Genomic DNA, 55,444 nt, shown 5'->3' on the forward strand with positions numbered 1-55,444 from the left:
ACGACGATGGCCTTCACGCGTTTCACCGAGGAGACCGCGCCGTTCCCCCGTGAGGCGGTTCCCCTCCTGCTGGACCTCCAGGACCGCATCCTGCTCGGCACCGACTTCCCCAACATCCCCTATCCGTACGGCGAGGCCCTCCAGGCGCTGGCCGACCTGGAACTCGGGGACGACTGGCTGCGCGACGTCTGCCACGACAACGCCGCCAGGCTTTTCACGATCGAACGACCCTGACCGAAGAGGTTTCGCCCTCGAGACTCCGTGCCGCCCCCCGAGATTCCTGGAGCCCAGCATGACGGTCACCGCCGACGACCTGGACACGGCGATCTCCCATGTAGTCGCCGCGCTCGGCCCGGCCACCGGCGACGACTGGTCCGTGCCCGCGGGCACGCTGGACTGGGACTGCCGGCGGACGGCCGAGCACATCGGCGACTGCCTGATGTCCTACGCCGGTCAGCTCGTGACGCGGCCGGCCGGCAGGTATGTGCGTTTCGAAGCCACCGCCGACGAGGACGCCTCCGCCGCCGAGGTGCTGGAGTTCGCCGAGACCGGGGCGCGCATCCTGATCGCCGCGGTGCTCACGGCCTCACCGGATGCGCGGGCGTACCACCCCACCGGGATGGCCGACCCCGAGGGATTCGCCGCCATGGGCTGCGTCGAGGCGCTGCTCCATGGCCAGGACATCGCACATGGTCTCGGCGTCACGTACGAACCGCCACTCGACGTGTGCGCACGCGTGCTCGCCCGGATGTTCCCGCAGGCGGCGGTCGATCTCGAGGGCGTCGACCCCTGGCGGGCGCTGCTGTTTTCTACGGGACGCATCGAGTTGCCGGGCCGTCCTCGTCTGGAGCAGTGGCGCTGGCGTGGCGCCCCATTGAGCGAGCAATGAACCGCTTCCGGCGATCTCTCCTCGCAGGCCGGTCCACGTGAGGCCGGCGAGATCGGATTCTCCGCGAGGCGTTCTCCGGTGCGAACAGGTCGAAGGACCTACAGCGATCTGCATGTGAAGATCAGGCGGCTGAAAGCACGCTGCAATCGGCCCGGCCTATCACTGGTGATGGAAGCCCCCTTCGACACGGCGCCCCAGCGGGCAGTGTCACCATCACATGGGAGATCTCGATGAACCGCACCGTCCGCCTGCTCGGAGTCGCCGCCACCGCCGGTGCCGTCGCCTTCGGCGTCCCGGCTCTGAGCACTCCTGCGAACGCGTCGACCCCGGCCCCGCCCCGGTGCGACATCGCGGCAGACTACTACGACAGGGCCCCCGCTCCCGGCACTGGTCCGTTGGCCGCGTTCTTCAACATGAGGATCGACGACGCGGTGCAGTGCCTCATCAACGAAGAGCGCGCCAAGGCCGGGTTACCCGCGCTCACGCGGAACCATGTTCTGTCCGGCGCGGCCCTTTCACACGCTCGCGCCGCCGTGAACCAGAAGTGGTGGGGGCCGGGCGCCGACTCGCACACCAACCCGCTTACCGGCTCAACGCCCGCCAGTCGCATCACGGACGCGAAATACTGCCCGAAGCCGATCTCGTGGGCTTGGGCCGAGACCACCTACACCGGCTGGGGCGGTCAGGGCACCCCGAGGGCCGCCGTCCACTGGTGGGTGTACGTCAGCACGGCCGGTCACCGCGAGATCATCCTCAGTCCGTCGCTGACCGAGATGGGCGTGCAGGGTGAAGCCGGGGCGGCGGACGCGGCCGGCAAGGGCGCGAGCGGCGGGGGAACCTACGTCGTGGACTTCGGGCGCTGTCAGCAATAGCACGGACGGCCGGCGGAGTCGAAGCCGCGGCCATCGCCGAACCACCGTCGCCAGGAGACCGGAAGGGCCGGCCCCGCTGAACGGGACCGGCCTCTGACGTGGAGTCGGACGCGAGTTGGCGACGTAGGCGAGGTCCCGAATCTCCACGCCGGCGTCGAAATGATCGACCCTGCTTACGGCCGCGGCACATCTGACCTGGGAAGTCGGCACGCCAGTTTGCGTTCTTGTGGCCGGCAGGTTGCCGGGTCTCCGCCGAGCGAAGGCGCGAAGCGCGTCCGCCCGAGGGAAACCCGATTCAGGATTCCGGGAACGGCTGGTTGGATGGGCGGATGGAATCCTCCCGGCTTCTGAGCTGCCTCAAGAACGACTTCGCCCTACTGCGCTCGGCCGTCGTCGGCGCCGATCCGTCGGCCCGCGTGCCCTCCTGCCCCGACTGGTCCGTGGGCGACCTCGCGGACCACGTGGCGAAGGTCTATCTGCACAAGGCCGAGTGCATCCGGCTCGGAGCGTTTCCCGACGAGTGGCCCCCCGGCGTGCTCGACGCCGATCCCGTCGTCTCCCTGGACAGAACCTACGAGGCCCTGATCGGGCAGTTCTCCGCGCACTCTCCCGCCGATCCCGCGGCCACCTGGCACGAGCCCGACCAGACCGTAGGCTTCTGGATCCGCCGCATGGCTCAGGAGACGGTGATCCATCGCGTCGACGCCGAGCTCGCGGCAGGGCTTCCGGTCTCCCCGATTCCCGACGATCTCGCCTTCGACGGGATCGACGAGGTGCTGAAGCTCTTCCTCGGCTACGGGAGCACCCGCTGGCTGGACGACTTCGGCACGCTGCTCGACGCGCCGGACGAGCGGCCGATCGCCGTGTCCATGAGTCACCACGCCTGGACGCTCACGGCTGTGGGGGGCCGCGGCGCGCAGCCCGGACACGTGGACGTGAAGGACTCGGCCACCGGCTTCGACGGAGAGGCCCTGGTGAGCGGTGACGCGGTCCCGCTCCTGCTGTGGCTCTGGAACCGGGGCGACGACGCGTCCGTGCGCGTATCCGGTGACCGCGACCTGCTGAAGCAGTTCGACGCCCTGCGGATCGCCGCGACGCAGTGAATCGCCAGGTCACATGAGCGGCGGGGCCGGACAGGCCCGCCGGTCTTCGTCGTCTGCCTATACCTGCTGGGCAACGGCGTCCTCTTCCTGATCTTCTCGGCCCTGCCGACGCGGGCATCACGCCTCCCGAATGCTGACGGCGGCGCGGCGGCTGCGAGGAGTCTCGATTTCGTCGACGAGCGCGATCGCGAAGTCCGCATAGGTGATCCGGCTGGCCGGGTCTCCGTGCTCAGCGATCCGGTATCGGCCGGTGCGCGCGCCGTCATGGTTGAAGTCGCCCGCCGGCGCGACATATGCCCAGTCAAGGTCGCAGGACCGAAGGGCGTCGAGTCCCGCCGCGTGACCGAGGTAGAAGGCGCGGTATTCGTTCGGATAGCCGGGCTCGTCCATCAGGGGAACGCCCGACGGCCCCGGCATGATGGACGCCAGGCCGGCCGCGACCAGGCGCCGCACACCCGCCTTCCCCAGACCGGTGGCCAGGGCACGCACCGACATGGTGAAGAAGTCGTGCGGCGGCACGGACAGGTCGACGGCAGCAGTGATGACGGCGTCATGCCCTGCGGCCGCGTGCTCGATGCTCACTTCGTCCGTGACGTCGCCCTGTACCACCCGGACGCCGGGCAGGTCGCTGTGGCCTGCGGGATCGCGCACCACAGAGGTGACCTGGTGGCCACGCCGGTGCGCCTCGGCGACGGCCTGCCGACCTGCGCGGCCACCCGCGCCGAAGACCACGATGTTCATGATTGGCCACCTTTCACCAGGGCCGGAGTCCGAATGCTCGGGCACTTCGCGGACGCTATCGGTGGCTGCGGTTACCACAGGGATACCGGCTATCGTGAGGCCATGAGGGAGCCCCTGTCCGCCGACATGTTCGACGAATTGTGTCCCTCCTCGCTCAATCCGATTCGATTCGGCGACAAATGGGCGGCGCTCATCATCCGCTGCCTCGAATACGGTCCGCGCCGATTCTCCGAGCTGCGTGTGCCGCTGAGCCGGGTCACTCCCAAGGTCCTCACCCAGTCGCTGCGGTCGCTCGAACGCGACGGCCTGGTCAGGCGCACCGTCTACGCGCAGGCCACCCCGCATGTCGAGTACGAGTTGACTTCACTCGGCCGCAGCATGCTCGAACCGATGGCGGTCGCCTGCGCTTGGGCAGAGGAACATTGGGACGAACTGCTCGAGGCACGTGAGTCGTACGGCAACGGCGCCCACCTCGACCGCACCGGCTGACGGGCAGCGCGGCTGCGTGATCACCTCACCTTCGCTTCGATGGCCAAGCCTTGGAGGCCGTCGCAGGCCCCGAGGAATCGTCGAACGTGGCCCTGCCGAGTTCGATGGAACCCTCGACAGCTGTAGCTGTTGAGATGGGCGACCAGCGACGTGAGTAGTAGTTTTAGACCTATCCATATCCGACATAGAGGCAGATATGGTGCACACATGGCCAGGCAAACGCTCCTCGGTGAGTTTCTTCGCGCCCGGCGGGCCGTCACCACTCCTGCCCAGGTCGGGCTGCTGGACGTCGGAGTACGCCGGACACCCGGGCTGCGGCGCGACGAGGTGGCGACGCTGGCCAGCGTCAGCACCGACTACTACACCCGCCTCGAGCAGGGGCGCGAACGCCGCCCGTCCGATCAGGTGCTCGGCGCCCTGGCGGGTGTGTTCGCCCTCGGTCCGGACGCCACGGCGCACCTTTACGCGTTGGCGCGCGCGGACGCGCGGACCGACACACAGGCCGGCACAGGGACCGGCACGGCCGATTCACAGGCCGACCAGTGGCCGCACATTCCGGCAGGCACCCTGACAGCCGACGCCATGACGCAGGTCAGCCTGCCCCTGCTCCGGCTGATGCGCGGCTGGTCCGACACGCCCGCCCTCGTGATCAACCGATGCCGGGACCTGCTGGCCATCAACCCGCGGGCCCAGGCCTTCTACCGGCAAGGACTGCACACCGACCTGAAGGTGGGCGACAACCTGCTGCGCGCGCTCTTCCTCAATCCCGCCGCGCGGGAGTTCTACTGCGACTGGGCGCCCACCGCACGCAAGAAGGTCGCGCACGTTCGAGCCGGCGTCGGCAGCGATCTCAACGACCCCCACGTGAGCGAACTGGTGGACGAACTGTGCGACCAGAGCGGCGAGTTCCGCCGTCTGTGGGCGCGGTACGACGTGGAGGCCGAAAGCAGCCCCCGCATCAGGAGCTTCCGCCACGACCTCGTCGGGGAACTCGCGCTCAACTGCGACATGTTCGCCGTCGTCGGCGCCCCCGGCCAGCAACTGATCACCTTCCAGGCCGCCCCAGGCAGCCCTTCCGCGGACGCGCTGGCCGAACTCTGCCGGGGATCCGGCGAACCCGATCCGGCCCTGCATTCGTGACAGGCCTTTTCGTTTGCCGTCGTGTTGCAGGGCCTCAATATCGGCCGATATCGCATTTCATTGCTCCACAAGGCCGCGTGGCGGTGTGACTTCACAACGCGCACCTTCCGATTTCTTCCGGTTCGGGCGTGCGCGGTGCTTACGTTATTGAGGGCAGGGCCGGACCACAGGGAGAAGCAATGCGCACAGCGGGAACACGGATGCTGGCCTGCGCGATGCTGATCGCGACCGCGCTGGCATGCGGCCAGGAACGACCGGTCCCGCAGGCGACCGTCACCGCGCCCGCGCAGGATCGCGCACCCACGCCGAACCCGTCACCACAGGGCGACGACGAACCGCGTAAGAGCAACATCGAGGGATCGGATCCCCGGTGGTTCGAGGGAGAAGTAAGCCTCGCGGACGGTCGCCGGGTGGCGATGCACTACCGGCTGGGTGAAGGGCTCTTCGAGCAGCACTACAACCCGAAATCCGGGAAATGGACGACGCCACGCCTGATCTACGGCACGAAGACCGACGCCTGTCAGAGCATCAAGCTCCAGGCCAGGGGTGACACGGTCACGGCGATCGCGAACTTCGGCCGCTACTGCGCGGACGGCGAGCCGCCGACGGAGTCCATCGCCGCGGTGGGCCTGGGGGGCCTACGCAAATGGGATCACCATCTCACCAGGAGCTTCGACGGCTGGGAGCACGCCGAAATAACCGATGACGGCAGGAAGGCCACCTTCGTCAGCAGGTCCACAGTGGTCGAGAGCACGCTCGTCTGGACCTCCACCGGCGGCTTCACCAACCCCGTGTTCAAGTATTCCGACTGAGCCCCGCCCTACCGGTCGAAGCTAGCCCGACCCCCGTTGCCGAGACAGCGCCTCAACGGTTCGCGGCCACCATTCGGGGTGATCTCGAATGAGACCGGCAAGGGCAGGGCTGTTCGCGACCATCTCGCAGCAGTAGGCGATCCAGTCGTCGTGGGATTCGCTCTTGGCGATGAGCCGGCTGGTGATGAGGTTGCCCTCCATGGCGTCGGCGAACATTTCAGCGACAGCCAGAACACGGGCTCGGCGAGATTCCCGTCCCGGGCAGGGCTTCCCGTCGTAGAAGTAGGGCCGAAGTTCGGGGTGGTCTATGAAGACGGCGTAGATCTCGCGCATGCTGCTTACCTGCTGGCTCGCCGTGGTACCCGCCAGGGCGTTACTGATCTTCGTCTGCCGGGCGACCGCCCTGGTCTGCCAGGCGAGCATGGCGAGGGAGATGACCAATCCGATCAGCCCGCCGATGGCGGCGACGTCGCTGATGCTGGGTCCCGAGATCACGGGTGTGGGGCCTGACGTGGGGATGATCACGGTGTGCGTCACCGTGACCGTAGGCAGCGGCGATGGACTCGGGGCCGATAACAGCATGTGCGGAACTTAGCGCCGAATGCCGACCGACTTGAGGCGTATATGACAACCTCGGACAGCTCGTCCAATCAGAAAGAACTGCGTCGCGACCATGCGGGGCGAGGCTCGGTCGTCGCGCCGGCCGGTCAGTGGTCGCCGTGCACGCCCAGGTGCGTGATGCCGAAGCTGTGGTCGTACTTCACGCCGTACTTCAAGAGGCGGTCGAGGCCGAGGTGGAACAGGCCGATGGCCCCGGCGACGGTGAGCGCGCCGATGTGCCATCCGGCTCCTGCGGCGAGCAGTGCCAGCGGCAGTGGCGCGGTGTGCGTGAGGTTGTAGGTCCAGGCACCCACCCGCGGGCCTGCGAGGTAGGCGAACCAGGACAGGTCGGGGACGAGGAACAGTGCCGGGATCAGCCACCAGGGCTGCCCGGCGGTGGCGAAGACGACGAGAGCGGCCCCGGCGACGGCAAGACCTTCGATCCGCAGCCAGGTCAGTGGTCGTCCCGTGACCACGCCTGGCGTACCGGCGGCGTCGGGCACCATCGGGGCCGGGCCCTCACCGTCAGCGGGTGGTTTCGGCGTGTCCATCAGTGGGTGAACGGTGGTCATGTCAGTCCTCCGGGGACGAGGAGTGGTCGGCCTGCAGACCCGTGATCAGGGACTCGACGAGAAAGCGGTAGCTGCGGGTGACCTCACGGGGCAGTCCGAACCCGCCGGCGGCTTCGAGGTCGGCGAAGCCGTGGAACGCCGATCGCAGTGTGCGGGCGGCGTCGATGGCGTGGGCGCCGTGTAGTCCGAAACCGGCGAGGGCGTCGAGGATGATCTGCAGGGCCTCGTCGCTGACACGGCGGTCCTCCTCGTCATCGGCCGCGGGTGCGCGGACGGTGGCGGCGTAGCGGCCGGGGTGGTCGAGGACCCATCGCCGGTAGGCGTCGGCGATCGCGCGGACCGCGTCCGGGCCGGACCGGCCGACGGCCGCCCGGGCCAGCGCATCCCCGAGTTCGCGTTTGGCCTGGAGGGAGATGCCACGTTGGAGGGCGTCCAGGGAGTCGATGTGTTTGTAGAGGGACGGCGTCCGCACGCCGACCCGCTCGGCCAGGCGGCCCATGGTCAACCCCGCGAGGCCGACCTCGTCGGCGAGCGCCGCGCCGGCCGCGACGACCGCGGCCGGGTCGAGACCGGCCCTAGGCATGTACGGATCCCAGGAACGACAACATCATGGTGACCACCTGCGAGGGGAACTGGACGTGCGGGTAGTGGCCCGCGCCGGGAATCATCTCAAGGCGTCCCAGCCCGGACGGTAGCGCGGCCACGATGGCCTCACCCTCGGCCTGCGGCGAAGCCCAGTCGGGGTCGAGCGTGCCCTGCACGACCAGCACGGGGCAGCGGACGTTGCCCAGTTGGGCGCCGGCGTCCACGGGAGCGGACCGGCCCATCAACTGCATGGCCTTCATCCGGCCCGGCTCGCGCAGCATCGCGTCGATCCGGTCGAGGCGCGCGTTCCAATCCACAGGCTTCGGCCCGGGGTACGCGATCTCCAGATACTGCTTCCAGAGCCGGACGCTGCCGAACAGACCGGTGCCGAGCAGTCGGAACATGCCGCGGCGGAAGCGGGCCACCCGCAGATCACCGAGCGCGATCTGCTGCTTGCGGGTGAACGGCGCCAACTCGACCACCGCGGTGATCAGCGACGGGGCCTTCGCCGCGGCGATCGTGGCGGCGCCGCCCGAGATGGAATGGCCGACCAGGACCGCGGGGCCACCCAGGTGGTTCACCAAGGCGATCAGGTCATCCGCGATATCCGAACGCGTGTAGGACGCCCACCCCACGCTGGACTCGCCGCAGCCGCGCAGGTCCACGGCGGCGACCCGGTATCCCTCCGCCACCAGGGCCGGCGTGACGAAGCGGTACGCCTCGCGGCTGTCACCCATGCCGTGGGCGAGCACGACGAGCGGCCCGGACGCGCCGGTCACCTCGTACGCGAGGGTGCCGCCGTCGACGGTCAGGTATTCGGTCACAGCGATCTCCAAAGCTTGGCTAATCAAGTTAGCTTTAAACTAATGTCATTAGCCAAGCCTTGTCAAGGCGGCTCCAGCCCTTACCCCTGCCCTGCGGCTCTGCGCTCGATGAACGCCGCCACGCCGTCCAGGAACAGGCCCAGCCCGAACTCCCCCTCGACCTCCTCGTCGTAAGGGACCTCGCCCTCGAAGACGCCGGCGGCGATCACCTTGCCGAGCGCGGGAAACCGCTGCGCGTCCACCACCCGCGCGAGCGCCTTGCCGTACTGGCGGCCGAAGGCCTCAGGGTTCTCCGCGTAGCCTTTGGACAGTTCGGTGCTCAGCCGTAGCTCGCCGTGCACGAAGGTCAGCAGGCCCATCACGACGCCGACCTTGTCCTCCTCATCGAGACCGGTGTCGCCCAACGCGCGAAGCGCACGGTCGAACCACCAGAGGTTGTTGGGTCCGACCGGCGGACCGCTGATCGGGATCTGCACAGTCCATGGATGCCGTTGCAGCACCTTCAGCAAGCTCCGTGCCCACAGCGTCAGCCCGGTCCGCCAGTCCAGGCCGTCCGGCAGGTCCGGTGGTCCGTCCAGGGCTGCGTCCGACATCAGCAGCAGCAACTCGTCCTTGCTCTTCACGTAGCGGTACAGCGCCATCGTGGAGTTGCCGAGTTGGGCCGCGACCCTGGCCATCGACACCGCGGCCAGTCCTTCGGCGTCCGCCACCTCGACCGCGGCCCGCGTGATGTCGGCGACCGTGAGGGACGGTTTGCGCCCCCGCCGCACGGTCTCCCGCAACCCCCAGAGCAGAGTCACCTCGCCGGGCAGTTCGATCTCGTCGGTCATCCGGCCTCTCTCGTCGCGAGTACGGACTCAGTCTAAAAACAACCCTCCCCGACGCCGATGCGTATGAGTTACGCTCTTAAGCGTATGTCATACGCAATTATCCTGCCGCAGCTGAGGAGCGAGGATGATCGTCGAGGCAACCGGCCTGCACAAGGCCTTCGGCTCCACCAAGGTCCTGGACGGAGTGGACCTGCACGTCGCGGAGGGCACGGTCTTCGCGCTGCTCGGCCCGAACGGCGCCGGCAAGACCACTGCCATCCGCATCCTCACCACGCTGTTGCGGCCCGACCTCGGCAGCGTGCGGATCGCCGGGTACGACGTCGTGCGCGAAGCGGCCAAGGTACGCAGCGTGATCAGCATGACCGGTCAGTTCGTCGCGCTGGACGACCAGCAGACCGGCCGCGAGAACCTGGTCATGATCGGCCGCCTGATGCATATGGGCAGACCCGCCGCCCGCCGGCGCGCGACGGACCTCCTCGAACGGTTCGACCTGGTGGACGCCATGAACAGACGGGTGAGGACCTACTCCGGCGGCATGCGCCGGCGGCTGGACCTGGCGATGAGCCTGGTCTCGCAGCCGAGAGTGATCTTCCTGGACGAGCCGACCACCGGCCTCGACCCGTCCAGCCGGACAACGATGTGGGACGCCATCAGGGACCTGGTCTCGTCGGGGACGACGATCGTCCTCACCACGCAGTACCTGGAGGAGGCGGACCGGCTGGCCGACCGGATCATGCTGATCAACGGTGGCCGGGTCGCCGCGTCCGGCACGACCGACGCGCTGAAGTCCCAAGTGGGCGGGGATCGACTCGACCTGCGATTCGCGGTGGTGGCCGACGTGGCCCGTGCCGCCGCGCTGCTCGACGCGCTACGCGGCACCGACCCCCTCGTGCTGGGCATCCCGTCCGACGGCAGCGCGGAACACCTGCACAAGGTGCTGGACGACCTGCGGCTCGCGGGCGTTCCGGTGGTCAAGGTGTCGTCGCACCAGCCGACGCTGGACGACGTGTTCCTGTCCCTGACCACCACCGACCGGACCTCGATCCAGGTCTGACCCGGCTCTCGAAGGGAGCACGACCATGACCACCACCGCTGTGCACGGCGGCGCCCGCAACGCCGTGGGCGACTCCCTCACCATGATCGGCCGCAGCATCCGGCTCAGCCGCCGCAACGTCGACACGCTGGTCATGTCGATCGTCCTGCCGCTGCTGATGATGTCGCTGTTCGTCTACGTCTTCGGCGGGGCCATCAACACCGGCACCCGATACATCAACTACGTGGTGCCCGGCATCATCCTGCTGTGCACCGGCTACGGCGCCGCGTCCACCGCGATGTCCGTCACGGACGACATGACCAGCGGCATGATCGACCGGCTGCGCTCGTTGCCGATCCGCAGCTCCGCCGTCCTCACCGGACACGTCGTCGCCAGCGTCACCCGGAACCTGCTGTCCACCACTCTCGTCATCGGCGCCGCCATCGCAATGGGCTTTCGCCCCGACGCGACGGTCACCGACTGGATGCAAGTGGCCGGCCTGCTCCTGCTCTACGTGCTCGCGCTGTCCTGGCTGGCTGCGGGGCTCGGCGTGATCGCGAAGTCCGTGGAGTCGGCCAGCACGTTGAGCTTCCTCATGCTGTTCCTGCCCTACCTCAGCAGCGCATTCGTGCCGACGAACACCATGCCGACGTTCCTGCACGCGGTGAGCGAGCACCAGCCGATCACCCCGGTGATCGAGACAGTCCGTGGCCTATTGACCGGAACCCCGATCGGCACCATCGGCTGGATCGCACTCGCCTGGTGCGTCGGCCTGCTGACGTGCTCGTTCACCTTCGCCACCTGGCTGTTCCGCCGCCGTACCCGCGGCTGAAAAGCGGTGCGCCCCAGACGATCTCTTCACGCCGCAGTCGCTCGGGAGATCGAAAGAGCCCGGTTCCGTGATCGGAACCGGGCTCTGACACGCGCAGATGCTTGAGGGGATCGCGTCGCGGCTACATCCCCGCTAGTCCCCGGGCATCACGGTGAACGTGAACCCGGCGCTCGTCTGACGGCGCAGCGAAATGTCACACTTGATCCGGCGCAGCACCTCGTTCCTGCTGAGGCCGAGCCCCTGCGCGATGAGCCGCTCCGGGCGCACCGGCACCGGATCCTCGAAGGCGACCTCCACCTGGACCGGCCACGCCTCGTCGAGCCATGCCGACGGGGTGTCCAGCCGCCAGGCCCCCTTCCAGTCCAGGGTGAAGCGGTTGCGGCAGGCGAGCAGCGGATCCAACAGCTTTGACGCCACCAGCGCCGGATCGTTGGCGTGGTAGCCGTCGAGCTCGGCCGGATCGAAGGATCTGACCTGCGCTCGCTCGTGCACGGTGAGCTTGCTCGTCCGATCGCAGGACACGCAGCCGACCAGCAGCCACACGTCCAGCAGCTTGCCGTTGGCGTTGACGCGGAACCTGCCCTCGCCGGTGGTGGCGGACTCCGACCGGCAGTCCACGCACCGCAACGACAGCAGAGGGAGCCTGGTCCGGCGAACGAACCAGGGCAGCACAGTATGAGGTTGTGAAGACATGATCTCTCTAGACCTGACACGGGGCCGATTGTGCGCGGCCTCGAACGCTGTAGGACCGGGCGCACACGGGCAGCCCGGCAGAGCCGACGAGAGGGTCGGCTTGAAGGTGAGCGGAAGAAGGTGTCAGGTCTAAAGAGCAGGCGGGGTCACGCGGTTTGTCCTCTGTCCTCACGGCGACGGGCCGCAGGCACCCTAAGGGAACGCGGACGGAAGACTCAAAGGGTTTTCCGGTGGCGGTGGTCCCCCGGCCTCACTGCCTGCTTGCAAACCAGCGCCGGTCACAAAGGCAGCACGCGGTCAGCCGCATCATGCCGATCATGATAGGTATGCGTGGTATCGACCCACTTTGCCGTGACATTCGGGAGAGGGCACGCTGTGTCGACATCTGCTTACCAGCGAGCGCTGCAGAAGGCTGAAGAGCAGGCACGGCGCCGTCAGGCCCGCAAACTGACCGGCGCCCATGTGGCCGCCATGGCCCTGGGCGTGTGTTTCGTATTGGTGGCCTTCGTCGTGCTGCTCAGCTCACTACCCGATGCTGTGTCCGCCGCGAAGGGAAACGGCAGGCCCGGCACTTTCGTCCTGCACAAGCTCCATTCGGGCAAGAGCGGCGGGTGGTTGGGGTCGTTCGCTTCGGACGATGGAAAGGTGATCCTGAAAGAGAGTTTCGTCTCTCATCACGACGTCCCCGGCGACGCGAAGCCGGGCGACCGCATCCGCCTCCTCGAGATCGACGGGGAACTCTGGAAGTCCGGGTCCAAGAGCTGGATCCTAATGTCGATCTTCCTGGTGGTCATCGCCGCAATCGTCGTCGTCCTGGTCTGGGTGTCGCTGTGGCAGTGAAGCGGTGGATGTTGACGGGTTCCGTTTCGGCTCCCTAGGGAGATGGGTTGCCGGGGCCCTGCTGATCGGTCTGCGCGTCCATCGCACCTCGCACGAAGTCGAGGATCGCCGCGCGTCCGACGAACGGGCCAAGGTCGACCGCACCGGCGATCGTGAACGTCCAGGTGGCGTCCTCGGTCAGGACGCCCTCCAACGCCACCAGATCTTGCTGATCCAAGGCGAAGGCGTAGCGCGCCAGCGTCTGCTGGACGGCGAACTGATCCACAGGGTGGAGATCCACGTCTCCCGCAGGCGTTGCGGTGAGGTAGGTGCTCCCCCAGCCGGGTGCCGCGGTCGTCTTCATATCGAAATCTCGCTTCGTTCGGTTGTCGAGCGAAAGGCCGGGGCGCGGTCGTCGGCGAAGCGGTCGCCCGGCGTCGTTGCGGGGGTGGCCCTTCCGTCGAGCCCGATTCTCGATCGGAGGCGTGAACGGCTCGTCCTCATGCGACCGTGAGCACGATCTTGCCTTGGATGTGGCCACGGGCGGCTCGTTCGTGCGCCCTTCGAGCGTCCGCAAGCGGAAACGTGCTGTCTATGGCGACGCGAAGCGTGCCCGCGCCGAGCAGGCGTCCGAGTTCTGCGAGTTGCGGGCCGTTCGAGCGCACTTGGGTGCCCGAGGTCGTGACGCCTAGCTTCGCAACCTCTTCGGGGTCGTATTCGGCGACGAACACCGGGTACAACGCGCCGCCGCGCTTGAGCGTGCGCAGGAAACGACTGCTGCCGAGACCGCCGACGGTGTCGAGAACGAGATCGACGCCGTGTGCGACTTCCTCGGGACGGCTCTTGGTGTAGTCGATGAACTGGTCGGCGCCGAGTTCGCGTAGGAACGACTCCTGCACGCCCGATGCCACCGCGATGACGCGTGCACCCTTCCATTTCGCCAGCTGTAGCGCGAAGTGCCCCACGCCGCCCGCGGCGCCGTTGACGAGCACCGTCGTCTCGGCGTTCAGTGCCATCGGGCGATGTTGTGCCGCTTGAAAGGGCGACGGATGATCGTGTCCGAGCTCGATCAGGAACTGCCACGCGGTGAGCCCCGCCATAGGCGCCCCCGCGGCGTGCACGTGATCGACGTGAGCCGGCTTGCGGGCGAGGTCTGACGCGGGCGCGGCGACGTACTCGGCATATGCGCTGCCCTCGAGGCCGGGAAAGCGGAGCAGACCGAAGACTTCGTCGCCGACGGAGAAGCCGTCCACGTCCGCGGGAACGGCCGCGACGACGCCCGACACGTCCGTCCCCGGAATGGCGGGCAAGCTCAAAGGCGGCCTCATCGCAGGAGGCACGTTGGGCATTCCCTCGCGCACGTACCAGTCGGGGGGATTGACGCCAACCGCGTGAACGCGAACGAGCACCTCACCCGGCTTCGGCTCGGGAATCGGCACATCGTCGTAACGCAGCACCTCAGGACCACCGAACTCGTGCAGCCGGATCGCCTTCATCGTATTCATCGGCATCGCTTCCTCTTGATCGGCGTAGATGGGTTATGCTTAAACGAAGCAGTGCTCCGATTATGTGGAGCACTGCTCCGATTGTCAAGGTGGGCATATGCGAGCTGACGCCAGGAAGAACTACGACCAGCTACTCGCGGTCGCGAGCGCCGTCGTGGCCGAGGAAGGCGCCGACGCATCGCTGCGCGACATCGCCCGCAAAGCCGGCGTCGGGCTCGCCACGCTGTACCGCCACTTCCCCACGCGAGAAGCTCTGCTTGAGGTCCTGCTCCGCACCGGCTTCGATGAACTCGCGACAAGGGCGGACGAACTCGAAACCTCAAGCTCGCCCGAGGATGCTCTCGCGTCGTGGCTGCGCGACTGCGTCGCGTACGCACATGAGTATCGGGGCGTCACGACGCTGATGATGGCCGCCATCGAAGACACCGAGTCCGCACTCCATGCTTCGTGCGTCACGATGCGCGCGGCAGGAACCCGGCTCCTCGCCCGCGCGCAGGCCGCGGGCACGGCACGGACCGACATCGATGGCACTGATCTGTTTGCGCTGGTCGGGGCACTGGCATGGCTCAGCGACCAACCGTCTCTCACACCACGCGCCGATCATCTCTTCGGTGTCATCGCCGGCGCGATCCTGACCGCTCGCTGATGTCCCCCAGCGGTCGTCGCTTAGTTGGTCACCCAGGTGAGCCGGGCTCTCACATGGTGAATCTCACGTCAGAGGCTTGACCCAACGAGACCACTGAGGCTGGGACACGTAGCCCGCGGCGCCCCAGACATGATGGGCCAGTTCGTTGTCCAGCAGGACCATTGCGTCGGCCCGGAACGCGCCGAAGGCCGCGAAGCGCTCCTCGGCCGCCCGGAGCAGGGCGGTTCCGATTCCCTGCCTCCGGCGGGCGGGGTCCACGGCCAGTCGGTAGAGGTGGGCCCGCCAGCCGTCCCAGCCGGCGATCAGCGTGCCGACCATCTCCCCGTCGACCTCGGCGATGAGGACGGCCTCGGGATCACGCTCGATGAGCGCGCCCAGCTTGGCGGAATCGTCCTGTCGATCGGTCCCTTCGGCGGCCACGCGCCAGAAGGCGAGGAGCGCCTCGATATCCTCGACCCGTCCGTGCCGGATGATCGTGTCCATGGCGAGAAATTATCAGCCTCGCCCTGGGCACCCCAGGTTCGTACCAAGTCATCAGGCGGGTGCCGGACCCCTGAGAGGCGCAGAAGATCTCAGCAGGAAAAGGTGCTCCTGAATCACGGCGGGTCCCCGGCGACGGTCTCCGTAGTCACTCAGAACATCAGAAAGGCCGGTTCCGATGATCGGAACCGGCCTCTGACATTGGTGGAGCTATGGGGATTTGAACCCCAGACCCCTTCGATGCGAAGCCAATTCGACGTGACCGTATGGTGCGCAGCTCTGCTGCTCAGCCCACGCCCACCGACCGTTGTGGTTCGCGGCCGCTCGCTGGCGATCGCAGTGGTTGTCACCCAGTTGGTCACTCATCGGACCCTGGCACCATGCACTTGCGCCGCGCTCCGCGATTCCGCTGCCCTAATCGCCTCTCCCAGCATCTGGTATGCGGCACGGAGCTTGATGAGTACCTTCCCCGGGCATTCGGTGCCCTGCTCGGTGCCAAGCGTCAGCCGATGTACGAGCCCGCGTGCCCGCTTCGTTTGGTCCAACCCGGCGGGCTTTACCCTCTCTGCATGACAATTCGGACATCCTCAACTCATGGTCATCTTGAAACAGAAAAGCGGCCATATATGGGCGAGTCGGAGTATTCGACAAAAACGGCTGGGTATCCCCTAATGAGTAACCAGCTACGTCAAGAAAGGTCAGCAATGCGAAACTTCACACGCATGGGCTTCATTGCCGTCTCGGCGGCGTTCGTATCGATTGCGGCGCAGCATGCTGCTTCTGCCCAGGTCAACCCTGTGGCGGAAGGGGCGCTGAAGAACGCCGCCCAGGGCAACCCCGTTGTGGAAAGGTACGTCCCACAGCTGCAAAAGAAGCCCACGAAGGCGGAAACAGCCGTAGGGAATGCGGAGTCGGCGGCATCAGCAGCGGCAGAGAACGCGGCGGCAGCGGGTTTCTAGACGACTAGCGCTAGCGCCGCCTCATCTTTTGGATTGCCCTGTTTTCGATCGATACGCCGAGCACGCGGGGATATCCTTTGCGGGATCATCCGACGCCCGCCCTCCTTCCTTCGGTCGGGAGGGCGGGCGTTTCATTGTTTTGTCAATTCCGCGAAGAACCCTGCACGCGGCATCAGCGGGCGCTTGAGTACAAGGTGAGACGCCACCTAAGCCGCCGTCTCATGCCCTTCGATGCGAACCCCGGGTCAGGGCGCCGGCGCAGATCAACGGGTCGGTGCTGACTGCGTCGAGCGTCCACCGTCTTCCGCCACTGTCCAGCGTCGTCCGTTGGCGTTGCCGCGCAGTTTGTCGCGCAAAGAGCGCGCTGGCTGGTCATTCCGTCTGCCGCGACCGCGCGCGGTGAAGGTACGACTGATCGTGGCCGAAGATGTCGTATAGCCAGTGATCGAAGTACCTGCCTACAGCATCGCTGTCGCGAGGGTTCAACGCCAGCCATTCGCGGGCGGCCCGAACCATCTCGGCTTTGGCAAGCTCTTCCTCCGCTGGCTTGAGCTCCACCCAGTCCGTGAGATCACCCACAGGGTATACATGCTGCCGCCCAGTCTCCAATGGTGAAGACCTCAATCGTCTCGCGCCTTCTAGCATGAAGAGTCGCATCTCTGGTCGACAACGTTGGCGACCCCGGGCATACCTCTCGCCGTCTCGATCACTGGACCCCAGTCCGCGCCGGGCTTCATGATGATCCGGAGCGATTCAGACATGTCGCCCATCTTGATCACTCCAAGCAATTCCGAGTGCTCGCCACTCTTCAGGACATTATTTCGAAATCTGTCATACAGGACAGCTTTGTCCTCAAAAGCGACATTCTCCACCCCTGGCATCGTGGTCAGCGCCTTCTCGACGTTCTCTTTCTCCTGATCGGTGATGGCCGTGCCGCCCCCAGTCGGATCCTCTGTTTTGCCTCCGCACGCGGGCCACGGGTCATCCTGCTTGCACAGGAAAACAGTGATCACTGGTTCTTCCGTGCCTACCAGAAGCATCTGTTGCAGGCTCGCCGCGCTAACGCTGTGATCGCCTGAAGGGGCGGGCGGCGCCAACACGACTGCAGCCACGACACTGGCGAGCACCACAGGGACGGCTACGGCCACAAACCGCAGCCGAAGGGAGAACGAACGCCGGCGAGGAGTGGCGAAGGCGCGGACGAGGTCGGACTCGAAGCGGCGCTGGTAGGCATCATCTGTGTCGGGGCGCAGGGACGTAACCAGGTCGTCGAGGTCGTTCATGACTGCTCCTGAAACGTGAGGCGGGTGAGGTCGAGCGCGTCGGCCAGGCGGCGACGGGCGCGGTACAGGCGGACGTTAAACGTGCGAGCCGAGCAGCCTGCGATCTTGGCGGCCTCGTCTGGCCCGAGGCCATACCAACTGGCCAAGAGGACGGCCTCGGCATCACGCTCGGACAGGTCCGCGAGTACGTTCAGCGCCGCCTGCCGTTCGGCAACCTGCTCGGCCACATCGGCGGCCGGGGCAATTTCGGCGAGCCGCTCAACCAGGGTCTGCCTGCGCGACAGGGATCGGCGTTGCGTCCGCACCAAGTTCCGGGCCACGCCGAGCAACCACGGCAACGGCGGCTCCGGCACGCGGTCGAGTTTCCGCCAAGCGATCAGGAAGGTCTCGCTGGCGATCTCCTCGGCCGTCTGTTGTTCAGCTCGCAGCAGCACGTAGCTGAGCACACTGCGGTAGTGCCCCTTGTACAGCGCGGTGAGTTGCGCTTCGGAATCGTCCACACCTGGTAATGACCTCTACAGCCCTCCGATTACCACCCGGGAAGAATCATCCCGTACGGGCTCCCGCAGTCTTCGCTGACCACAGAGGCCACAGGGCCGACGCAAGAGGCATCGGTTCACTGCGGAGGAAGATCGGCCCGAGACTTCCTGAACAGCCCCTGAGCAGCGAAAAGGCCCGCCAGGCGTTTCCCCTGGCGGGCCTTTCGTCATGGTGGAGCTATGGGGATTTGAACCCCAGACCCCTTCGATGCGAACGAAGTGCGCTACCGGACTGCGCTATAGCCCCAATGACTCGACTAGATTAGCAAACTCTTGGGGCTCTTCGCGCCACCCGGATCAGTCTCCGACCGCACGGCGGCCATCGGCGTACTGGTCGAAGACCGTGCTGCGCCTGCGGGCCTCGAGTTGGATGATCTCCGCCTCGCGGGCCATCTCCTCCATGGCCCGGCGGTGCTCCTCCACCCTGCGCAGATGCTCCGCCCGGGCCCGCGCGGCCCTTTCCTGCTGCTCGGCGTCGGCCTTGACGGCGACGCGGAGCACGGCGAGGTAGCCCAGGAGCAGCACGCCGGAGGGGGCGACCCCCCACCAGGGCATCACTCGGACGGCCGCCGTCACCACGGACGCGAGCACGAGCAGGATGCTCCACAGCAGGCGCCGACGCCGCCGGGCGACGATGCTCGCGCGCCGCTGCGTGTCCGTACGGCGCGGCCGTACCGGAGCGGGAGCCTCGGCCCCTGCGGTGTCGACCTCCGCCGCGGCGTCGGACGACCCGGAAACCACGGAAGGCCCGGAAACCACGGAAGGCCCGGAAACCGCGGAAGGCTCGGCAACCGGAGCCGGCTCGTCATTGGAGCGGTCCGGAATCGGGGCCTCGACGATCGTGTCGGCTTCGGCCTGCACGTCGTCGTAGATCTCGACGTGCCGGTCCCTGCGCAGCCACATCGGCAGCAGGACGCTGAGCCACATCACGACGATGGCGAGGTAGAGGAGGGCGCTACCCATCCGGCCACCTCCAGGCATGGCGAACACATCCGGGGACTCGAGTCGTCGGAGATGTGCTCACGTCACGCACCGTAAGACGGTGTGTCACTGATTGACGAGCATTCGGGTCGGTGTGTCGCGAGATCGTCAAAGCTGTTCATGTAATTCGATCCCGAGCGCACCTTCCCGGAGATCGTTTGAGCTAACCCGGGCTGGGCTCGCTCCGCCGTGCGTTGGATGCCTCCATCGTCCGGCGCCACTGGACCAGAAGGCCGCCCGGCGCGTCCTCCACCGTCAGCGCGTAGCAGATGTGATCACGCCACGCACCGTCGATGTGGAGCTGGCGCCTGCGAACCCCCTCCTCCCGGAAGCCCAGTTTCTCGACCACCCTGCGGCTGGCGTGGTTCTCTGGCCGAATGTTTGCCTCCAGGCGATGCAACCCGGTGGTGAAGAAGCAGTGGTCCACGGCCATGGCCAGAGCGGTGGGGATGATGCCCCGGCCGGCGAGGGCGCCGTCGATCCAGTACCCCACCTGGGCCGAGCGGGCTGAGCCCCAGACGACCGCGCCGACGGTGAGCTGTCCGGCGAACCTGCCCTCGTAGGTGACCACCCACGGCAGCGCGAGCCCCTGGCGGGCCTCACGGCGAAGGGTGCCGACCATCGAGACGTACGGCCCGAGGCCCGTCCTGAACAGGGGCGTCTCGGGGTTGCTCGGCTCCCACGGGCGCAGCCAGTCGGCGTTGCGCAGTCGCGTCTCCCGCCAGTCTCTGACGTCACGCATGCGCAGCGGCCGGAGCTCGATTGGCCCCTCCGCCAGGATGGCCGGCCAGCCGCGAAGTCGATCCATTAGTCAATCATCCACCTGAGGACGGTCAACGCGCCACGCGAGGCTCAGTCTCCCTCACGCCCCATGGTCACCGCCGTGAATCTGGTCGACGATGTGACCGAGAATCGGGCCGAGGACGGCCATTCCGTCCCGGACTCCGCCTGTCGAACCGGGCAGGTTGACGACCAACGTCGAGCCCGCCTGCCCGGCGAGCCCCCGGGAGAGGATCGAGGTCGGGACCCTCTCCCTGTTCACCTGCCGTACGGCCTCGGCGATCCCGGGGATCTCCCGGTCGAGGACGCGGCGGGTGAACTCGGGCGTGAGATCCTGCGGGGTCACGCCGGTTCCGCCCGTCGAGACGATGACGTCGTACCCCTCGGCGACGCCCGCCCGCAGCGCCGCTTCCACGGGTTCGCCGTCCGGGACGACGTGCGGCCCGTCGACGGGGTCGCATCCGGCCTCGGCGAGCAGGGCGGCCAGCAGGGCGCCCGACTTGTCCTGATAGACCCCAGCGGAGACCCTGTTGGAGACGGTGATCACCAAAGCGCGCAAAGCCGTGTCCCTCCCACGTTCGGTCAGTCCCGGGTCCAGACCCCGGTCTTGCCGCCGGTCTTCTCCTCGACCCGGACGTCGCCGATGACGGCGGCCGGATCGACTGCCTTGACCATGTCGATCAGCGCGAGCGCGGCGACGGTGACGGAGGTCAGCGCCTCCATCTCGACGCCGGTCCTGTCCGCCGTTCGGACCCGGGCGGTGATCTCGACGCCGGTGTCGACGACGGACAACTCCACCTCGACGCCGTGAAGAGCGATGGGGTGGCACAGTGGCACCAGGTCGGGCGTGCGCTTGGCACCCATGATCCCCGCGATCCTGGCCACGCCCAGCGCGTCGCCCTTCGGGACGTCGCCCACACGCAGCGCGGCCACCGCCTCGGGCGACAGCGTGACCCGCCCGGACGCGGTGGCCGTACGGACGCTGACGTCCTTGGCCGAGACGTCGACCATTCTGGCGGCGCCGGATTCGTCGATGTGCGTCAGACCGTTCACAGCGGGATCACCTCCACCTCGGCTCCCGCGGGGAGCTCCGTCACGTCTTCTGGCACGATGACGAGCGCGTTCGCGGAGGCCAGCGCCGCGAGCTGGTGCGACCCCTGGCCCCGGACGGTGTCCACCGTCGTGCCGGACAACACGCCCCTCAGATAGGACCGCCTGCCCGCCGGCGAGCGCAACGCGGCGGTGGTGGTCGCACGCACGGTCTCCGGCGCACCCGCCGGGAGCCCCTGCATCCTGCGCAGCGCGGGCCGTACGAACAGGACGAAGGACACGAACGACGAGACCGGGTTCCCGGGCAGGGCGAAGATCGGCACGGCGTCCGGCCCGATCACGCCGAAGCCCTGGGGCATGCCGGGCTGCATCGCCACCTTCTCGAAGGCGACCGTCCCCAGCGGCGACAGAGCCTCCTTGACGGGCTCGTAGGCGCCCATCGAGACGCCGCCGCTGGTGATCACCGCGTCGGCCCGCACGAGCTGGGCGTCGAGCCTGTCGAGGAAGACCTGCGGGTCGTCGGTCACCGCTCCTGCCCGGAAGCCCTCCGCCCCGGCCTCCCGTACGGCGGCCGACAACATGAAGCTGTTGGACTCCCAGATCTGCCCGTGCCCCAGCGGCGTGCCGGGCTCGGCCAGCTCGGTCCCGGTGGACAACACGACGACACGTGGCCGGGGCCGTACCAGCACGCGCCGCCGTCCGACGCCCGCCAGGATGCCCAGTTGGGCCGCGCCGATCCTGGCCCCCTCGCTGAGCACGACGACTCCGCCCTGCACGTCCTCGCCGGCCCGCCGGACCGCGTGGCCCGCGCTCGCCGGCTTGTGGATCGTGACCCGGGTGGTGCCTCCGTCGGTCCACTCCACCGGGACGACGGCGTCCGCGCCGGCCGGGAGCGGCGCGCCCGTCATGATCCTGGTGACCAGGCCCGGCCCGATGGCCCGCAACTCGGCGTCGCCCGCGGGGATGTCCTCGATCACCGGCAGCGACACCGGCGCGGCCGCGACGTCCTCGGCTCGTACGGCGTAGCCGTCCATGGCGGAGTTGTCGAACGGCGGCAGGGGCACCGGCGAGGAGACGTCCTCGGCCAGCACGCAGCCGAGCGCCCGCTCCAGTTCGACCTCCAACGGCGCGAGGGGCCGGACGGTGCTGAGGATGTCGGCGAGGTGACGGTCGACGGGCTTCATGACTCTAGGATCCGGCCTGGTCGAGGAACTCCCGCAGCCAGGGCAGGAACTCGGGCGCCAGGTCGTCGCGGTTCGCGGCGAACTGGACGACGGTGCGTAGATAGTCGAGCTTGTTGCCCGTGTCGTAGCGGCGGCCGCGGAACAGCACGCCGTGGACGGGGCCGCCCTCGTCGGAGGGCAGCGAGGCCAGTGTCCGCAGGGCGTCGGTCAGCTGGATCTCCCCGCCGCGCCCGGGCGGCGTGTTCTCCAGCACCTCGAACACCGCGGGGTCGATCACATACCGGCCGATGATCGCCCAGTTGGACGGGGCCTCGTCCGCGGGCGGCTTCTCCACGAGGTCGGTGACGCGCACGACGTCGTCCTCGCCCGTCGGCACGATCGCGGCCGCGCCGTACAGGGAGACCTGCTCCCTCGGGACCTCCATGAGGGCGATGACGCTGCCGCCGTAGGTGGCGCGCACCTCGATCATCCGCTTCAGCAGCGGGTCGCGCGGGTCGATGAGGTCGTCGCCGAGAAGACAGGCGAACGGCTCGTCGCCGACGTGCTGCTTGGCGCACAGGACGGCGTGGCCGAGCCCCTTCGGTTCGCCCTGCCGTACGTAGTGCATGGTCGCGAGATCGACGAGCTCCTGGACCTGGGACAGCCGCTCCTCGTCGCCCTTGGCGCGCAGGGCGTCCTCAAGCTCGTACGCTACGTCGAAATGATCCTCGATGGAGCGCTTGTTGCGGCCGGTCACCATCAGGACGTCGAGCAGTCCGGCGGAGACGGCCTCCTCAACGACATATTGGATTGCCGGCTTGTCGACAATCGGCAGCATTTCCTTGGGGGTCGCCTTGGTCGCGGGGAGGAACCGGGTTCCGAGACCCGCGGCCGGCACTACGGCTTTGGTCACAGGATCGAAGTCAGCCATGGGTGAACACTAACGGAGCAGGCTATGGACAAGGCGAACCTGCGTCAGCGGATCATGCGCAGCCGGGCCGAACTCAGCGAAGAGACCCTCAGGAAGTCCTCGGCCGCGGTGCGTGAGGCGCTCCTCGACCAGCCCTGGGTGCAGATGGCGGGCCTCGTCGCCTGCTACTGGTCGTTCGGCAGCGAACCGTCGACGCACGGATTGATCTTCGCTTTGTGGAAGCACGGCACGACCGTGATCCTTCCGGTGCAACGCCCGGACGGCGATCTCGACTGGGCGGTCTACGACGGGCCTGACTCCCTCGCGCCGGGACCGCTGGGGATCATGGAGCCGGTGGACACCCGCCGCGGGGTGGACACGATCCGTACGGCGGGTCTCGTCCTGGTGCCGGCGCTGGCGGTGGACAGGTCGACAGGAGTACGGCTCGGCAGGGGCCGGGGTTTCTACGATCGCGCGCTCGCCCGTGTGGGACCCAACGTGCCGACGGTCGCCCTGCTCCACGACGGCGAACTGGTCGACGGCGTCCCGGCCGAACCGCATGACCAGCGTGTACGGTTCTGCGCCCTCCCCGCTGGAATCATTGAGTTGGTGCAAATGTGAAAAGATCGGCCTGACGCGAGAAGGGGGGGCGGGTGGGACTGAACGTCTGGCTTCTCCTGTCCGCCGCCGTCGTCATCGCGGCAATCGCCTCCGTCAGAATCGCTCACCGCACCGGCCTGCCCAGCCTGCTGGTCTACCTCGGCATCGGCCTGCTTCTCGGGGAGTCCGGCCTGGTCGGCGTCCGTTTCGAGAACGCCGAACTGGCCCAGCAACTCGGTCTCATCGCCCTGGCCGTCATCCTCGCCGAGGGCGGCCTGACCACCAACTGGAACCACGTCCGCACCGCGGTACCCCTGGCGCTGGTCCTCGCGACGGTCGGCATCGCGGTCAGCATCGTCGCGCTGGCGGTGGCCGTCCACGCGCTGCTCGGCATGGACTGGCGGTTCGCGCTGCTGCTCGGCGCGGTCCTCGCCTCGACCGACGCGGCGGCGGTCTTCTCCGTCCTGCGCCGCCTGCCCCTGCCGCCTCGCCTGGCCGGCATCCTCGAGGCCGAGTCGGGCTTCAACGACGCGCCCACGGTCATCGTCGTCATGATGCTGAGCATCGCGACCGCGCCGATGCCGCACCTGTCGTCCGTACTGGTCGAGACCCTCTACGAGCTCGTGGTCGGAGCGGCGGTGGGACTCCTGGTCGGACCCGCAGGGGCCTACGCCCTGCGCCGGGTGGCGCTGCCCGCCTCGGGCCTCTATCCCATCGCGGTGCTCGCCCTGGCGTTCGTGGCGTACAGCGGCGCGGCGCTGCTGCACGCCAGCGGATTCCTCGCCGTGTACATCGCGACGCTGATCCTCGGCAACTCCCGGCTGCCGCACCGGGCGGCGACCAGAGGTTTCGCCGAGGGGGCTGCCTGGCTGGCGCAGATCGGGCTCTTCGTGATGCTGGGCATCCTCGTCAGCCCGACGGAACTTCCCGGCGCGGCCACCCCCGCGATCGTGTCCGGGCTGGTGCTCGTGCTGATCGCCCGGCCGGTGTCGGTCGTGGTGTGCGCCGCGCTCGCCCGGCTGGTGGGGATCGGCGGCGTCTCCTGGCGCGAGCAGGTGTTCCTGTCGTGGGCGGGACTGCGCGGCGCCGTGCCCATCGTGCTGGCCACGATCCCCTGGGCGGCCGGGATGCCCAACGCCAAGGGGCTGTTCAACGACGTCTTCATCATCGTCGTCGTCTTCACGGTGCTGCAGGGCCCGACGTTGCCCCATCTCGCGCGCATCCTCGACCTGTCCGCGGAGGGCGAGGCCCGCGATCTCGACGTCGAGGCCGCGCCCCTTGAGGAGCTCAACGCCGATCTGCTCCAGGTCCGCGTCCCGGCGGGGTCGAGGATGCACGGCGTGGAGATCTTCGAGCTCCGCCTGCCCGTGAACACGCTCGTGACCATGATCGTGCGGGGCGACCGGTCGTTCGTTCCGACGGACACCACCCGGTTGCGATCAGGAGACCAGCTCCTGGTGGTGACGACGGCCGTGCAGCGTGAGGCCGTCGAGCGCAGGCTGCGCGCGGTCAGCCGCCGCGGCAAGCTGGCCGGCTGGTACGGCGAACGCGGCTTCTAGCCCGATCTTGCCTGTGGGCCCGGTGGGCGGTGTGGTGTCGCGAGTTGGGGGGACCGACGCCGGGCGGTGGGGCTCGACCGGCCGAGGGGTCCGGGCCCGTGATGATCTCCTCGGAGGGGGCGCTGTGGGGCGCTGGAGTGCCATGTGACGGTACGGTGCGATGTGCGCGGCTTGATGCCCGCGCAATAAACAAGGCTTGAGTGGCGTTTCAGCTCGTTGACTGCTTACCATTAGCAGTCGAACGGGTCGAGTGCCAGTTTCAGGAGGAGCGCGTGCCCACCTACCAGTACGCCTGTACCGTCTGCGGGGAGCAGCTGGAGGCCGTCCAGAAGTTCACCGACGACCCGCTCACGGAGTGCCCGCAGTGTCAGGGCAAGCTGCGCAAGGTCTTCTCCCCGGTCGGCATCGTGTTCAAGGGGTCGGGCTTCTACCGCAACGACAGCCGGTCGTCGAGCTCGTCCACGTCGCCCGCGTCGACCTCCACGTCCTCCTCGAGCGACTCGAAGAAGACCGCCGACACGAGCTCCTCGTCGGGCGACTCGGCCAAGAAGGAGCCCGCGGCCGCCTCCGGCTCCGCGACTTCCTCCACGACCTCCACGTCCAGCTCCACCACCTCCGCCGCGTGACCCCGGGCCCGGCTGCGACCGGGCCCGCACGAGTTTTCCACAGGCAGTAAATCGCGGCCGATGCGAATTCGTTAAGGTCAGCCGCATGACGAATCGTGCGGAGATCGGGGTCATCGGCGGCTCGGGTTTCTACTCCCTGCTCGACGACGCCGAAGAGATCAGCGTGGCGACGCCGTACGGCCCGCCGAGTGACGCGATCACAGTGGGCCGGATCGGAGAGCGGTCCGTGGCCTTCATCCCTCGCCACGGACGAGGTCACGTCTTTCCCCCGCATCGCATCCCTTATCGGGCGAACCTGTGGGCCCTGCGCTCCCTCGGCGTCCGGCAGGTGATCGCCCCCAGCGCCGTCGGATCCCTGCGCCCAGAGATCGGCCCTGGCGCCCTGGTCGTCCCCGACCAACTGGTGGATCGCACGACCAGCCGCGTGCAGACCTATTACGACGCCGGCGGCGCCATTCACGTGTCGTTCGCCGACCCCTACTGCCCCTCCGGCCGGGCCGTTGCCGTGGCGAAGGCGCGGGAAACGGAGTGGGACACCGTCGACGGCGGCACGCTCGTCGTGGTCGAGGGTCCCCGGTTCTCCACCCGGGCGGAGTCGAGGTGGTTCTCCGGCGCCGGCTGGTCGATCATCGGCATGACCGCTCACCCCGAGGCGGTGCTGGCCCGCGAGCTGGCCCTCTGCTACACGTCCCTGAGCCTGGTGACCGACCACGACGCCGGCGTGGAAGCCGGTGAAGGGGTCACGCACGAGGAGGTGCTCGCCTTCTTCGCGGCCAACGTCGAGCGGATGCGCACACTGGTCGGCCAGGTCGTCGAAGACCTCCCCCTCGAGCGGTCCTGCCCGTGCGGGAACGCACTGGACGGCTTCAAGCTCCCCTTCGACCTCCCGTAGCCGGCCATGCCTGCGATCTTCGGGGGCGATCCCTCATGCGCGGGTTGAGACGCGTCCTCGCCCGGCGCCGTCGACTGATCGCCGCGCTGCTCGCGGGACTCGCGGTGGCGTGCGTGCTGATGGCCGTCCGGCAGCCCCAGGGTGTGGCGGTCCTCGCCGCCGCCCGCGATCTGAGCGGCGGCCGCCTCACCGCCGCCGACGTCATGTCCGTACGGCTCCCGCCGGACGCGGTGCCCGATGGCGCGTTTCCGGCCGGGTCGGCCGTGACGGGAAGGGTCGTGGCGGGGCCGGTGCGCAGGGGCGAGCCGCTCACGGACGCCCGGTTGCTCGGCCAGGGCCTGCTGGCGGCGCGTGAGCCGGGGATGGTGGCCGCTCCCGTGCGGATCGCCGACCCGGACGCGGCGCGACTGCTCTCCCCCGGTGACGTGATCGACGTGCTGGCCGCCTTCGAAGGCGACGCCCAGCAGGCCCTCGCCGTGGCGCACGCGGTGAAGGTGCTGGCCCGCCCGGTGGAGGCCGACGCGGAGGGATCGGAGGCGGGTGCCCTGCTCGTGCTGGCGACGAATCCCGCGGAGGCGGCGCAACTCGCCCAGGCGCAGGCTCAGGCCCGGCTGTCCGTCACCATCCATCCGCGATGATCCGCACCGTCGTCATGGTGCGGTGTTCATCGCGTCGTCGCGTCGTCGCGTCAGAGTCCGGCGCCGAGCTTGGGGTCGTATTCCCAGTGCCAGGGCTCGAAGGGATTGCTGTAGGCCCACGACGGATGGATGAAGCCGTAGCGCTTGCTGTTGGACTCCAGCCAGTTGAACGGGGCCGACCCGGAGTTCTGCACACCGCCGCAGAGGTCGACGGCCAGGCCGAGGCCGTGGTTGCTCCGGCCGGGCACGGCCGCGAAACCGGGGCGTGAATAGTAGACGGCCTGCTGCGAGGCGAGGCTGCGGTAGCTGTCGGTCACGCACATCTGCCTGCCGAACTGCTTCCGGTAGGCCAGGTTGAGATCGGCGAAGGCGATCGCCGCGTCGGCGCGCAGTTCCTTGCCTGCCTGGGGCAGGGGGCAGAGGCTGCTCTTGGGGAGCAGGCCGTTCGGGTACTGCGACGCGGTGGAGATCCGTGTGGGGTCGCAGGCGCCCGCCCCACGATGGCCCTGGTTCACGTTGACGCCCATCTTGCTCAGCGTCTGCGTCAGCGACTTGACCAGATCGGCGGACTTGGTCCGCAGACTGTCGACCTGGTGGTCGAGCTGGGCCTCTTCGAGGAGGTTGGCCGATCGCAGGTCCTGGGCCTCGTTGGCGAGCCTCTCCTTGTCCTTCAGCAGGCGTGCCGCGTCGTCAAGGATCTTGTTTCGGCCTACGGCCAGGTGGTCGACATCGCTCATCGCCCTGAGCGTCGACGTGCCGTCGCCCTGGGCGAAGAGCGGCCCGAGCCCACTGGCCGAGGGGTTCTGGTAGACCGACTCGACCAGGTCCGCGAGCGGCTTGCGCATCGCGGACAGCTCCTGGTTGGCCTTCGCGAGCTGCTTCAGCTTGGACGCCAGCTTCTTCTGCGAGGAGTCGAACTGCTTCTTCCTGGAGTCCAGTTGCTTGGAGGCGTCGCCGATCGCCTTGTACGCCTCCTGGGCCTGTTTGCGCAGCTGCGTCAGGCTGGGACCTGCGGCCGTCTCGGCCACGGTCTTCGGTGAGGACGCGCCGGTGATGGCCGTCTCAGCAGCCACGGTGACGAAGTCGGACGTGCCGGGCGAGACGCCTACGGGAGACTTGGCGGACGAGATCGCGGCGACAGAGCTCACCGCCATGACGGCCACGATCAGACCAGCCGACCGAGGAGACGGCACGATCAACTCCTCTTTACGAACTCGTGACTTCGGTCAGGCACGCACGTTACTACAGCCGCCTGTGTCCCCGAGGCTCGGTCGCCGAATGCGATAGGCGCCTATCACGGTCCAATTTGGGGACTTGTCTCGTCCGTCACTTGTGGGGCTTATGACTTCGTCGCTGCTGGGGCTTCAGGACTTACCGCCGCTTCTCGCTGATGGAGCTTCAGAACTTCACGCCACTCAGCCGCGGCCGTGGCCTCAGGACTTGCCGCCGCGCTCCTTGCACAGGTCCCACAGCCAGGTGTCCTGCCAGTCGAGGGCGCAGGTCAGCTCGTCCTGATCCTTCTTCTCGACCGGCGTCGCCTTGCCCGCCGTGGCCGGCTGCGCCTTGCCTGCGGCAGGCTGAGGGGCCGCCTCAGGCGTACGAAGGATGATCAGCTGGCCGTACACGCGGGAAGGTCCGGAAGGCGGCGGCACGGCCGTCGGCTCCATGACCTGCCGGCCCGGTGCCACACCCTTGGCGCCCGCTGTCGAGCCTTGTGCGGCGTCGGCTGGTGCGGCGTTATCTGGCACTGCCTTGGCATCTGGGAGCGCCGCATCTGGGGCCGCCGCTGTAACGGCGTCAGGCTGGGCATCCGGAAGCGTGGCGGCGTCCGACTGAGCGTCCGACTGGGCGTCTGGGGCTGTGGCGGCGCCCGGCCGTGCGGCGTGCCGGCCACCAGCCAGGACGCCTGCCTTCTCGTCGCCCGCGTCATGATTCGTCTTGGCGGCGCCGTCGGGGCCGACCGCCAGGCGGCTGTGCGGATGCCCGGTAGGCATGCCGGGCAGGACGACATTCTGGATCGACCCGCTCGTCATGCCGCTGGCGGACGAAGCGTTCTGAGGGTGCAGCGGAGATTGCACCTTGCCGGCCGCTTGGATCGGGCCGGTAGCTCCCCGAGCCGTCGCCTCGTAGCCGGTGATCTCGGCCATCAACATGCCCGAAGCGAGGACCGCTGGCGCGATCAACCCTACGACGAGCACCACGGGACGCAGCCCGCGCAAGTATTTGCGTCGCAATCCGGTCACGAACAGTGACGGTAGCCAGGTGTGGCGAAGAGGAACTCGCCCACTTGCCAGGGCTTTACCGCACTTCAGCCACGCGATGACCGATCAGGCCCTCGCCACGCCCCTTCCAAGGCGCGCGCTGTGCCAACTCTTCGCTAGGCTTACAGAGCTACACGCCTCCGTAGCTCAGGGGATAGAGCACCGCTCTCCTAAAGCGGGTGCCGCAGGTTCGAATCCTGCCGGGGGCACTCTTTTGACCTTGCGATTCACCCTCTGACCTGCGGCTACTGTGCCGCAGGTCTTTTGCTTGGTGAGCCACCGCGAGCAGCCGTATGCAGCCGTAAGACCATGATCAGGGGACATACAGGGGATGATCATGGCGACGTTTTCCCACATGAGCGCCGCCTCCTGGAGTCGCCGGTTACAACAGAGGCCACGTTCCCTGGGGTTTGCATCGTGCAGTGTCTAGCCCTCTTCGACCTTGCACTGAGCCCTTTTCATCCTGAGTAACGGTCCGCTTCTATGCGGTCGAGGACGAGGATGGCCTGCATGATTGCCGTCGCACGGCGGGCCAACAGCGCAGCTTCGCGAAGACTTTCCAGGCTTCGAAGATCACGACGGCGCGTTCACCGAGGGCTCGGATGCGGACGTGGGAGTGGTTGACCTCTTTCCGTGCGCGGGACACCGTGGCCTGTGCCGGTGGCGTTTGAACGGAGCCGATGCCGTCGCGTTGTACCTGTCGGACCCGGCTCGGACGGGCCGACTCTCGTCGACAGCATAGGAGCCAATGAAGGCGCCTCGGCGGTATCACGGACTATCGGTCTGTTAGGACTTCTTTGCCACACCTGACATGTGCGATCTTGGAAGCGCGCCCCGAATCGTTCGAGGCGTCTGATCTACCGGCATCGTTAGCCGCCTGAGTCTCGGAGGACTGCACGGTGACCCCCCAGCACAAGATCGGGTTTGTTTACGTACTGACCAATAAGGCCATGCCAGACATCGTCAAGGTTGGATTCTCCTCCTGGCTTCCTGAGGATCGAGCTCGGGATCTCTACACGTCGGGCGTGCCGGCCCCGTTTGAGGTTGCTTTCCGGACGGCCACGTCCTGGCCTGAGGCTGTAGAGCGACGAGCGCATGAACTCCTCTCGGTGGATCGACCAAATCCGAGACGGGAGTTCTTCACAGTCCCTGTGGATCAAGCAATCGATGCTGTCCGGATGGCTGCCGTCGATGTGGCAGGAATCGACAGTTGGCAGGAGTCGGATCGGTATCTCGTGGGGCCAACAGATCGATTGGCCATGACTCTGGAGGCGGGCCAGATCTTTGCGTTGATCTCCTGGACCTCGCTACAGAGCCTGGTATCCGGACACCCAGCCGAGATCATTGATCTCTGGCAGGCCCATTCGAACGGGGACCTCCTGGAGATCTTCGGGACAAGTTCGCCTGGCCACGTCGCTGGATTTAGCGATAACCACCCTGGAGGCGATGTCGATCCCGTCCCCTATCTTGATCGCTCTCAGAGCGCCGCCAACGGCATGCTCATCGGCCGTGAAACGCTCTTCCCCGGCGACAGATTGGTATGGGTCAGTGAACCGTTATCAGACCCGCATGTCAGTGTGATCTTCGAGGCCAGCAACTACTGCCAGGTCATCAACCGAACGTGGAGTCCCGTCATGACGGAGTACGGAATCCCGCGTTTGTTGAATGACTTCGGCTACGACAGCCCTGAGCCCGAAGTCGCTAATGCGATACGTACCGCGCTCGCATTGCCACCACCTCGCTCGTGGGCTCCCCGCGACGACAGGGATTCCGGCGAATGGGCGCCCATTGGGGATGAACCCCAACATCCCGACTACTGGTTGCCGCAACTGCAGCCACGGAAACGGCGTAAGGGGTCGAGTCCCTCATAGCTAAGGGGACCATCCCCTAGGGATTTCTTCCGCTTCCCGCGTCAAGGTGTAGCAGTTCAGGCCGGAAGCCGATGAAGTGGGCGGACGCGGCTCGGGCTCCAGCTCAGCGATACGGCATCGCGCCGCAAGCAATTTCAGTCTGATCCGATGACGACATGCCAGCATCCATCCCGGCATCGATGAGGTCCTGCTTGCGGCAGCTCTAGATCGTGTGATCGCTGCGCGGCGGATCCGCGGCCACGTGATGCACGGTGCGACGCACCTGAGGAACTAGGCATGCACGTCAGCCAAAGTATGGGGCCATGAAAGCCGGAGAACGTCGCAAACTCTAGCAAATTAGTACATTTCCACAATTCATCTTCGCAACCTCCCGATACTTGACTATTATGTCCAGGCTTGGCGGGTGCGCCCAGATGGGCACAGATCCCTGCTCGCCGTGGTCGCGACAAGGAGGTACAGCGGGTGCCGCTCTTCATGTGGCCCCTCCCCCACCAGCGGAGTAATTTCCGCGAGGCCTCTGCCTTGACGATGACAGCTCCTCGCATACGCAGATCTCCGCTGCCGGCCACCTTTACAGGACCGAATACTCCGTTCCGTAAGTGGCACTCGATATTCGCGCCAGCTATCGCCACATGCTGACTGTTGCTCTTGCCGCAGTCAGGGGCCAACGTTGATGCCGCCCTGGGCACCTGCCGGCGGGTGATCCCGCTGACCGCATCAGTCATCATCGGATTCCTCACCAGAGCCAGGTCATGAGACTTCCCACTCCCAAGGGCCGTCAGCCCTACGTGATCTTCCTGCCAGGTCAAGGCCACCAGGTGGTGCTCGGCACTGCCGGCACAGGCAAGACGACAATGGCCATGCTGCGAGCGGAGCATCTGGCCGCTCCAACCACCGCAAACAGCGGGCGAGTACTGCTGGTGACCTACAACAACGCCTTAGTTACCTATCTGCGGTACTTGCAGCCGGCTGCCGCCCAGAACATAACCATCGAGACCTACGGGCGGTTCGCCCGCGGCTATCTCAACAGCATTGGGCAGATGCCGTCATGGAATGGGATCGCGCAACCGGCTGATAGGCGAATGTGGGTAGAGCAGGCAGTAAAGGAGGTAGCGAAGACATATCAGCCGGGCTCGTTCTTTTCGCGCGATACCGGCTTCTTCCTCGACGAACTCGAGTGGATCTCCGGCATGGGTGTCGCCTCGCTAGATGAATACAAAGAGGTTCCTCGGGTTGGGCGGGAGCGGGGGCTTGCCAATGCGCAGAAAGAAGCTGTCTGGAAGATTCTGATGGTCTACCGGCGCCTGCGCACCGATGCAGGCCGACGTTACGACTGGTACGACCTGGCAAGCTCAGTACATGCCGCTTTTGCTCAAGATAAGAGACCGCGCCACTACCGGCACGTCGTTATAGATGAAGGGCAGGACCTCTCCCCTGAAGCGATCCGCTCACTCGTCGCGGCTGTCGATCCTCAGGGATCAGTCACTTTCTTTGGTGATTATCACCAAATGATTTACGGACAGGGCATGTCCTGGCGATCCTGCGGGCTAAAGATCCAACGGGTCGAGAGATTTGCAGACAACTATCGAAACACGGCCGAGATCGCCCGTCTTGCTATCGCAATGAGCCGCATGCCTCACATGGCTGGAGATCCGCAGGATCTCGTTGAGCCACGCGAGCCAGCAGCGGCCGGCACGCGGCCCACGCTAGTGGAGTGTCGAGACGAGGCACAGGAGATGGACATCATCCGCGCGCAGGCTACGGATTTCGCCCGCAACGGCACCGTTGCCGTACTTGCCCGCACCTGGGCTGACGCCCGACAAGTCTGCGAAGGACTCCGTGTGCGCAACCTGCAGCCGGACCTCAATCGCTGGGACGCAACGCCTGGAATCTACTGTGGCGCATATCATTCCGCTAAGGGACTGGAGTTCGACGCCGTCCTTATGCCCTTTTGTGGAGTGGCCCATATGCCCCACCCGGATACGGTCACCGCGTTCGGTGACGACGAGGCAGCCGCCAGGGAAGGCCGACTACTGTATGTCAGCACCACCCGGGCGCGAACGGATCTGCTGCTAACCTACAGCGGGACTGTGACACCGCTACTCCCCAGTGATGATGCGCTCTATGCCAAGGTGACCCCATGACCCCCGTCACGGTCGCAGAGGCACTAGCTCGCCTCAAGTTGACGAGGCTGGCGCACTTCACCCCAGCCCGGAACCTCTGGCACATCATGGCGTTGGGGGAGATTCGTAGCAGCAAAGATCTTGCCGACAACGCTCCTGAGTGCTTCGGACCGACTGATCGTGAACGGTTCGATCGTCAGCCCGACAAGGTCTGTTGCACCTATGAGTACCCGAACGGGTACTACCTCGCGAAAGCGCGGAAGAACCCCGAGTTCACTAACTATCCGAGCTGGGTGTGCTTGCTGCTCGACCCTGCCCTACTACTACGGCCTGGCACACTCTTCTCACCGTGCAATGCTGCTACAGGGGGAGGCATGTACCTACGACCCGGCGGTGAGGGTCTTTTGGACAGCTATGCGCCTTCGTCCAAGGTTGGTCCATGGACGCGTGACTCACGGCATCATCCCCGCGCGGCCACCGATCTGCAGGCCGAGGCGTTAGTCCCTGGCCCAATCGATTTGTCATACCTGCATGGCATCGTCGTTCGGACTGAGGCGGAGGCGAGAGAACTCTACGGAGCATTAGGGAGGGGTGGATTCGTGCCGGCACGCTTCCGCTGGATCATTGCTCCCGACTTCTTCGACCGAGACCTTTTATCTCAGCGACTGCGCTTCGGTGGAGTGATCCGCGAAACTAACTGGACACCCCCCGCCGACCCGGAAGAGAACTAATATGACACCTTCGGACACGGTGAGCGCCGATCGAGCCCTCGGCATCATCGTGGGCGCAGCGGTAGGCGATGCCTTGGGCTGGCCACAAGAGCTACGCAGCAGCATTGTCGGTGGGCAAAGGGCACGGAACGTACCGCCTGCGCCGCAGTTTCGGCAATGGGAACGCAATTCGGGAACGCAGTTCGCTCGATATCAGGAGACAGTAGCGGCGGGTGAGTACAGTGATGATACGCAGTTGCTCCTGGCAGTTGCGAGGAGCTGCCTGCGTAGGTCGGAATGGCTCACATATCTAACTCAAGTGGAGCTGCCTACTTGGTTGCTGTACCAGCGAGGGGCTGGCCGTGCGGTGCTTGCCGCAGCCCGCGCATGGGCCAATGGTCACGCGCCTTGGATCGAAGGCGATGGAAGCAGGACCCACCGAGCGAAAGATCCAGTAGGGACCTACTTCAATGCAGGCGCTAACGGTGCAGCGATGCGAATTGCACCCCATGTGATCGTCACCGTATCTGACGTATCTACTGCCGAACTTCTCCACCGAGTACTACTCGACGGCATCGCTACCCACGGGCATCCTCGCGCCCTGGTTGGTGCGGTGATCCACGCGCTCTCGATACGCCATGCTTTGCTCCAACAAGGCACCCTTGAGTATGGCGGACTGATTGATTCACTACTCAGTGATCAATCTTGGCAAAATAGCGACCTGCTCCATGACGCCCTGCCTTCCGACTGGCTTCAGGCATTCGAACAAGCGCATCGACAATCTCCTAAAGCCGCCTGGGCAGTCGCGGCTCATGAAACCCTTGAGCTGCTGCAAATAGCTCATCATTCGCTAGAACGAGCTGCTCTTGCCAATGACGAGCACACACTGAGCTTGCTTGGCGCCTTCGACAAGACACGCAACGGGGCTGGCACAATCACGGCGGTTGCAGCGGCGTATATTGCGACACGAGCGGCAGCTCGCCCCATTACTGGACTGCTAAGATCCGCATTCCTGGCGAGCGCCGACACCGATACCCTTGCATCAATGACAGCCTCCGTGCTAGGGGCAATCCACGGCACTGCATGGCTAGGGCCCCTCGCCCGGGACGTGCAGGATGCGCAATGTCTCCGTGACATAACAGCTCGCCTAGCAGCCGTGGTAAACGAGCGGACGGCAACACATCAGCAAGCCCCGTTGTTCCACGCAGCCAACATTCGGACAAGCGTCGGAACCAAGGAGATCGAGCATTTTCGAAGCGCAGCCTTCGGTGGCCAAAGTGACGCGTTGAGGTGCCTGCCGGACGGTCGAGAGATCACTTCATATGAACAGGATCGCCGCCAAGCCAATAAGAGCGGCCTCATCGTTACGCGAGTTCGATTGACTACATCCGACAGACAGACCCTTATTCTCCACAAAACATACAAGACTGGCTCCGTCGAGGAAGGCCGATCGTTTCCACAGGTCGCCACAACGGAGAAGCCTGGCGGCGAAAGATACCCTGACTACACGACACAGGCCAGCGTACTAGAAATTAAGCTTCGGGTTAGCGATCTCGAAAAGGCTGTTCACTTTTATCGCGATATTCTGAATCTACGAGTTGAGCGGTTCGCGGAGAACGCTGCAAGACTGGATAATGGGCTCACGCTTATGCAGCTTCCTCGCCAGGAGCAGCATAAGCGGACTTTTTGGCAGACGGGCGATTTGCTGATTACCATTGCCGTTCACGACTTTGGCGAAGTCGTGCGCCGAGCAACAAACTCAGATCTGAGCGAGATACTCAGTCTCGAGAATACGGCCCAGCAACGGCAGATGCGCCTGCGAGATCCAGACGGACATAACTTGATGATTATAGGGCGCTGAAATTTCACGAGGTCAGCAGTGTTGAAAGGTGAGGGTCAGAGCGCCGGCGGGTACCAAAGAGCCGTTCCCCTAAGGGTTGCGCCCATACACGCGGATCACCTCATCAGCCCTCCGAGTATCGCAAAATCGCCACATGCCCCGATGCGGGCCTGCCGGTAACTGACCTCTTCGATTGAAATCTACTCGCAGGGGCGAAGGGAAGTGTCACTAGAGGAAGGACCTCGACGCGCTCGTAACAGCGACCGCAGCTCGTGAGGCAACTCAAATCGCATCCACGCCGGGCAGCTACGCATCGGCTTCACGCAGCCAGGCAGGAATCATGCAGCCCGGAGGACCGGGCTGCATGGGGCTGAACAGTCAGCCGTGTGAATCCAATGCATCGTTGATCTTGCTGTTGATCTGCTCTTGCTGGCCATCCATGCACTTAGCGTAGACCCGGAGCAGGACATCAACGCTGTGACCGGCGCGCTTGGCCACCTCAGGTGCTGGTACGCCCGCGTTAAGCCAGAGCGACACGGCAGCATGGCGCAGGTCGTAGGGACGGGCGGCGAGCGAGGACGCAACCTGTGCAGGCGTGAGGACAAGCTTGCGCGCCTCCTGCCAGACGTAGGAGTGTGCGGAGCTGGAGTAGGTGCCGCCCGTCCGCGTACAGAAGATCCTGCCGTCCGCGGCGGTGCCGTACTCGGCGATGTGCTCGCGCAGCATTGCCACAAGGACGGGCGGGATCGGGATCTCTCGGGTCTCCCTGTCTGCACGGTGCTTCAAGGAGCGTGACTCGTGTGTCTCACCGGAGTTGGTCCAGCGCTTCGTGCTCTGAGGTCTTGCCTGCTCCAAGACGATCAGACCCCACCCCGACTCGGGCAAAGTGCAGTTGTCCACCCGGAGGTCCGCCGCTTCCTCGGGTCGGAGAGCCGCGTAATAAATGCAGGCGAAAAGCGCCTTGAGCCGGGGACCGCGCTTACGACCCACCTTCGCGACAGCGTCGAGCAGCTGCATTGCCTGGCTGGGGTTGACCACGGTGCGTGGATCGACGAGCGTGACGGTCTTGGGTGCCCTCCACTTGATCTCGTTCAGCGGGTTGCTGGTGAACACCTTCTGCTCGACCGCGTGTTCCAGCAGGTGGTGAAGGATGGCCCGCTTGCGTCGTATGGTGTTCGCTCCAGCTGCGGCACCGGCAAAGGTGACCGAGATGGCGTCCATGGCCGTTCGGAGAACTGCCGGCTCCCCCATCGCTGACAGTGGGAGAGACGCTTTCTGCAGCCAGGTCAAGGCCGCAGCTTGTGCAGTGGACAGCTCGGCTCGTCGGTCCTGAGGGAGAAGAGCATGGATCCGCAGCACCTCGCGCAAATCCTCTGCAGCGGGACGCCGTGCTGCATCGGTCACCAGCGCAGGAATCAGAGACAGTAGCGCGTAGGCGTCCGTCTCCCGGGTGCGCGCCGCGGAGGTGCGCCAGCGACGGAGAACGTAGGCCTGCGCGAACTCGTAGAACGACGGTCCTGTGGAGTGTGGTGCGAGCATCGAAACGGGCAGGCCGGTGGCGGTGTCGAACTCCTCGCCCAGCTTGGCCGCCTGCCGAAGGTCGGAGAGGAAGGCGTTGGCGAGGCCTTTCGTCCGGAAGCTCTTGGATTTCTCCTTGCCGGCCACTCGCCAGCGAGCAATGAAGGTGGGCGTAGCGCGGTTCTCCCGGTGCTGAACCCCGCCGAGCTTCACATCGTAGGTCGTGTTCACACCGCCTCCCGCTGGGAGTCGAGCCAGGCGAGGAGATCACTCCGCCATACGCGGAGTTCGGCGTTGGGAAGGCGTACGCATATCGGCGCGCGGCCGAGTTCGCGCCAGCGGTAGAAAGTGCGCCGGGAGACCCCGCCCAGTTCTTGCAGAACCTGATTCACGGTGAGCAGATCGTCACGCTGGCTCATTTGGCGATACCGTCCGATTCCGGAAGCCGGTTATCCGTGATGGCGGCGCCGAGGGGCACGTCTCCGACTGAGTAGTCCTTGTCGGCGTTCTCCCAGCAGCCGAGGACGAGGACGGTGTCCTCGTGTGGATTGCGTGAGTTGGGCAAGATGGGTTCCGTCCTATCCAGTGATCTGGTGTGGGATGGCCCCCGGCCTGGCGCGGATCTTGGCGGATGTGTGGCCAGGCCGGGGTGCTCACGGCGCCATGCGCCGCAGTTGTCGATTCCGGTCCCGTCGCAGTCGCGGCGAGCGCTGCCGTCGCCTTGTACGCCGTCCCGTTACAGGTGCGGCAGCAGTGGCGGGTCACCGTGTGTTCGTCTTGATGCCGGTCAGCCCGTCTTGATCTCACGCGGGATGAGGTTCACGTACACCCGGTACTGCTGGCGCCGAGCCCGATCCGGGTACGCACGTGACATCGACGTCACGGTGAAGATCTCGCGGAGCCGGATCATGCCGAGGGTGATCTCGGCGCGGTTGCCGTCAATGCGGATTTTCATAGTCGTTCGGTCCTCTCGTAGGGCTTCTGGGGTCTGTAGGGGTGCCGTGCGCGTCGCGGGCGAGTCCGTTGGATGCGCCCAGGCGACCGCGCAGCGTGTCAGGGCGACGGGCTTGGCTGGGTTTTCGCGATGGGGAGAGAGAAACCGCGGGACAAATAAGGCCCGCTGATCCCTGCGGACAACTCAGCTCGGCAGGTATGGCGCGGCGATCTCGTATTTCTGTGATTCGCCCGTGGCCAGATACAGCTCTGCCAGCTCGATTACCTGATCTCATTCCGCCTCTCCGTTGCTTGTCGGGACACATTTCTTCCGATGCACGCACCCCGACCATTGCTGACGGCCTGAGTGCGTGTGACCAGGCAAGCAGCGCACTCAGAGTCACCTCAGAGGGCGTCAGAGGCCGACTCAGTGAATGACACTCAGAAGCCGCACGGCTGTCAGAAGTGCGCCAGGATCCGACGGCCTGAGAAATTCCTGGACAGCTCTCGTGGATTTCTTCTGAGCAGTTTCTGAGGCGATGAGTACACCGGGTCGAGACCACGAACTTCTCTCGCCCTGGAGCAGGAAATGAGCACGGACTACAACACGGAATCGCCTCTCGACACCGCAGAGACGTCGTTCCGATTGTTGACGGCCAATCCCCGCGGCCTGTCCCTGGACAGCGCCGCGCTCGCGCCCGATCTGCCCAGGGGTCCCATCGGACTCACGGAGTTGCGGCTGCTCCTCACCAGCCGGCACGTCACCGACGAGACACGGGATGCCGTCTGGCGGGAGCTCGTCATCCGCTCACGTGAGTCCGCCTCAACGTGGACTGTCGCCGCAGTCGGCATGGCAATCCCAGCGCTCCGCATGATCGCTGCATCGCTCACCCGCGATCTCCGTTACGGCGACCCCATTGATGTCGACACCGAAGTCCTCGCCGGCTACCTGCGTGCTCTCCAGCGTGTGGATCTCAACTCACCGGATGTCCGCCCCCGCCTGTGCGAGGCGGCTCGCCACGCGGGAGAGCGCGCCGTGAGGTACCTCGCCTCTCGAGCGGAGCGGCGGCAGCTGCCGAACGAATCGCCGCCTTCGCCACGGCCGTGGGCTCATTCCGACCTGGTCCTGATCGACGCGGTGGCCAAAGGCGTGCTCAGCGATCTGGACGCAGAACTGATCAGCTTGACGCGTCTGGAGGACGTACCTCTCCAGACGCCTGAATCGACTGCCGACCTCCCGCACACCAACGGCATCCCGCCGACCACAGATGGCCAGGAACAAGACGTCCGACTGGTGAGCCCCTCCTCAACCACTCCTTCCGCCGATTCGGAGGGAGAGGGACACATGGCTTCTGCGCGGCGCCAGGGAACAGCGGATGCGACAACGGCAACCGACCTGGGAGGAGGCAGGGGCGTTACCCGTGGCGTCGCGCGGATTTCCTCCCACCTCTGGCCTGGCATGCTCGGCTGCTTTCGCCTCGTCGTACGGCGGGCCGCAACGCCGCCGATTGGCCAACCTCACGCGTGGCGGGCTTCCGTCTGGGTCCTGTTCATGGCGGCAGGTGCCGTACTGATGACAGCCGCGGTAGCGACGAACGCCCTGGCCGCATCTGCCGCGGCTGCCGCTCCGACAGACCTGAACACGGTCTTCACCAACCTTCGGAACTGGCTGATCGGGCTGCTCGCAACGCTGGCAACGCTGATGCTCACCATCGGCGGGTTGCGCTACCTGGTGGCCGGCGGCGATCCAGGCGAGGTTCAGAAGGCCAAGGCGGCGTTCAAGGCCGCCGCCTTCGGTTACGCGCTCGCCGTGCTGGCGCCGCTCTTCGTGAGCGTGCTGAAGCGGGTCGTAGGCGGATGAGCGCCATGACCAGCGCCGCTAGATGGCATCGCCGCAGCAGAGCCAACGTCGGCAAACGAGACAAGGAGACTTCTGTCTCCCCTACCGCCTTCGCCGCCGCGTGGACGGGTGCACGGCTGGCCGTCACTGTTGCCGCTGCCATCGGCATCCTTGCCGCGATGGCAGCCTTCACCGCGGCCACGGCTGAGGCGGCCACCCCGACGCCCGTCCCTCCCGCACCTGGCATGGATGACGTTGTGCCATCGGAGGGCCCGGCGTTCGGCTTCGGGATCGGCGACTGGATCAGCGGTCAGATCAACTCCTGGTTCGCGAACCTGGTGGCGCTGGCGATCAAGCCGCTCCTGGACATGCTGGCGGCCACGCTGCTTGCGACTCCGGACGTCTCGGCAAGTGGCCGGGTGTTCGACCTGTGGAAGGCGAACGCCGCCATCGCCGACGCCGGCTTCGTCCTGCTGGCAACCATTGGCGCCATCGCCGCCATGGGCCACGAAACCGTGCAGACCCGCTACGCGGTCAAAGAAGTTCTGCCCCGCCTGTGCATCGCCGCCCTGGCAGCCAACTCCAGCTTCCTGATCTGCGGCAAGGTCATCGAATTGGCCAACGCCCTGTCAGCGACGCTGCTTGGGCAGGATTTCGACGGCACTCGTGCCGCCGTGACCCTCCGGACTTTGATCCTCGTGCCGGGCCAGCAGGAGATCTTCTACGTTCTTCTCGCGCTGGTCGCGGTCATCCTGCTCATCCTGCTGCTGATCACATTCGTCATGCGGTCCGCGCTGATCCTTCTACTGGTGGTCGCGGCGCCGCTCCCTCTGGCCTGTCTCGCTCTGCCGTACACCGACGGACTGGCCCGGTTCTGGTGGCGCGCCTTCTCCGGGCTTCTCGTCATCCAAGTCGCTCAGTCACTCACGCTGGTCCTGGCGATGCGGATCTTCTTCAATCAGGACGGCCGTCTGTTGCTCGGCATCGCGCCGACAGGACAACTCGTCAACCTGGTGCTCGCACTGTGCCTTTTGATCATCTTGATCCGCATTCCGACGTGGATCTCCCGCAGGATCTTCGCTCAGACCGCAGGCCGCGGCTCGGCGGTCGCCCGGATCGTCAAGTACGCGCTGGCGTACAAGCTCACCTCGCCGGTCCTGAACGCCCTCCACCTCGGGCGAGGTGGTCGCGGCGGTAGGGGTTCGGGTACCGAGAGGAGCACGGTGGCCTCCGGCATGGTGGGCCGAGCGTTGCCAGCGATCAGTGCAGGTCCTGCCGGTACGGCTGCCGCCGCCATGGCGACCAGCGCATCTGCGGCGCGGGGCGGCAGTGGCCCGGTGAAGCATGCGCCTGTCGTCGCCCGCAGGCCGGTCCGTGCGGAGGACTGGCAGCCGGGTCCGATCAAGCACGCCCCGTCCGCTCCGCCGGTGCAGGGCAAGTATCGACCCGCGCCCCAAGCTTCGGCCCCGGTTCCCCGGACCACACCGGTGTACGGCTATCCACGCGAGACCTACTACGCCAACGGCCCCGCCGGGCTCGCCCAGATGTACCAGCTCCGCGCCCAGAGCACGGCTTCTCCCCCGCCGCCGGCGCAACAACGTCCGGTCCGGCCGATCGTCCCGCCGAATGCTCCAACGCCGGGCAGCATCGACTGGCCTGAGAATCCCGGAGCCCGCCGTACCCCACCGGCGAAGCGGCACCGTGGCCGCCGGTCTGGCGGTGAGAGCCGATGAGCTGGGTCCAGCCGGTCCAGATCCCTGCCGACGTGGATCAGGAAGACAGGATCGTCGGGAGCTTCACCGCGCGGCAGGTCGCCATCGTCGGCGGCACCGGTGCTCTCCTCTACGTCGCTTATCTGGTCGTCGGCGACCGGGTGCCGCTCGTGGTCTGCGCAGTCGTGGCCGCACCCATAGCGGTTCTCGGCATTCTGCTGGCGATCGGACGCCGGGACGGCATCCCTCTGGACCGGTACTTGCTGGCCGCGATCCGCCATCGACGCTCGCCGAAGTTCCTGGTCTCCACACTGGGCAACGTCCCGCCGGCACCGGTGTGGATGGCCGTCCGCCCCGGCCCCCTCCCTGCTCCGCTCCGCCTCCCCGCTCGCGGCGTGGCCGGCGACGGCCTGATCGACCTCGGCCCGGACGGCGTCGCCGCCATCGCTGAAGTATCCACAGTCAGCTTCGCGCTCCGCACGCCTGATGAGCAGGACGCGCTGGTCGCGGTGTTCGGACGCTGGCTCAACTCGCTGTCCGGGCCCGCCCAGATCCTGGTCCGCGCCGAACGCATGGACCTGACCGGCACCATCACGAACCTGCACGAGAACGCCGGCCTGCTTCCTCATCCGGCGCTGACCTCCGCCGCGCACGAGCACGCGGCTTTCCTCGCGGGTATCTCCGCTCGTCACGACCTGCTCCGTCGCCAGGTCCTTCTCGTCATCCGTGAGCCGGCCGTGGGAAACAACGGGCGCGAGTCTGCGGCTGCTCGTGCGCTCAGGCGCCTGGATGAGGCCTCCCGGCTGCTGTCGGCCTGCGGGCTGACCGTACGGCTCCTCGATTGCCCGGCCACGAGCGCCCTGCTGGCCTCCTGTTTCGACCCGACCGCCCCACCGATCCATGACGGCGAGTTCGCCGCACCGGGCGAGACAGTGACGAGGGGAGAACGCTGGTGAGGCTTTCCCTGCGCAGGCGCACGGCTCCCGCCCACACCGGATTCGGGCCGGATGCGGTCCAGGTCCGACCACGGGACCTGCGGATCGGTGACGGCCTGTGCGCCACGCTCGCCATCAGCGGCTACCCGCGGGACGTCACCCCCGGGTGGCTCGAACCACTGCTCACCTACCCTGGCCGCCTGGACGTGTCGCTCCACATCGATCCCGTCCCGTCGCTCGTTGCCTCCGATCGGCTGCGCAAGCAGCTCGCCCGCCTGGAGTCCGGACTGCGGAGCGACCAGCAACACGGCCGTCTGCTGGATCCCGGCGCGGAGGCCGCCGCCGAAGACGCCCAGGAGCTGGCTTCCCGGATCGCGCGAGGGCAGGCCAAGCTCTTCCGCGCCTCGATCTACCTCACAGTGCACGCGACCACCCAGGAAGAGCTGAACGACGCGTGCGCCCAAGTCCGAGCCCTCGCCGCGTCGCTCCTCCTGGACGCACGCCAGGTCGCCTTCCGCCAACTCCAGGGCTGGATCTCCTCACTCCCGCTGGCCTTCGACAACCTGGCCATGAGCCGTACCTTCGACACCCCGGCACTCGCGGCCGCCTTTCCGTTCACGAGCCCGGACCTGACCGCCGAGCTCGGGCCGACCACTGTCCTGTACGGCGCGAACGCCGCCAGCGCTTCGCTGGTCGCCTGGGACAGGTTCGCCCAGCCGAACCACAACTCGACGATCATCGCCAGCAGCGGTGCCGGGAAGTCGTACCTCGCCAAGCTGGAAGCCCTGCGCTCGCTGTACACCGGCGTCGAAGTCGCGGTCATCGACCCCGAGGACGAATACGCCCGGCTGTGCTCCGCAGTCGGCGGCGCCTACCTCCACCTGGGCGCACCCGAGGTCCGGCTCAATCCCTTCGACCTGCCCTACGGCAGCCGACGCGACGGCGACCCACTCACCCGCCGGTCGCTGTTCCTGCACACGCTGGTCGCGGTGATGCTCGGCGGTCCGCTGGACCAAACCAGCAAGGCCGCGCTCGACCGGGCCATCATCGCCACCTACAAACAAGCGGGCATCACCTTCGACCAGCGCACCTGGAACCGGCCCCCACCCCTGATGCGCGATCTGGTGACCGCGCTTACCGATGACGCCGACCCCAGAGCCGGGGAGGTGGCGGCCGGGCTCGCGCCGTACGTGACCGGTAGTCACCGCCAGCTCTTCGACGGCCACACCACGACCCGGCCGGACTCCCATCTGATCGTCTTCTCGCTTCGCGACCTGCCCGAGGAGCTGAAGGCCCTGGGCACGTTGCTGACGCTGGATGCGGTCTGGCGGCGGGTCTCCGATCCGCACAACCGGCGCCCCCGGCTGGTCGTGGTCGACGAAGCGTGGCTGCTCATGAAGGACCCCGAGGGCGCGAAGTTCCTTCTCCGCATGGCGAAGGCGGCCAGAAAGCACTGGGCCGGCCTTTCCGTGATCACTCAGGACGCCGCCGACCTGCTCGGCTCAGACATCGGCCAGGCGATCATCGCCAACTCCACCACGCAGATCCTCTTGCGGCAGGCACCGCAGGCCATCGACGCGGTGGCCGACGCATTCCGCCTCTCCGATGGCGAACGTCAACTCTTGCTCTCCGCAGACCGTGGCTTCGGCCTCTTGGCCGCCGACTCCGGCGCCGCCCGGGTGGCCTTCCAAGTCTTGGCCAGCGAGCAAGAACACCGCTTGGTCACCTCATCGCCCCAGGAACTCGCGGCCTACGAGGAGGACGAGCTGTGATCGTCATCAAGCAGCGCCATCAGCGCCCTTCCGAGGTCCCGTGGCTCACGGTAGAGGACGCCAGCCATGCCGAGTGCTTCAGCGGCCTGGACGTTACTCGGGTGATCGTCGATGAACAGGCATCGGTCGATCTCGGCTCCCACCTGTTCGGCTGCGATCTCGAAGATCCGGCGGTCTGGCTTTGCCCCTCCGAGCGCGGAGCTGTTGACGATCGCATCGAAGGCGTTCAGCAGCCCAGCTCTGGCCAGGTCTCGCTCAAGACGCGTGGTCGCGTTGGTGACCAGTGCCACAGGGACATGCCGCCGCGCCTCGGTCAGCAACTCCAACACCGGCGCGTCGACCCAGTACGGCGCGGCGACGAATGTCTGAACCAACGCAGTGGCGCTTTCAGCCGAACCGCAGAGGACGGTCAGCCGCTCGGCTATGACCTCCTGCCACTGGTCGTCCGTGATCTCGCCGGTCACCGCCCGGTTCATCAACTCCGGCTCGAACGCCACGGCTCGAACGGTTCCCCGCTCCAGGCCGAAGTCGCCCTCCGAGGCCAGACCATCCGGATCGTAGATCCGCAACACACCGTCCAGGTCGCACAGCACCGCGTCGTACGGCTTCACATCGCCTCCGGATCAGAGCTTGCGGGCGTAAATGTAGATGACCGGAAGGTCGAACGTCCCTGGCTTGCCGAGCACGTCGCCGAAACGAGCGACGTAGCTGAACTCGAAAGCGGCCAACTCCTCCGAGGTGAGCGACGTGACTTCCGGATAGTGCGGGCTCACCGCGTGGCTCCGCCACAGATCTCGCGCGCTCTTCGGCGGGAGGCCGATCACGTCCGGCACCGCCCGCTCGAACGCGAACCCGGCTCTGCTCACCACCTCGCGGCTGCGCACCTCACTGCCGACCTCCGACATCGGATCGCTGAGCGCGAGACCGAAGTCTGCGGCGCATTCACGGAACAGCCGGGCCGCGACTGGAAAGCCCGCCCGCATCGCGGAGAAGCCGACCAGGCCGCCCGGCTTCAGCGCCCGGTGCCATGCGGCAAGTGCCCGATCAGCTTGCAGATAAAGCATCCCGGCGCAGCACAACACGGCATCGAACGACTCGGTCTCGAACTCGTCCAACGCCGTCACATCCGCCTTCAGGTAGGCGACGTTGGCCAGCTCAGACTCGGCGAGCAGTCGCTCGGCCTCCTCGAGCATCCCTGCCGAGATGTCGACTCCGACGACCTGGCCCGAGGTGCCGACCACTCTGGCCGCTGCCAACGCGGCGAGCCCGGTGCCCGTGGCCGCGTCCAGCACGCGCATGCCAGAGCTGAGGTTCGCGAGCTCTACGAACCGCTCGGCATAGCCAATGTGCCAATCCAAGTGTCCGTAGCCACTGGCTCGCCCATCGAAATACGTCTCCATGTCTCCGTGATCCATCACGCCATCATCGCGGGCTCTGCTGAGCGTCCCGCAAGAGAGGTCCAGCCGTGATCAAAGACCTACTCAACGACCCGGCCGCCGTCCTGGATCTTGCCCTGTCCTGGTTGACCGCGCACGCCCTGCAACTCGCCATCGTGGTGCCGACCGCCGTGGTCGTGACCGAGGCGCTTGAGTCGTTGTTCCTACGGCTCCGCCACCGCGCTCTGGCCACGGACGCACGGTGCGTGGAAATCCTTGCCCCTCCGGTCGCGGACCTGCCGGGCGCCGAGGCGCTGTGGGGCAACCTGGTCGGGCTGCTTCGCCCGGCGTGGAAACGCGCCCTGTTCGGCCAGCCGCACCTGGCCTTCGAGTACGTCTTCGGTGTCGGCGGCATACGCATCAGGCTGTGGGTCCCCGGAACCGTTCCCCAGCATCTGGTAGAGCATGCGATCGAGGCCGCATGGCCGTCGGCGCGCACCGCCATAGTGGAAGCGGCCCCGCCGGTTCCACTCACCGGGCAGGCGACCGGCGGACAGTTCACGATCGCCCGCAACGAGCGGCTACCGATCCGGGACAACCATGACCGTGACCCGCTCCGTGCCCTGGTCGGTGCCGGAGTGGGCATGCCCACCTGGCAACACGCCGCCGTGCAGATCCTCGCCCGCCCCGCCACCGGCGGCCGTCTCGCGCACGGAGCCGCCAGCGGCCCGGCCGCGCTGGTGCGGGCTGTCCTCGACTTCGTCACGCCCAGCCCGATGTACTCGCGGCTCCACCCGGGTCACCTCAGCTCACGGGATCATGCCGCCCGCCTGGAAGAGTCGGCCGAGGCCCGTGCCATCCGCGACAAAGCCCAGCGACCTCGATACGAGGTCGCGGTGCGCTACGCCGTACAGGCCGATGACGGCGGTGTTCGAGACGCCCGACGTAACGCCGTCCGAGGACGAGCACACGCGATCGCTTCCGCGTTCGCCCTGTTCTCCAGGCACAACCGGCTCGAACGGCACCGTCTGCCCATGCCCGCGTGGCAACTGGCATCCCGGCGGTTCGGGCGCGGGTTTCTGTTGTCGATCCCAGAATTGTCCGCGCTCGCCCATCTGCCGCTGGACGTCGCGGTACCTGGACTTCAGCGGGCCGGCGCTAACACGGTGGCGCCCTCGCCGCTGATCGCTCACCGCGGGAAGGTGCTCGGTTTCTCCGACGCGGGACACGATCGGCCCGTCGCGCTGCAGGTGGCCGATTCCTGCCACCACGTCCATGTCCTCGGGCCGAACGGCACCGGAAAATCCACCCTGCTGGCTCAGATGATCCTCTCCGACATCGAGGCCGGCCGCGGAGTCGCCGTCATCGAGGCCAAGGGCGACCTGATCACCGACCTCCTCGGCCTCATCCCCGAAGAAGCCGGACACCGCGTCGTTCTCATCGATCCGGACGACCGCCACTCAAGGCCCGCACTCAACGTACTGAGCGGCTCCGACCGCGAAACTCGCGTCGACAACCTCGTCGGCATCTTTCACAAGATCTACACCGACTCCTGGGGCCCTCGAACCGATGACATATTGCGCGGCTGCGCGCTCACGTTGGCGCATACCGGCGGCACGCTCGCCGACATCCCGGCCTTGCTCACCGACCCGGCTTACCGGCGACAGCTCGTCGACCAACTGACTGACAGCTTCCTGCTGGGCTTCTGGAACTGGTACGAGCACCTGTCGGAACAGGCCCAGGCCCATGTCACCGCGCCCATCATGAACAAGCTGCGCGCATTCATGCTCCGCCCGTTCGTCCGCGACATCCTCGGCTCGCAGCAGTCGACCTTCGATGTCGGCGACGTCCTGGACGGCGGGATCCTGCTCGCTCGTCTGCCCAAGGGTGTGCTCGGCGACGACACCGCCCGCCTGCTGGGCTCCCTCCTCCTGGCGCAGGTCTGGCAGGCCGCTTCCCACCGGGCCAGACTCGGCCGTACCCGGGCGCCGGCAGCGCTCTACGTGGACGAGACGCAGAACTTCCTCAACCTGCCGCACGCGCTGTCCGACATGCTCGCCGAGGCTCGCGCCTACCGGCTGTCGATGGTCCTCGCCCACCAGCACCTGGCCCAACTCCCTCGCGACCTCCGCCAGGCGATCAGCTCGGACGCTCGCAACAAGGTCTATTTCTCGCTCTCGCCTGAAGACGCCCACGAGGCCGAGCACCACTTCAGCCCGCACCTGACGCGGCATGACCTGGCCAACCTCGACGCCTTCCAGGCCGCCGCCCGGCTGATCGTCCGGTCCGCCGAAGCGCCGCCCTTCACCCTGCGCACCCGGCCACTGCCTCCGCCGGACGAGGACCTCTCACGACGGATCCGCTTTGCCGCCTCCCAAGCGCACGGCCGTACGCCCGTCCATCCCGAAGCCCTGCCGCAGGACGACCCGCGGCAGCAACCCCGGAAAGGGGAATCATGAACGAGCACTACACGCCCGGTGTCCTGGCCTCACTCGCCACCCGGCTGACCGACCGTGACCGCGGTCTGCTCCGCCTGGTCTGGACGCACAAGGTCCTGACCTGCCATCAGATCGCCCAGATCGGCTTCAACGGCCCGATCACCGCTCGGCACCGGCTGGTCAGGCTGCATCGCCTCGGCGTCCTGGATCGCTTTCGCCCCAAACCGCCAACCGGATCGGCGCCCTGGCACTACGTGCTCGGCGAGTCGGGCGCGGCCGTGCTGGCTGCCGAGGGCGGCGTCGATCTGGCCGCCTTCGGCTACCGCCGTGACCGTGCCCTGTCTATCGCCTTCAGCCAGCGTCTCGCGCACACCGTGGGAGCCAATGATGTCTTCGCCCGGCTGTACGGCACCGCACGTCAGACGGCCGGCTGCCGCCTGGACACGTGGTGGACCGAGGCGCGCTGCGCAGCCCAATGGGGCAAGCACGTGCGCCCCGACGCTTACGGCAGATGGACAGAAAACGGCCTCACGCTGGACTTCTTCCTCGAATACGACACCGGGACCGAGACCTTTGACCGAGTCCTCGCCAAGCTCTCCGGATACGCCGCTCTCACTGCGGCCACAGGCATCGCGACCCCTGTCCTGTTCTTGACGACCTCAGCACGCAGAGAGCTCAGCCTGCACAACCGGCTTCAACTCCGCGCAGCCCAGCTGTCCGTGCCCTCCGCCACCGCCGTCGCCGGGCTTGAGGGGCCCGAGAGCGCGATTTGGCTGCCGCACAATCGCCAGGACGTACGGCGCCGCCTCGTTGAACTCGCGAACCATTGGCCGCAACCCGGCTCCGCCACAGGAGCGGAGGGGGGCGGCCAGTGATCGTCGAAACCAGTCTTGCGAAGCTCCTGGCAGCGGGCGGGGGCCTGATCTCCAGCGTCGTACTGATCGCCGGACTGAGCGGAGGAGCGAAATATGCCGCCGCATCCACCGACGCCGCCGCCCTCTCCAGAGCCGTGTGCTCGTACGGCTCCCATGAAGGGTCCGGCACAGAGCGACCGTTGGCATTCGGCCTCACCACCGAGCAGCTCGCCAACGCCCAGACCATCGTCGACGAGGCCACCTCGCGCGGGCTGCCCAGACGGGCAGTTGAAATCGCGCTCGCGACCGCACTGCAGGAAAGCCACCTCGACAACTCCGCCGTAGGCGACCACGGCAAAGCCTTCGGCATGTTCCAGCAGCACCCGGACAGCGGCTGGGGCACTCGCTCGCAGGTCACAACGCCCGGCTACGCGGCTCGCGCCTTCTACGAACGCCTGGTCAAGGTACGCGGCTGGGAGGCAATGCCATTGACGAAGGCGGCGGCGATCGTCCAACGGCCAAAGGAAGACCTTCGCCGCGAATACGCAAAGCACAAGCCCCTGGCCCAGAAGCTCGCGGCCGCCCTCTCGAAACCTGCCACAGCTAAGGCCCCTGCCACCGGGTTCAGGAACGTCGGTCTGTCACCTGCCCAACAGGAGGAAGCACGTATCAGCATCAAAGCTGCCGCGGGCCTCGGCATCCCCCGACAGGCGGTGGTCGCTGATGTCATCTCCGTACTGGCTAATCAGATGCCTGGAGTCGATCCCGCAGAGATCAAGAGACGTGCCGAGCATGCCGTCATCACGATCGCGGGGCAACTGTGCGCCGATCTCTCGGTCGCGCTCAACGGCATCTCAGGCGACGTGCTGGCCGGGACAAGTCGTGGGGCAATAGCCGTACAGGCCGCCCTCCGGATGCGCGGCATTCCCTACTCCTGGGGCGGCGGCGGCCCGAGCGGCCCGAGCTACGGCATCGGACGCGGCGCCCGCACCAGCGGGTTCGACTGCTCAGGACTGACCGAATACGCCTGGGCCAAAGCCGGCGCGCGAATCGGCGGGGACACATCCGCCCAATGGAACGCCGGAGCTCATATCCCAAGGAAAGCGATCCAGCCCGGCGACCTGATCTTCTTCGCCTACAACCCGAGCAACCCCGCGACGATCCACCACGTCGGCATCGCGATCGACTCCACCCGCATGGTCCACGCGCCGTTCACCGGCAGCACGGTACGTGTCCAAACGTGGGCCGGCATTCCTGAACGAGAAGGCGCGTTCATCGGCGTCGTCCGGCCCCCATGAGGCCAGTCCGCAGCTTCGCGTGATCAGTACCGAACTTAAGAAGCTGACGCCTCTCTACGCCCGCGTGCGCTTACGCAGCGCACTCGATCCCTCCCGCCACGTGGTCGACATCAGGCCCTGGCGACCGCCGCCTCACCAAGATCATTCGCCTCCGCCATAGGAACGGAAGTTATTGATGCGGAAATCCGTCATCGTTCTCACCACGCTGGCATTTAACGTCGCGATGACCTCAACCGCCAACGTTGGCGATGTCGGCTGGCACGACTCCGACAGCCGCTACGGCTCCGTCTCCATCGACTCAGACCGCAAGCACATCACCGTCTGCGACACAGGCGCCGACGCCACCGAGGTATGGGCCGAGTACGCCACGTCCTACCTCTTCACGCACACCGTGAAAGATGAGAAGGGCGGCGACCTTCCCTGCGAGAAAGACAGCGTCTTCCTCGGTCACATCACGGTCTTCAAGCTCTGCTTCCGACACAACAAGGTGGCTGCGCAGTGCAACTCGCCCATCTGGATCAAACAGTGAGCATTCAGCTTGCCTACGGTCCTCCGCAGTTCGTGAGTACGTGTGGGCCGCGCCGCGCTCGCAGACGTCCTGCCAGCGGCGGCTAGGCACAGGCCGTAAGCTCGTAGTGACCGATCTCAGCCTTTCTTTTGTCAGAGAGTTGGAGTTGGTCAGAGGGCCGGTTCTTCGGAGTCGGCCCTCACTCTTTAGTGCCGGGTTTCACCCAGGAACTCCTGGAGCAAGGCGAATCCCGGCATCGTCTCTCGCGGACGGATCCCCACCTCAAAGATCTCCGGTTCCTCGAAGACGGGCTCCCCGTTGGGACGGCGGGCGTACGCGACCCGGCCGTAGTCCACACCGTCCTCTCCATCGAAGCTCATCCACGTGATGGCTTCCTGCTCTCCTTCGCGGAGCGGATGGTTCGACACGGCTCGTACGGAGATCGCGGTCGGAGGCTCAAATATCCACACCTGTGGAACGGCCAGCACCCAGCGAGTAGCGCCGATCTCTCGCGCCTTCCCCGCCGCCCTCGACTCGAACGCCATCGCAGTGGCGCTATCACGCAGGTAGTCATAATCGCTCAGCACCAGCTTGCGATCGCCCGCGATCGCAACAATCGCTGGGCATTCCCGGGCCACGATGTTCTTCTCCAGGCGCCGCACCACATCGAAGAGCAGAGCCACCGTCCCGGCGTTCATCTCGCCCTCCCCTTTGCTGCCGCGCGCCCGTCGAAGCGCGATGCTTAGGCGGTGAACGCTAGCGGGTCTACGAGCCGACGAGCGGCGAGATTCGCGACCGTAGCGGCAGTGTCCGACCGATCCTGGCACGTACGCGCCTTCAATGGTTAGGCTCGTACGGTGAGCGCCGGGAGAACCTTACCGATTGGCGCGCATCAGTTCGGCCGGGCGAGCGAGAGTGCGATTCGACAATTATGGGCGCCTTCCTGCACTCAGTCCCATAATGTCCGTTTCCGCAACTCCGAGGCGGCCTGAACGCCATGACATGAGGCTTGGCGGATAAAAGTGAAAAGCGTATAATCACGGGCGCATTGTGGTGCGAGTCAGTCAAGCGAGACTGTGACGCCTTGCCGAAGCATGCGATTCAATGCGACCGGCCCGTATTCACTCCCCCGGGAAGGCATTGCAGCTCAAATGAGTGAATCCACTCGACCATCCGCGCCTCTCAACTCCTCTCGCCATGTACTTTGGATCACACTGGGCACTATGACTGCTTTATCCATTCCATTTGCAATAGTGGTTGCACTAAGCGGTAATCCCCTTGAACGCATTCGCCTTGGTGCCGAGATAATCCTTGCCTTAAGCGTGCCCGTTGGCGCTGGAATTGGGATCTACGGTTTGTTGATCTTCGCCCGAAGGCAACGAACTCTGGAAACTGAGGTAAAACTCGCAAGAATTGATGCCGACGAACGTCACGTAACTCAGCAATACACTACCGCGATTGAACAAATTAGCAATGACAGGCCGGCGATTCGACTTGCTGGCATGTACGCACTTGAACGACTCGCACAAAATCATCCACCCATGCGGCAGACAATAGTAGATATCATATGTGCATACCTTAGAATGCCCGACAGAGCGGACGACCTACGCGAGAGTTCTCCCGGCCCTGATATTACCCGGCACAACGAGCTAGCGGTCCGGCTGGCGGCGCAACAAATTGTCGCGACACATTTGAGGGTCCACAGTGACTCATCGGAGGCATTCTGGCCCGATATCAGCCTCGACTTGTCTGGTGCTTCTCTATACGAATTCGATCTTTCAGCATGCAATCTTGGATCAGCCGTCTTCACAGATGCATCGTTCATTGGGCGAACTTCATTTGAGGGAGCGCAGCTATCCGGGCGCCTATTTCTTAAGAATGTGAACTTTGCCGGAGAGGTAACGTTCGAAAGCGTAAACGTAGCCGCGGCCGCCTCATTCACAGGTGCCAACTTCGCCCTTCCTGCGACTATTCGAAGCGCGAATTTTGAGGGATCCTGCAGTTTCGACGGAGCCAATTTTGCGCGCAATGCCGAATTTGCCGAGACCGCATTTAATGGCCCGACATTATTTCATGATGCCAACTTTGCCTGGGATGCATCGTTTACAACCTGCACTTTCGGCGACAGCACCCAATTTAATGGAAGCGTCTTCAATCGCGATGCGGACTTTAGTGGTGCACGGTTCATTGGAGATGTTTCCTTTGATGGGTGCATATTTAAGGCTAAGTTGAGCCTGACTTCATCTATTTTCGCCGAAAATATATATGAATCGGCTTCGCCAGAAAATGAAGAAGTCATTCCAGAACGGCTCGTCGAGGCAGGTCAGAGCCTCATGCGGACATACTCCAATACCGGCCTTCAACCAGATCTCGATCAGGCAATCCTGGTCTTGTTGCAGGCTGTCGACACGACAGTACCGGAGTCGCCAGAGCACGCAAGCGCACTTGCCGACCTAGGAACCGCGCTACACGCACGGTACGAATATTCCGGTAACTCTAACGATCTCGAATTGGCGATTGAGGCGTTGCAGCTGGGCATTGGGTTGGCAGCATCGGATTCGCCAGAGCGCGCCAACAGACTCTCCAACCTGGGAATCGCCCTGCGTGCCCGCTTCGAGCTTTTGGCCGACTTCAATGATCTTAGTCGCGCGATTGAGGTATTGAAGCAGGCTGCAGAGCTGACGCCATCGGATTCGCCAGAACGCGCCAACAGACTCTCCAACCTGGGAATCGCGTTGCGCGCCCTGTTCGAAAATTCGGGCAATGCTCAAGACTTGAGAAGGGCTGTCGACCACCTTCGTGAATCGATCTCACTAACTGACCCTGATTCTTACGCACTTCCGCAGCGGCTATCGAATCTCGCATTGATCTTAATGCGGTTATATGAATCGTCTGGCGATGAGGTTGTTCTAGACGAAGCAGTTGAACTGCTTCGTCAATCCGTGGCACTTACTTCTCGTGGAATGACCTCGAATCCCGCTTTTGTTTCTAATCTCGCGATCGCCTTGCACGCACGATACACGTCACATGGAAACCTTGCCGACCTGGACGAGGCTATTGTGGCAATGCGAAGTGTAGTATCAGGACTAGATCCAGGTGACAGGCTTCGCTCGGCATACCTGTCGAACCTGGCTGGCCTCCTCCAAGACCGCGCAAATGTGCTCGGCGACCAACTCGCTATGGATGAGATAGCGGAGGCTATCACTCTCTATCGAGTAGCAATTTCTTCGGCTGATCCGAATGATCGCTCCATCGCATCGTATCGAGAATCTCTCGCTTCCTTGTTGGAAAGGCAGCGTAATCTCGGCATTGGTATTGATCAATGACCGGCGATGCTCGTCGGTGGTTGCCACTACGAGAGTATCCGCTGTTCGTGGGCATGCTAACCGCCACTCTAGCTTCTGGGGCTGGAGTGGCGGTTAACATCGCAACGGAAATGGTCGGGAACCCAATTGCCTGGTTAGCTGTTGCGGTGCTGACCATGGCGAGCGGCGGAACCGCAACTTGGGTTAGCAAGGATCGTTTAGACAGATCCTCGCAGATAATCGAAGAGACGTTAAACGAGGAGATACCAAAGCGGCTGCGTAGTGAGAGGAGATCTACGTCCCGACGTGTTTCCAAGGGAGTTGTGAAGAGGACCGTCACTGAGATTCGGCCTGACGGAACACGTCTGCAGACGATCGAATTCTTTAGCGAAGAGCTCGCCCGTGAGGACAATGGTCCGACTTTCAAATAGGCGTAATACAGGATTGTGGCACTCATGCCTCGACGCGTCGGCCATCAGAGATCCCGCCTCTTCTCCTCCACCGTCGCACGTTCATATGGGATTCCCGACACCTTCGCACGCCCGACCATCAAAGCGGGGCATCCGGCGCTCACCTGGTGCCGAACGCCCGCGTTTCGCAGGCCCGATATCCGCCGCGGCCATAGCTCCGACAATCACCATCCAGTCAGTCCCCTTCAACGTCCTGACTCGTCATCAATCGGCTCCCACAACGTGGAAGGCTGCG

58 protein-coding genes and 2 tRNA genes (1 of these 60 running past the window's edge) are annotated in these 55,444 nt (G+C 65.8%); 31 read left to right on the forward strand and 29 right to left on the reverse strand.

What is annotated here, in order from left to right; genetic code table 11:
- The 4 genes from Pka01_RS15000 to Pka01_RS15015 form a co-directional block, all read left to right on the forward strand.
- A protein-coding gene (locus Pka01_RS15000; RefSeq protein WP_203883353.1) for an amidohydrolase family protein crosses the window boundary here: on the forward strand, nt 1-234 show its final stretch. 708 nt of this gene lie to the left of the window's left edge; 234 of the gene's 942 nt are visible here — the last part of the coding sequence; the start codon falls outside the window, past its left edge; it ends in the stop codon at nt 232-234.
- A gap of 58 nt (nt 235-292) precedes the next feature.
- Nucleotides 293-889, forward strand: coding sequence for a maleylpyruvate isomerase N-terminal domain-containing protein (locus tag Pka01_RS15005; RefSeq protein ID WP_203883354.1), 597 nt, complete (start codon nt 293-295; stop codon nt 887-889).
- A gap of 230 nt (nt 890-1,119) precedes the next feature.
- Nucleotides 1,120-1,761 (forward strand): CAP domain-containing protein, encoded by a 642-nt coding sequence (locus Pka01_RS15010; RefSeq protein WP_203883355.1) that lies wholly within the window; start codon nt 1,120-1,122, stop codon nt 1,759-1,761.
- Between the two features lie 329 nt (nt 1,762-2,090).
- Nucleotides 2,091-2,864, forward strand: a complete 774-nt coding sequence (locus tag Pka01_RS15015) for a maleylpyruvate isomerase family mycothiol-dependent enzyme (protein WP_203883356.1) — start codon at nt 2,091-2,093, stop codon at nt 2,862-2,864.
- 117 nt (nt 2,865-2,981) lie between these two features.
- Here the strand turns inward: Pka01_RS15015 and Pka01_RS15020 are convergent, their stop codons facing one another.
- Nucleotides 2,982-3,605, reverse strand: coding sequence for an NAD(P)-dependent oxidoreductase (locus Pka01_RS15020; protein ID WP_239115000.1), 624 nt, complete (start codon nt 3,603-3,605; stop codon nt 2,982-2,984).
- Between the two features lie 102 nt (nt 3,606-3,707).
- Between Pka01_RS15020 and Pka01_RS15025 the strand changes: the two genes are divergently transcribed.
- From Pka01_RS15025 to Pka01_RS15035, 3 genes are all read left to right on the forward strand, one after another.
- Nucleotides 3,708-4,094, forward strand: a complete 387-nt coding sequence (locus Pka01_RS15025; protein WP_203883357.1) for a winged helix-turn-helix transcriptional regulator — start codon at nt 3,708-3,710, stop codon at nt 4,092-4,094.
- 207 nt (nt 4,095-4,301) lie between these two features.
- Nucleotides 4,302-5,234, forward strand: coding sequence for a helix-turn-helix transcriptional regulator (locus tag Pka01_RS15030; protein ID WP_203883358.1), 933 nt, complete (start codon nt 4,302-4,304; stop codon nt 5,232-5,234).
- A 179-nt stretch (nt 5,235-5,413) separates the two neighbouring features.
- A complete protein-coding gene (locus Pka01_RS15035; protein ID WP_203883359.1) occupies nt 5,414-6,046 on the forward strand; it encodes a hypothetical protein in 633 nt (210 codons plus the stop codon).
- Nucleotides 6,047-6,067: 21 nt separating this feature from the next.
- On the opposite strand, the gene Pka01_RS15040 is transcribed toward Pka01_RS15035, so the two are convergent.
- From Pka01_RS15040 to Pka01_RS15060, 5 genes are all read right to left on the reverse strand, one after another.
- Nucleotides 6,068-6,583: a hypothetical protein gene (locus tag Pka01_RS15040; protein ID WP_203883360.1), complete on the reverse strand. Its 516-nt coding sequence runs from the start codon at nt 6,581-6,583 to the stop codon at nt 6,068-6,070.
- Between the two features lie 170 nt (nt 6,584-6,753).
- The gene (locus Pka01_RS15045) at nt 6,754-7,218 is read right to left on the reverse strand and encodes a DUF4260 domain-containing protein (protein ID WP_203883361.1); all 465 of its coding nucleotides are present in this window, start codon (nt 7,216-7,218) and stop codon (nt 6,754-6,756) included.
- Nucleotide 7,219: 1 nt separating this feature from the next.
- Nucleotides 7,220-7,801, reverse strand: coding sequence for a TetR/AcrR family transcriptional regulator (locus Pka01_RS15050; protein ID WP_203883362.1), 582 nt, complete (start codon nt 7,799-7,801; stop codon nt 7,220-7,222).
- On the reverse strand, nt 7,794-8,627 hold the full coding sequence (locus tag Pka01_RS15055; protein ID WP_203883363.1) for an alpha/beta fold hydrolase: 834 nt from the start codon (nt 8,625-8,627) through the stop codon (nt 7,794-7,796). Before Pka01_RS15055 ends, Pka01_RS15050 begins: the two co-directional genes overlap by 8 nt.
- A gap of 80 nt (nt 8,628-8,707) precedes the next feature.
- Entirely contained in the window at nt 8,708-9,457 is a 750-nt protein-coding gene (locus Pka01_RS15060; RefSeq protein WP_203883364.1) for a TetR/AcrR family transcriptional regulator, read from the reverse strand.
- A 124-nt stretch (nt 9,458-9,581) separates the two neighbouring features.
- Between Pka01_RS15060 and Pka01_RS15065 the strand changes: the two genes are divergently transcribed.
- Nucleotides 9,582-10,511, forward strand: coding sequence for an ATP-binding cassette domain-containing protein (locus Pka01_RS15065; protein ID WP_203883365.1), 930 nt, complete (start codon nt 9,582-9,584; stop codon nt 10,509-10,511).
- A gap of 25 nt (nt 10,512-10,536) precedes the next feature.
- Nucleotides 10,537-11,322, forward strand: a complete 786-nt coding sequence (locus tag Pka01_RS15070; protein ID WP_239115001.1) for an ABC transporter permease — start codon at nt 10,537-10,539, stop codon at nt 11,320-11,322.
- Between the two features lie 132 nt (nt 11,323-11,454).
- Here the strand turns inward: Pka01_RS15070 and Pka01_RS15075 are convergent, their stop codons facing one another.
- The gene (locus Pka01_RS15075) at nt 11,455-11,994 is read right to left on the reverse strand and encodes a DUF1062 domain-containing protein (RefSeq protein ID WP_239115002.1); all 540 of its coding nucleotides are present in this window, start codon (nt 11,992-11,994) and stop codon (nt 11,455-11,457) included.
- A 396-nt stretch (nt 11,995-12,390) separates the two neighbouring features.
- On the opposite strand from Pka01_RS15075, the gene Pka01_RS15080 reads away from it, so the two are divergent.
- The gene (locus Pka01_RS15080) at nt 12,391-12,855 is read left to right on the forward strand and encodes a hypothetical protein (RefSeq protein WP_203883367.1); all 465 of its coding nucleotides are present in this window, start codon (nt 12,391-12,393) and stop codon (nt 12,853-12,855) included.
- 34 nt (nt 12,856-12,889) lie between these two features.
- On the opposite strand, the gene Pka01_RS15085 is transcribed toward Pka01_RS15080, so the two are convergent.
- Nucleotides 12,890-13,198, reverse strand: coding sequence for a nuclear transport factor 2 family protein (locus tag Pka01_RS15085; RefSeq protein ID WP_203883368.1), 309 nt, complete (start codon nt 13,196-13,198; stop codon nt 12,890-12,892).
- Nucleotides 13,199-13,334: 136 nt separating this feature from the next.
- A complete protein-coding gene (locus Pka01_RS15090; protein ID WP_239115003.1) occupies nt 13,335-14,339 on the reverse strand; it encodes an NADP-dependent oxidoreductase in 1,005 nt (334 codons plus the stop codon).
- 97 nt (nt 14,340-14,436) lie between these two features.
- On the opposite strand from Pka01_RS15090, the gene Pka01_RS15095 reads away from it, so the two are divergent.
- Nucleotides 14,437-14,985, forward strand: coding sequence for a TetR/AcrR family transcriptional regulator (locus tag Pka01_RS15095; RefSeq protein ID WP_203883370.1), 549 nt, complete (start codon nt 14,437-14,439; stop codon nt 14,983-14,985).
- A gap of 63 nt (nt 14,986-15,048) precedes the next feature.
- On the opposite strand, the gene Pka01_RS15100 is transcribed toward Pka01_RS15095, so the two are convergent.
- Complete coding sequence (locus Pka01_RS15100; protein ID WP_203883371.1) at nt 15,049-15,468, reverse strand: GNAT family N-acetyltransferase; 420 nt, start codon at nt 15,466-15,468, stop codon at nt 15,049-15,051.
- A 566-nt stretch (nt 15,469-16,034) separates the two neighbouring features.
- Here Pka01_RS15100 and Pka01_RS15105 point away from each other — a divergent pair.
- On the forward strand, nt 16,035-16,424 hold the full coding sequence (locus tag Pka01_RS15105) for a hypothetical protein (RefSeq protein ID WP_203883372.1): 390 nt from the start codon (nt 16,035-16,037) through the stop codon (nt 16,422-16,424).
- A gap of 372 nt (nt 16,425-16,796) precedes the next feature.
- Here Pka01_RS15105 and Pka01_RS15110 read toward each other — a convergent pair whose 3' ends face one another.
- The 10 genes from Pka01_RS15110 to galU all read right to left on the reverse strand — a co-directional run bounded on the left by Pka01_RS15110 (nt 16,797) and on the right by galU (nt 23,151).
- Complete coding sequence (locus Pka01_RS15110) at nt 16,797-17,003, reverse strand: hypothetical protein (protein WP_203883373.1); 207 nt, start codon at nt 17,001-17,003, stop codon at nt 16,797-16,799.
- Nucleotides 17,004-17,062: 59 nt separating this feature from the next.
- The gene (locus Pka01_RS15115) at nt 17,063-17,707 is read right to left on the reverse strand and encodes a permease-like cell division protein FtsX (protein WP_203883374.1); all 645 of its coding nucleotides are present in this window, start codon (nt 17,705-17,707) and stop codon (nt 17,063-17,065) included.
- Complete coding sequence (locus Pka01_RS15120; protein ID WP_203883375.1) at nt 17,704-18,207, reverse strand: RNA polymerase sigma factor; 504 nt, start codon at nt 18,205-18,207, stop codon at nt 17,704-17,706. Before Pka01_RS15120 ends, Pka01_RS15115 begins: the two co-directional genes overlap by 4 nt.
- Before the next feature lie 209 nt (nt 18,208-18,416).
- A tRNA-Ala gene (locus Pka01_RS15125) sits at nt 18,417-18,493 on the reverse strand.
- Between the two features lie 50 nt (nt 18,494-18,543).
- Complete coding sequence (gene sepX / locus Pka01_RS15130) at nt 18,544-19,209, reverse strand: divisome protein SepX/GlpR (RefSeq protein ID WP_203883376.1); 666 nt, start codon at nt 19,207-19,209, stop codon at nt 18,544-18,546.
- A gap of 181 nt (nt 19,210-19,390) precedes the next feature.
- Nucleotides 19,391-20,035, reverse strand: a complete 645-nt coding sequence (locus tag Pka01_RS15135; protein ID WP_203883377.1) for a GNAT family N-acetyltransferase — start codon at nt 20,033-20,035, stop codon at nt 19,391-19,393.
- A 54-nt stretch (nt 20,036-20,089) separates the two neighbouring features.
- A complete protein-coding gene (locus Pka01_RS15140) occupies nt 20,090-20,566 on the reverse strand; it encodes a MogA/MoaB family molybdenum cofactor biosynthesis protein (protein WP_203883378.1) in 477 nt (158 codons plus the stop codon).
- A gap of 23 nt (nt 20,567-20,589) precedes the next feature.
- Complete coding sequence (gene moaC / locus Pka01_RS15145) at nt 20,590-21,060, reverse strand: cyclic pyranopterin monophosphate synthase MoaC (protein WP_203883379.1); 471 nt, start codon at nt 21,058-21,060, stop codon at nt 20,590-20,592.
- Nucleotides 21,057-22,241 (reverse strand): molybdotransferase-like divisome protein Glp, encoded by a 1,185-nt coding sequence (glp, locus tag Pka01_RS15150; protein ID WP_203883380.1) that lies wholly within the window; start codon nt 22,239-22,241, stop codon nt 21,057-21,059. The genes moaC and glp overlap by 4 nt, the downstream gene beginning before the upstream one ends.
- 4 nt (nt 22,242-22,245) lie before the next feature.
- The gene (gene galU / locus Pka01_RS15155) at nt 22,246-23,151 is read right to left on the reverse strand and encodes a UTP--glucose-1-phosphate uridylyltransferase GalU (protein ID WP_203883381.1); all 906 of its coding nucleotides are present in this window, start codon (nt 23,149-23,151) and stop codon (nt 22,246-22,248) included.
- Nucleotides 23,152-23,175: 24 nt separating this feature from the next.
- Between galU and Pka01_RS15160 the strand changes: the two genes are divergently transcribed.
- From Pka01_RS15160 to cpaB, 5 genes are all read left to right on the forward strand, one after another.
- Nucleotides 23,176-23,751 (forward strand): 5-formyltetrahydrofolate cyclo-ligase, encoded by a 576-nt coding sequence (locus tag Pka01_RS15160; protein WP_203883382.1) that lies wholly within the window; start codon nt 23,176-23,178, stop codon nt 23,749-23,751.
- A gap of 32 nt (nt 23,752-23,783) precedes the next feature.
- The gene (locus tag Pka01_RS15165; RefSeq protein WP_203883383.1) at nt 23,784-25,289 is read left to right on the forward strand and encodes a potassium/proton antiporter; all 1,506 of its coding nucleotides are present in this window, start codon (nt 23,784-23,786) and stop codon (nt 25,287-25,289) included.
- A 272-nt stretch (nt 25,290-25,561) separates the two neighbouring features.
- The gene (locus Pka01_RS15170) at nt 25,562-25,915 is read left to right on the forward strand and encodes an FmdB family zinc ribbon protein (RefSeq protein ID WP_203883384.1); all 354 of its coding nucleotides are present in this window, start codon (nt 25,562-25,564) and stop codon (nt 25,913-25,915) included.
- Nucleotides 25,916-26,000: 85 nt separating this feature from the next.
- Nucleotides 26,001-26,807 carry an S-methyl-5'-thioadenosine phosphorylase gene (locus Pka01_RS15175; RefSeq protein WP_203883385.1) on the forward strand — a complete coding sequence of 269 codons (807 nt, stop codon included), beginning with the start codon at nt 26,001-26,003 and terminating at the stop codon, nt 26,805-26,807.
- 35 nt (nt 26,808-26,842) lie between these two features.
- Nucleotides 26,843-27,445: a Flp pilus assembly protein CpaB gene (gene cpaB / locus Pka01_RS15180; protein ID WP_203883386.1), complete on the forward strand. Its 603-nt coding sequence runs from the start codon at nt 26,843-26,845 to the stop codon at nt 27,443-27,445.
- A gap of 50 nt (nt 27,446-27,495) precedes the next feature.
- On the opposite strand, the gene Pka01_RS15185 is transcribed toward cpaB, so the two are convergent.
- Together Pka01_RS15185 and Pka01_RS15190 are read right to left on the reverse strand one after the other, a co-directional pair.
- Complete coding sequence (locus Pka01_RS15185) at nt 27,496-28,638, reverse strand: D-alanyl-D-alanine carboxypeptidase family protein (RefSeq protein ID WP_203883387.1); 1,143 nt, start codon at nt 28,636-28,638, stop codon at nt 27,496-27,498.
- A 240-nt stretch (nt 28,639-28,878) separates the two neighbouring features.
- Nucleotides 28,879-29,688: a hypothetical protein gene (locus Pka01_RS15190; protein ID WP_203883388.1), complete on the reverse strand. Its 810-nt coding sequence runs from the start codon at nt 29,686-29,688 to the stop codon at nt 28,879-28,881.
- A 154-nt stretch (nt 29,689-29,842) separates the two neighbouring features.
- Between Pka01_RS15190 and Pka01_RS15195 the strand changes: the two genes are divergently transcribed.
- From Pka01_RS15195 to Pka01_RS15215, 5 genes are all read left to right on the forward strand, one after another.
- Nucleotides 29,843-29,915: transfer RNA gene (locus tag Pka01_RS15195), tRNA-Arg, on the forward strand.
- Between the two features lie 690 nt (nt 29,916-30,605).
- The gene (locus Pka01_RS15200) at nt 30,606-31,577 is read left to right on the forward strand and encodes a GIY-YIG nuclease family protein (protein WP_203883389.1); all 972 of its coding nucleotides are present in this window, start codon (nt 30,606-30,608) and stop codon (nt 31,575-31,577) included.
- Nucleotides 31,578-32,329: 752 nt separating this feature from the next.
- Nucleotides 32,330-33,721 carry a UvrD-helicase domain-containing protein gene (locus Pka01_RS15205; protein ID WP_203883390.1) on the forward strand — a complete coding sequence of 464 codons (1,392 nt, stop codon included), beginning with the start codon at nt 32,330-32,332 and terminating at the stop codon, nt 33,719-33,721.
- Entirely contained in the window at nt 33,718-34,431 is a 714-nt protein-coding gene (locus Pka01_RS15210; RefSeq protein ID WP_203883391.1) for a DarT ssDNA thymidine ADP-ribosyltransferase family protein, read from the forward strand. The genes Pka01_RS15205 and Pka01_RS15210 overlap by 4 nt, the downstream gene beginning before the upstream one ends.
- 1 nt (nt 34,432) lies before the next feature.
- Nucleotides 34,433-36,271 (forward strand): ADP-ribosylglycohydrolase family protein, encoded by a 1,839-nt coding sequence (locus tag Pka01_RS15215; protein WP_203883392.1) that lies wholly within the window; start codon nt 34,433-34,435, stop codon nt 36,269-36,271.
- A gap of 357 nt (nt 36,272-36,628) precedes the next feature.
- On the opposite strand, the gene Pka01_RS15220 is transcribed toward Pka01_RS15215, so the two are convergent.
- From Pka01_RS15220 to Pka01_RS15235, 4 genes are all read right to left on the reverse strand, one after another.
- Complete coding sequence (locus Pka01_RS15220; protein ID WP_203883393.1) at nt 36,629-37,999, reverse strand: tyrosine-type recombinase/integrase; 1,371 nt, start codon at nt 37,997-37,999, stop codon at nt 36,629-36,631.
- On the reverse strand, nt 37,996-38,187 hold the full coding sequence (locus Pka01_RS15225; protein WP_203883394.1) for a helix-turn-helix transcriptional regulator: 192 nt from the start codon (nt 38,185-38,187) through the stop codon (nt 37,996-37,998). Before Pka01_RS15225 ends, Pka01_RS15220 begins: the two co-directional genes overlap by 4 nt.
- Nucleotides 38,184-38,333: a hypothetical protein gene (locus Pka01_RS15230; RefSeq protein ID WP_203883395.1), complete on the reverse strand. Its 150-nt coding sequence runs from the start codon at nt 38,331-38,333 to the stop codon at nt 38,184-38,186. The genes Pka01_RS15225 and Pka01_RS15230 overlap by 4 nt, the downstream gene beginning before the upstream one ends.
- A gap of 222 nt (nt 38,334-38,555) precedes the next feature.
- Complete coding sequence (locus Pka01_RS15235; RefSeq protein ID WP_203883396.1) at nt 38,556-38,723, reverse strand: hypothetical protein; 168 nt, start codon at nt 38,721-38,723, stop codon at nt 38,556-38,558.
- Between the two features lie 567 nt (nt 38,724-39,290).
- Between Pka01_RS15235 and Pka01_RS40775 the strand changes: the two genes are divergently transcribed.
- From Pka01_RS40775 to Pka01_RS15255, 4 genes are read left to right on the forward strand one after another with little or no spacing between them, the layout of a single operon-like run.
- Nucleotides 39,291-40,562, forward strand: coding sequence for a hypothetical protein (locus Pka01_RS40775; RefSeq protein WP_239115004.1), 1,272 nt, complete (start codon nt 39,291-39,293; stop codon nt 40,560-40,562).
- On the forward strand, nt 40,559-42,274 hold the full coding sequence (locus Pka01_RS15245) for a conjugal transfer protein TrbL family protein (RefSeq protein WP_203883397.1): 1,716 nt from the start codon (nt 40,559-40,561) through the stop codon (nt 42,272-42,274). Before Pka01_RS40775 ends, Pka01_RS15245 begins: the two co-directional genes overlap by 4 nt.
- Nucleotides 42,271-43,209, forward strand: coding sequence for a PrgI family protein (locus Pka01_RS15250; RefSeq protein ID WP_203883398.1), 939 nt, complete (start codon nt 42,271-42,273; stop codon nt 43,207-43,209). The genes Pka01_RS15245 and Pka01_RS15250 overlap by 4 nt, the downstream gene beginning before the upstream one ends.
- Nucleotides 43,206-44,960, forward strand: coding sequence for a VirB4 family type IV secretion system protein (locus Pka01_RS15255; RefSeq protein WP_239115005.1), 1,755 nt, complete (start codon nt 43,206-43,208; stop codon nt 44,958-44,960). The genes Pka01_RS15250 and Pka01_RS15255 overlap by 4 nt, the downstream gene beginning before the upstream one ends.
- On the opposite strand, the gene Pka01_RS15260 is transcribed toward Pka01_RS15255, so the two are convergent.
- Together Pka01_RS15260 and Pka01_RS15265 are read right to left on the reverse strand one after the other, a co-directional pair.
- Nucleotides 44,939-45,571, reverse strand: coding sequence for an HAD family hydrolase (locus tag Pka01_RS15260; RefSeq protein ID WP_203883399.1), 633 nt, complete (start codon nt 45,569-45,571; stop codon nt 44,939-44,941). The two genes, Pka01_RS15255 and Pka01_RS15260, sit on opposite strands and share 22 nt — an antisense overlap.
- 12 nt (nt 45,572-45,583) lie before the next feature.
- Nucleotides 45,584-46,360: a class I SAM-dependent methyltransferase gene (locus Pka01_RS15265; protein ID WP_203883400.1), complete on the reverse strand. Its 777-nt coding sequence runs from the start codon at nt 46,358-46,360 to the stop codon at nt 45,584-45,586.
- 65 nt (nt 46,361-46,425) lie between these two features.
- Here Pka01_RS15265 and Pka01_RS15270 point away from each other — a divergent pair, with 65 nt between their 5' ends.
- The 4 genes from Pka01_RS15270 (at nt 46,426) to Pka01_RS15285 (ending at nt 51,455) form a co-directional block, all read left to right on the forward strand.
- Entirely contained in the window at nt 46,426-48,795 is a 2,370-nt protein-coding gene (locus tag Pka01_RS15270) for a type IV secretory system conjugative DNA transfer family protein (protein WP_203883401.1), read from the forward strand.
- Nucleotides 48,792-49,649 (forward strand): replication-relaxation family protein, encoded by an 858-nt coding sequence (locus Pka01_RS15275; protein ID WP_203883402.1) that lies wholly within the window; start codon nt 48,792-48,794, stop codon nt 49,647-49,649. Before Pka01_RS15270 ends, Pka01_RS15275 begins: the two co-directional genes overlap by 4 nt.
- Nucleotides 49,646-50,926: a C40 family peptidase gene (locus Pka01_RS15280; RefSeq protein ID WP_203883403.1), complete on the forward strand. Its 1,281-nt coding sequence runs from the start codon at nt 49,646-49,648 to the stop codon at nt 50,924-50,926. The genes Pka01_RS15275 and Pka01_RS15280 overlap by 4 nt, the downstream gene beginning before the upstream one ends.
- Nucleotides 50,927-51,101: 175 nt before the next feature.
- The gene (locus Pka01_RS15285) at nt 51,102-51,455 is read left to right on the forward strand and encodes a hypothetical protein (RefSeq protein WP_203883404.1); all 354 of its coding nucleotides are present in this window, start codon (nt 51,102-51,104) and stop codon (nt 51,453-51,455) included.
- A 185-nt stretch (nt 51,456-51,640) separates the two neighbouring features.
- Here Pka01_RS15285 and Pka01_RS15290 read toward each other — a convergent pair whose 3' ends face one another.
- Entirely contained in the window at nt 51,641-52,132 is a 492-nt protein-coding gene (locus tag Pka01_RS15290; RefSeq protein ID WP_203883405.1) for a hypothetical protein, read from the reverse strand.
- Nucleotides 52,133-52,657: 525 nt separating this feature from the next.
- Here Pka01_RS15290 and Pka01_RS15295 point away from each other — a divergent pair.
- Nucleotides 52,658-54,760: a pentapeptide repeat-containing protein gene (locus Pka01_RS15295; RefSeq protein ID WP_203883406.1), complete on the forward strand. Its 2,103-nt coding sequence runs from the start codon at nt 52,658-52,660 to the stop codon at nt 54,758-54,760.
- Nucleotides 54,761-55,444: the final 684 nt, after the last annotated feature.

Origin of the sequence: Planotetraspora kaengkrachanensis, assembly GCF_016862895.1 — a bacterium.
Lineage (GTDB): Bacteria > Actinomycetota > Actinomycetes > Streptosporangiales > Streptosporangiaceae > Planotetraspora > Planotetraspora kaengkrachanensis.

Excerpts from the sequence above, each read along its gene's own strand:
- Pka01_RS15005 (WP_203883354.1), top strand. The coding sequence starts at position 293 with ATGACGGTCACCGCCGACGACCTGGACACGGCGATCTCCCATGTAGTC.
- Pka01_RS15030 (WP_203883358.1), top strand. The coding sequence starts at position 4,302 with ATGGCCAGGCAAACGCTCCTCGGTGAGTTTCTTCGCGCCCGGCGGGCC.
- Pka01_RS15025 (WP_203883357.1), top strand. The coding sequence starts at position 3,708 with ATGAGGGAGCCCCTGTCCGCCGACATGTTCGACGAATTGTGTCCCTCC.
- Pka01_RS15225 (WP_203883394.1), bottom strand. The coding sequence starts at position 38,187 with ATGAGCCAGCGTGACGATCTGCTCACCGTGAATCAGGTTCTGCAAGAA.
- Pka01_RS15295 (WP_203883406.1), top strand. The coding sequence starts at position 52,658 with ATGACTGCTTTATCCATTCCATTTGCAATAGTGGTTGCACTAAGCGGT.
- Pka01_RS15105 (WP_203883372.1), top strand. The coding sequence starts at position 16,035 with ATGACAATTCGGACATCCTCAACTCATGGTCATCTTGAAACAGAAAAG.
- Pka01_RS15215 (WP_203883392.1), top strand. The coding sequence starts at position 34,433 with ATGACACCTTCGGACACGGTGAGCGCCGATCGAGCCCTCGGCATCATC.
- Pka01_RS15210 (WP_203883391.1), top strand. The coding sequence starts at position 33,718 with ATGACCCCCGTCACGGTCGCAGAGGCACTAGCTCGCCTCAAGTTGACG.
- Pka01_RS40775 (WP_239115004.1), top strand. The coding sequence starts at position 39,291 with ATGAGCACGGACTACAACACGGAATCGCCTCTCGACACCGCAGAGACG.
- Pka01_RS15235 (WP_203883396.1), bottom strand. The coding sequence starts at position 38,723 with ATGAAAATCCGCATTGACGGCAACCGCGCCGAGATCACCCTCGGCATG.
- Pka01_RS15050 (WP_203883362.1), bottom strand. The coding sequence starts at position 7,801 with ATGCCTAGGGCCGGTCTCGACCCGGCCGCGGTCGTCGCGGCCGGCGCG.
- Pka01_RS15015 (WP_203883356.1), top strand. The coding sequence starts at position 2,091 with ATGGAATCCTCCCGGCTTCTGAGCTGCCTCAAGAACGACTTCGCCCTA.
- Pka01_RS15175 (WP_203883385.1), top strand. The coding sequence starts at position 26,001 with ATGACGAATCGTGCGGAGATCGGGGTCATCGGCGGCTCGGGTTTCTAC.
- Pka01_RS15060 (WP_203883364.1), bottom strand. The coding sequence starts at position 9,457 with ATGACCGACGAGATCGAACTGCCCGGCGAGGTGACTCTGCTCTGGGGG.
- Pka01_RS15265 (WP_203883400.1), bottom strand. The coding sequence starts at position 46,360 with ATGGAGACGTATTTCGATGGGCGAGCCAGTGGCTACGGACACTTGGAT.
- galU (WP_203883381.1), bottom strand. The coding sequence starts at position 23,151 with ATGGCTGACTTCGATCCTGTGACCAAAGCCGTAGTGCCGGCCGCGGGT.
- Pka01_RS15205 (WP_203883390.1), top strand. The coding sequence starts at position 32,330 with ATGAGACTTCCCACTCCCAAGGGCCGTCAGCCCTACGTGATCTTCCTG.
- Pka01_RS15275 (WP_203883402.1), top strand. The coding sequence starts at position 48,792 with ATGAACGAGCACTACACGCCCGGTGTCCTGGCCTCACTCGCCACCCGG.
- Pka01_RS15095 (WP_203883370.1), top strand. The coding sequence starts at position 14,437 with ATGCGAGCTGACGCCAGGAAGAACTACGACCAGCTACTCGCGGTCGCG.
- Pka01_RS15090 (WP_239115003.1), bottom strand. The coding sequence starts at position 14,339 with ATGAATACGATGAAGGCGATCCGGCTGCACGAGTTCGGTGGTCCTGAG.
- Pka01_RS15250 (WP_203883398.1), top strand. The coding sequence starts at position 42,271 with ATGAGCTGGGTCCAGCCGGTCCAGATCCCTGCCGACGTGGATCAGGAA.
- Pka01_RS15045 (WP_203883361.1), bottom strand. The coding sequence starts at position 7,218 with ATGACCACCGTTCACCCACTGATGGACACGCCGAAACCACCCGCTGAC.
- Pka01_RS15290 (WP_203883405.1), bottom strand. The coding sequence starts at position 52,132 with ATGAACGCCGGGACGGTGGCTCTGCTCTTCGATGTGGTGCGGCGCCTG.
- Pka01_RS15085 (WP_203883368.1), bottom strand. The coding sequence starts at position 13,198 with ATGAAGACGACCGCGGCACCCGGCTGGGGGAGCACCTACCTCACCGCA.
- Pka01_RS15065 (WP_203883365.1), top strand. The coding sequence starts at position 9,582 with ATGATCGTCGAGGCAACCGGCCTGCACAAGGCCTTCGGCTCCACCAAG.
- Pka01_RS15115 (WP_203883374.1), bottom strand. The coding sequence starts at position 17,707 with ATGAACGACCTCGACGACCTGGTTACGTCCCTGCGCCCCGACACAGAT.
- Pka01_RS15010 (WP_203883355.1), top strand. The coding sequence starts at position 1,120 with ATGAACCGCACCGTCCGCCTGCTCGGAGTCGCCGCCACCGCCGGTGCC.
- Pka01_RS15160 (WP_203883382.1), top strand. The coding sequence starts at position 23,176 with ATGGACAAGGCGAACCTGCGTCAGCGGATCATGCGCAGCCGGGCCGAA.
- Pka01_RS15245 (WP_203883397.1), top strand. The coding sequence starts at position 40,559 with ATGAGCGCCATGACCAGCGCCGCTAGATGGCATCGCCGCAGCAGAGCC.
- Pka01_RS15035 (WP_203883359.1), top strand. The coding sequence starts at position 5,414 with ATGCGCACAGCGGGAACACGGATGCTGGCCTGCGCGATGCTGATCGCG.
- Pka01_RS15020 (WP_239115000.1), bottom strand. The coding sequence starts at position 3,605 with ATGAACATCGTGGTCTTCGGCGCGGGTGGCCGCGCAGGTCGGCAGGCC.
- Pka01_RS15070 (WP_239115001.1), top strand. The coding sequence starts at position 10,537 with ATGACCACCACCGCTGTGCACGGCGGCGCCCGCAACGCCGTGGGCGAC.
- Pka01_RS15135 (WP_203883377.1), bottom strand. The coding sequence starts at position 20,035 with ATGGATCGACTTCGCGGCTGGCCGGCCATCCTGGCGGAGGGGCCAATC.
- Pka01_RS15285 (WP_203883404.1), top strand. The coding sequence starts at position 51,102 with ATGCGGAAATCCGTCATCGTTCTCACCACGCTGGCATTTAACGTCGCG.
- Pka01_RS15100 (WP_203883371.1), bottom strand. The coding sequence starts at position 15,468 with ATGGACACGATCATCCGGCACGGACGGGTCGAGGATATCGAGGCGCTC.
- glp (WP_203883380.1), bottom strand. The coding sequence starts at position 22,241 with ATGAAGCCCGTCGACCGTCACCTCGCCGACATCCTCAGCACCGTCCGG.
- cpaB (WP_203883386.1), top strand. The coding sequence starts at position 26,843 with ATGCGCGGGTTGAGACGCGTCCTCGCCCGGCGCCGTCGACTGATCGCC.
- sepX (WP_203883376.1), bottom strand. The coding sequence starts at position 19,209 with ATGGGTAGCGCCCTCCTCTACCTCGCCATCGTCGTGATGTGGCTCAGC.